Raw genomic sequence first — 57,671 nt, forward strand, 5'->3', positions numbered from 1 at the left:
CTTGTTAGTCGAGGGATTTTAAATCCCTTGTGTCTACCAATTCCACCACTCGGGCATCGAGTTTGCTATTTAAAGCATGTGGAGTGTTGTTGGAGGCGGAACCCGGAGTCGAACCGGGGTAAACGGATTTGCAATCCGGTGCATGGCCACTCTGCCATTCCGCCTCAATATCGGGGTTAGCCTTTAAGATAAACTGGAGCGGCACACGAGGCTCGAACTCGTGACCTCGACCTTGGCAAGGTCGCGCTCTACCAACTGAGCTAGTGCCGCTTTGTTTATCTAAGGGGCTATGCCCTCTCAACACGGACGCATTCTACAGAGATTATTAAACGCGTCAATACAAAAAATGCTAGTTTTGAACTGTTTGATTATTTTTTATCTAAAACGGTGCGTTATTAGACGTTTACAATCAATTTTTAGTCAATTCACCCCATGCAGCTACTAAATATTGCAGCATTGAACTCAATGTTAAGAAGGTTGCAATGTACAATAAGCCATAGCTTAAATACATCATCCATGTATCGTACTGCCAGATCAGGCCTATAATAGCTAACATTTGTGCAGCAGTTTTTATCTTGCCCATATTAGATACGGCAACATTACCTCTTTTGCCCTGCTCAGCCATCCATTCGCGCAAAGCCGATATAACTATCTCTCGGCTAATAATAATTAACGCTGGAATGGTCATATACATAGATTGATAGTAACTAGATAGTGCAACCAGTGCAGCGCACACCATTACCTTATCTGCTACTGGATCTAAAAATGCACCAAAAGGAGTCGATTGCTCAAGCTTACGCGCTAAGTAACCATCAAGGATGTCGGTTATTGATGCGAGCCAAAAAATAAATGCGGCAGCAAAAAACGCCCATGAATAAGGTAAATAAAATATCACCAAAAAAACGGGGATAAGAAAAAGTCTAAAGGTTGTGAGTGTGTTTGGAATATTCCACATAACTACTTGGAGATGTCTTTTTTTCTATATTCGCACGAAGGGCTAGCCCTTGTCATGCAAATGATTAAATATCTTCTCAGCCATGTCAGGGCTGATCCCAGGAACTTGCTTTAATTGGTCTATATTAGCAGCTTTTACACCCTGCATGCCCCCTAAATATTTTAATAATGTTTGACGTCGTACAGAGCCAACACCGCTAATCTCTTCTAGCAGTGACTGGGTACGTTGTTTTTGACGTTTATTTCGGTGGCCTGCAATTGCAAATCGGTGCGATTCATCGCGAATATGCTGAATTAAATGCAGTGCAGGCGCATCAGAGTCCATTGGAATGGTTTTTCTACCACCATCAATTAACAGTGTTTCCAAACCAGGCTTGCGGCTAGTTCCTTTGGCAACACCAACCAATAGTGGCATTTTTGAATGCGGCCAAGTTTCAAAATATTGTTCTGCACGAGAAAGCTGGCCTTTACCGCCATCAATAAATATAACATCAGGGATTTTATCTTCCGCAACAAGCTTGTTGTAACGCTTATTTAGTGCGAACTCCATTGCGGCATAATCATCGCCCCCAGTTATACCTGTTACATTAAAGCGACGGTATTCTTTATTATTAGGACCTTGAGAATCAAATACAACACAACTTGCCACTGTATTTTCACCCATTGTATGGCTGATATCAAAACATTCCATTCTATTGATATCATCAAGCCCCAAAGTTGCCTTAAGCTGGGCGTAGCGCTTGTTTATTGAGTCGATTGTACTTTGTTTTACAGTGATACTATTTAATGCATTTTTTTTGGCTAATTGTAAATATTGAAACCGCTCGCCCCGGGTTACTGTTTTTAAAGTTACTTTACGCTCACTAATTTGACTCATAGCATCACCGAGCACATCAGCTTCATCAAGTGTAAAAGGTAAAATAACTTCCTTTGCAATTCTTCCAGTAGCCCCTGGCGCAAGATAATATTGACCCAAAAACGATGTAAGTATTTCTTCTTGCGACGAATCTTTAGGCACTTTTGGGAAGTATGTTTTGCTGCCGAGCACTTTATGGTCGCGAATCATTAATAAATGAATGCCATTTAAGCCATTTAAGTGAGCAAAGCCTACAACATCCATTTCAGCGTGGTTGCCTGAAATAGACTGCTGCTCTTGCATTTTACGCAGTAGCATTATTTGGTCACGAACTTTGGCTGCTAGTTCAAATTGCAGCGCCTTGCTGGCAACTTCCATTTTATTTACCAGCTCGGCAATGACCTCATGTGACTTACCCGTTAAAAACTTTCGGACATAGTCAACCTGCTGTGTGTATTCATCCTCGGTTACTTTGTTAACGCACGGTGCTGAGCAGCGTTTAAGTTGATATTGTAAGCAAGGACGACTGCGTGCTCTGTAATATGCATCTTCACACTGACGAACTGGAAATATTTTCTGCATTAACCTTAAGCTTTCAGACACAGCCCCAGCACTCGGGAAAGGACCAAAGTACTCCCCTTTGACCTTTCGGCTGCCACGGTGAAACGCCAAACGAGGATGTTTATGAGATGTCAGTAATATATAAGGGTACGACTTATCATCACGTAACAGAATGTTGTAACGCGGCTGATATTTTTTTATTAGGTTGTTTTCAAGAAGAAGTGCTTCGGTTTCGGTGTTAGTAAGCGTAACTTCAATACCATTAATATTGCTAACTAAAACACGAGTTTTGCTGTCTGTTACGTTACTTCTGAAGTAGCTAGTTACCCGCTTTTTTAAATTTTTAGCTTTGCCGACGTAAATGACTTTTTGTTCACTATCAAGCATCCTGTATACACCAGGTTCACTTGATAGCGTTTTTAAAAAATGCGAGTGATCAAATTGAGTCATAGAACAGATTAATTTGCGCTATCAATATCAATCATTTTATATCGAATTGCTAAATGGGTTAGCTCCACATCGCCACTCACATTAAGTTTTTCAAACATGCGATAGCGGTAACTATTCACAGTTTTTGCACTTAAATTTAATCGTTCAGCAATGTCTTGGACTTTTTGCCCCTTTGTAATCATAAGCATTATCTGTAGCTCGCGCTCAGATAAACAGTGAAACGGGTTTTCATCTGTTCGGCCTGTTACTTGTGCCAAGGCTATTTGTTGGGCTATGTTAGGCGCTATATAGCGTTGACCTGCATTAACAGCCCTAATCGCATTAACCATTTCATCTGAGCCGGCATCTTTGGTCAAAAACCCATGTGCACCTATTTGCATAACTTTACTTGGAAATGGGTCTTCGCATTGCACAGTAAGCACGATGATTTTAACATCAGGACAATAGCGGCAAATCTTTTTTGTCGCCTCTAAGCCACCGATCCCCGGCATGTTCATATCCATTAATACAATATCTGGCGAATTTTGGCGACAAAACTGAACAGCTTCTTCACCTGTTTTTGCCTCGCCGATTACTTTAAAACCGCGAATATCATCTAGAATACGTCTGATCCCTGTACGCACAAGTTCATGATCATCAACTAGAAGTACATTAATCAATGGAACACCCTCATATAACCTAAAAACATGCCATAACGACAAAATTAATGCGTCACATTAACACATAAAGCTGAAACGATAACAGTATTATCGTTTCAGAAATATCAAATTAAGTTGATTCTTTTTCACTAAAACGATCAACCCATAATGCAATAACGCCGTCACCTGTTACATTACATGCCGTACCGAAACTGTCTTGCGCTAAATAAAGTGCAATCATTAGTGCCACTGCTCCTTCATTAAAGCCTAACATGCTGGTTAATAAACCTAATGCTGACATAACCGCACCACCTGGTGCACCCGGTGCTGCAATCATTACTAAGCCTAGCATCATTATAAATGGCACCATACTAACAAGTGAAGGTACGTCCATAGAAGGTGATAAAAACATCACAGCCATTGCACATGTGACGATAGTAATGGTCGAACCTGATAGGTGAATAGTGGCGCACAAGGGCACACTAAAGTTAGCAACATCTTCTTTTACGTTGTTGGCTTTACTTGCTCGCAAAGAAACCGGGATTGTTGCAGCACTCGACATAGTACCTAACGCTGTAAAATAAGCTGGTAGCATATTTTTTATTAACTCAACAGGATTACGCTTTAATAAAATACCACTGCCGATATAAAGAATACTTAACCATACCCAGTGCATTACAAGCGCAGCGATAAGCACAACACCAAATGTTTGCAAAGTATCTACTACAGTACCTGCTACAGTCATTTCTGCAAACACACCCGCGATGTAGAAAGGTAATGCAGGAATAATTACTTTTGCAAGAAGCGCATCAATAACATCACGGCCCTGATCTGACACTTTTTTTAGCGTCCCTAATTCTAATTGACTCATACCGATGCCAAAAACAAAAGCAGTAGCAAGAGCGGTCATTACACCCATCAATGGAGGAATTTCTAAATCAATAAAACTAGTAACCTCAGTAACGACTTCAGCCTCAAACGATAGACCACCATCAAACAGCGGAATAACGGCACTGATAACTAAAAAAGCTAATGTACCTGCAATAATTGTTGAACCATATGCAAAACCTACTGTTTTACCCAGAAGGTGACCCGAACCTTTAGGTAAGCCTGCAATGCCAGAGGCAATAAAAAATAAAATAATTAGTGGAATAGTAAAAGAAATTAACTGTCCGATAATTTCTTTCGCAGTGTAAAGAAGCTCAACACCTGTGAGTGGTACAAATAAACCCACTAAAATACCGCCGACAATACCGGCTATTAACTTAAGTATTAAATTCATAATAATCACTTTTAAATTTAGATATTAACCTTTTACCACGTTTTAATTTATTTTTGTTATAAAATAGGCAGATTTATGTTTGATCGAATAAATAACCAGCACAAGAGAGCTTCAACCGATTTAAACGTGAATATATGCGCCCTATCGCGTTGCAATTGTTAACAAACCCGCAAATTTATAACATACCGCTAGTTTTTAAATTTTTATAAGCATCTATGTATAAATCAATTATCGCTGCAGCCTTTTTCAGTGCTTCATTTAGTGTTTTATCAGCCACACAGCCTATTCAGCTGCCTTACAATCCTCAGTCAGTCACTGTAGATGGCAAGCTTGATGAAGCGAGCTGGAAGCAAGCTCGTAAAATCGTTATCGATAATGTCACTTGGCCTTATGAAAACACAAAAAGTCCTGTCAAAACCTATGTATACGTATATGAAGATGGTGAAACGCTTTATATAGGCTTCGACGCGCAGGATTCAAATCCAGAGCAAATTCGTGCATTTTATCGCGATCGTGATGCTGCCTGGGATGATGATTTAGTTGGCTTAAAAATTGACTCATATAATAATTCACAACTCGCCTATCAGTTTTTTATCAACCCCCTCGGTGTCCAACAAGATTCAATTGAAAATGAACTAACAAAAACTGAAAGTTCATCATGGGATGGAATTTGGGATAGTGTCGGCGTTATTCACGAAAATGGCTACACGGTTGAAGTAGCTATCCCACTTCGTGTCCTGAATTTTGATGACAGCATTGCTACTAAAACCATGGCTATGGAGTTTTTACGATTTTTACCTAGGAGCGAACGTTTGCGTATTTCTAGTATGCAAATAGATCACGGAAACAATTGTTGGATTTGCCAAATGCCTAGTTACATGGGTTTTGAACAAGCAAAACAAGGCAATAATATAGCAATAATTCCCTCTGTAGTAACCGGGAAAAGTGAAAGTCGTGACATAGACAAAACAGAAGTTGAACAATGGCAAGCAGATCAAAATACAGAAGTAAGCCTTGACCTAAAATGGGGGATCACTCCTGATATTACCCTTAACGCCACTCTCAACCCTGATTTCTCTCAGGTAGAAGCTGACGTTGCTCAATTAAGTGTTAATAATAATTTTAGTTTATTCTTCCCTGAGAAGCGGGCATTCTTTTTAGACAATGCAGATTATTTTGCGTCAACATTGAATCTTATACATACCCGTAATATTGCAGAGCCAGACTATGGAACTAAAATTACAGGTAGCAAAAACGGCCATACTTTTGCAGGCTTTATAGCCAACGACAATCAAACAAACGTTTTAATACCCGGAAATTTAGGCTCTTCACTTGTTTCTCTTGATAGTAAAAGCGAAAACGCAGCACTACGTTATCGGTATGACTTTGAATCTGCTTTGTCACTGGGTTCAACAGTTACACATCGCCAAAGTGATGACTATCACAACAGTGTATTTAGTATTGATGCTAAGTATAAACCGACTGTTAACGATACGTTTTTATTACAAATTTTACAGTCTGATACGCAGTACAGTGATGAGTTTATAAACGAACTTTGTGATGGTGATAATTGCATAGTTAGTAGCCCAGAGCCTTGTGAAATAAATCAAGATTGTGATTTTAATGAAGGTGTATTACGGGTTCTCGAACAACAAAAAGAATCAGGCAACGGCTATTTCCTAAAATACGAACATGATGAAAAATATTGGCGTGCATTCGCAGATTACCAATACCGCGATGCTGATTTGCGTGCTGATTTAGGTTTTATTTCACAAGTTGATTTTCAAAAGTTTACCACTGGTGGAGAATACCGCTGGTATGGTGAAAAGCACAACTGGTGGAATCGTGCTAACTGGTATGCAGATTGGGATATTACGCACAACGAAAATAATGAGTTAATAGAAAAAGAAGCCCAAACAAGCTTTTCAATCAATGGACCTCTACAAAGTTATTTTGAACTCTCCATGGAGCATCGTAACCGTACAGGGCTTCGTCATGACCAATCGCGCCTAGATATAGATAATAACACCGACCTATTTAGTGAAAATGGTATTGGCTTTTATAGTAACTTTAAGCCTAAAGCTGGTTTATTTGCATCTTTGTATATGTATAAAGGTCATGCAGTTGACTTGGCCAATAATCGTGTAGGTAATAAGCTACAAATCCGCCCAATTTTGAATATGAATCTAGGTAAACACTTTGAAGTACGCCTTCGCCACACCTATGAAACACTCGATGCAGATGGACGTGACGTATTTACCGCTAATTTAAGCGATGTTCGTTTTACCTATCAGTTCAATGTTAATAGTTTTTTAAGGCTTGCCGTCATCTACACAGATCTCGAGCGTAATGAAAGCAATTACATTGACGATGTAGACAGTCAATATAAAAAATTAGCCACACAGCTATTGTATTCTTACAAATTAAACCCACAAACAGTTTTCTTTGCAGGTTACTCCGATACAGGCTATCAAGATGATGAGCTTTCATCCATCACCAAAGAACAGCGCACTTTATTTGCTAAATTTAGTTATGCTTGGCTTTTATAGTTAATTAATGAGCCTCAATAGAGAGCTCATTTTAGCTGTTAGCCACTGAGTATAAGGCTTATGACTAAATGCTATAAGCCTATTCGCTATATGTTATAGCCAAACTTTACTTTCGTTTTTTATGGGGCAAAGTAAAGTGTGGTCATTACAGATCGAACACATACGTGATTTGATCCCGATTGAATTAATTGCTTCCAAGGGAACATTATGTCTAACATTTTTGAAGATAACTCATTAGCGATTGGTAACACACCAATCGTCAAGCTTAACCGCGTAACGTCTGGGAATGTATTTGCCAAGATAGAATCTCGTAACCCAAGCTTTAGTGTAAAATGTCGTATAGGCGCTTCAATGATTTGGGAAGCAGAAAAATCAGGCGTTCTAACTAAAGATAAAGAATTAATCGAACCAACATCTGGTAATACAGGTATCGCACTTGCTTTTGTTGCAGCTTCACGCGGTTACAAGTTAACGCTAACTATGCCAAACACAATGAGCTTAGAGCGTCGTAAACTACTTAAAGCATTGGGTGCAAACCTAGTGTTGACAGATGGTGCTAAAGGCATGAATGGCGCAATTGAAAAAGCGAAAGAAATTCAAGCAAGTGCTCCTGAAAAATATATTCTTTTACAACAATTCGAAAACCCTGCGAATCCTAAAATTCACTTTGAAACAACGGGCCCTGAAATTTTTGAAGCGATGGACGGTAAAATAGATATTTTTGTTGCTGGTGTTGGTACTGGCGGCACGATCACAGGTGTTAGTCGTTATCTAAAACTTGAAAAAGGCCTAGATATGTTATCTGTTGCTGTTGAGCCAACAAACTCACCAGTTATCAGCCAAACACTCGCTGGCGAAGAAGTTAAACCTGGACCTCATAAAATTCAAGGTATTGGCGCAGGCTTTATCCCGGGCAACCTAGACTTAGAAGTAGTTGATGCTGCAGAGCAAGTATCCAATGAAGATGCTATTTCAATGGCTCATGAGCTTATGAAAAACGAAGGTATTCTAGTTGGTATTTCATCAGGTGCCGCTGTTGTAGCTGCTAAACGCCTTGCTGAAAAACCTGAAAACGCAGATAAAAACATTGTGGTTATCTTACCGAGTGCAACTGAGCGTTACCTTTCTAGCCCATTATTTGCTGATGAATTTTCTGAACAAGAGCTAGTACAGTAATAAACATTTACTTATGTTAAGTACGTAAGCCCCGCATTCATGTGGGGCTTTTTGTTTAAAATAACTTTCAATCAAGTTAGAAAGTTTTTGAAATCACGAATATGATCTCGCCTTCAATAGGGTGAACAAAAAAGCAAGCCAGTTGGCTTGCTTTTTACATTCTTAAACCTGAAAAGCATTACACTTTTAAGTAGTCCATGATCCCTTCAGCAGCGTTACGCCCCTCGAAGATTGCAGTTACTACTAAGTCTGAACCGCGAACGATATCACCACCAGCAAAGATTTTTGGATTTGTGGTTTGATGAGTAAATTCCCCCTGCTCTGGTGCGTTAATGCCGCCCCAGTGGTTAATTTCAACATCGTATTTTTCTAACCAGCCCATTTTATGAGGTTTAAAGCCAAATGCCATGAGTACTTGATCAGCTTCAATCACATGCTCAGAACCTGGTACAACCTCTGCGCGGCTACGGCCGTTCTTATCAGGTTCACCCATCTGCGTTTTAACCATTCTTACGCCAGCAACATGGCCTTTGTCGTCAAGTTCAATACCAGTAGGCTGCACATTAAAGGTAAATTCAACACCTTCTTCTTTGGCATTTTTAACTTCACGCTTTGAACCTGGCATGTTTTCTTCATCACGACGATATGCACAAATAACTTTGTCAGCACCTTGACGAATTGATGTACGTACACAGTCCATCGCAGTATCACCACCACCGAGTACCACAACTTTTTGCTTAGCCATATCGATGTATGCTTGGTTTTTCTCGTCATAGCCCATCACACGGTTAGTGTTACCAATTAAGAACGGCAGTGCATCATGTACGCCCGGTGCATCTTCATTTTCAAGGCCAGCACGCATGCTTTGATACGTCCCTACCCCTAAAAATACTGCATCGTAATCCGCTAAAATTTCGTCCATGGTGATATCAACACCGACTTCAACATTGAGCTTAAACTCAACGCCCATTTCTGTGAATATTTCACGGCGCTTTTGCATCACTTCTTTTTCAAGTTTGAAAGAAGGAATACCAAAGGTTAATAGCCCGCCAATTTCAGGGTGACGATCAAATACCACTGGCTTTACACCATTACGCACAAGGATATCTGCACAACCAAGTCCCGCAGGCCCTGCACCAATAATCGCTACTTTTTTATCTGTCCATGTCACATAGGACATGTCAGGCTTCCAGCCCATTTTAAATGCCGTGTCAGTAATATATTTTTCGATATTACCGATTGTAACTGCACCAAACTCTTCATCTAACGTACATGAACCTTCACATAACCTATCTTGTGGGCAAACACGGCCACACACTTCAGGTAAGCTGTTAGTACGGTGAGACAGCTCTGCTGCCTCTAATATACGGCCGGTACGAATTAACTTTAACCACTGCGGGATATAGTTATGTACTGGGCATTTCCACTCACAATATGGGTTACCACAATCTAAGCAACGATCAGCTTGTGAGTTTACTTGAGTCTCAGAAAAGGGTTCGTAAATTTCAACAAACGATTTCTTACGTGACGAAATAGGTTTCTTACGGGGATCAACCCGTTGCACGTCTATAAATTGATATACATTCTCGCTCATACTACCCCCTTACTGTGCTTGAACACGAAGTTCTGCACTACTGCGAGCGCGATGCCCGAGTAAACTTTTCACATCACTTGATTTTGGCTTAACTAACTTAAACTTAGGTAAATAAGTCTCAAAATTCGCTAAGATAGTCTCTGCACGACTTGAACCCGTTAGCTCTAAGTGCTCTGCAATTAGACCGCGTAAGTGTTCTTGGTGAGAACTGAGTTCATCCAATACCACTATTTCTACAAGTTCTGGGTTAATGCGTTTTTCAAAGTCATTACGCTCATCTAAAATATAAGCAAAACCACCTGTCATACCAGCACCAAAGTTAACCCCAACGTTACCAAGTACGCACACAACACCACCGGTCATGTATTCACAGCCATTATCACCTAGGCCTTCTACCACCGCTTGCACACCTGAGTTACGCACAGCAAAACGCTCACCTGCACAGCCTGCAGCAAATAACTTACCGCCTGTTGCGCCGTATAAACACGTATTGCCGGCAATCGTTGCTTTGTGGCTTTGAAATGATGAACCTAGCGGTGGGCGAATAACTAGCTTACCGCCAGCCATGCCTTTACCAACGTAATCGTTTGCATCACCTACAAGCGTCATTTCAAGGCCGCCAGCATTCCACACACCAAATGATTGACCTGCTGTGCCGTGCAATTCAATTGATACAGGATCAGCTGCCATACCTTGGTTACCATGTTTATCGGCAATATAGCCCGATAACATTGCCCCAACAGAGCGGTCGGTATTACAAATACGATTAACCAGGGAAATACCCGTACTTTCATCGATTGCTTGCTTTGCTTTTTCAAGCAGGGTTTCGTTTAACTTACCCAAGTAATGTGAAGTATTTGGCGCACTACAATAAAGCGTTTCACCCGTTGGGTTATTTGGCTGAGCAACCACAGATGATAAATCAATTTTTTGTTGCTTCGCGGTTTTGCCTTCAATCGCTTCAAGTAAGTCTAAACGACCAATTAAGTCTGTTAAATTAGCAACACCTAGACTTGCCATGATTTCACGTGCTTCTTGTGCAATAAACTTAAAATAGTTCATCGCCATCTCAGGTAAGCCGTGGTAATGCTTTTGACGCAATGTATCGTCTTGTGTTGCAACACCTGTCGCACAGTTGTTTAAATGACAAATACGTAGATACTTACAGCCAAGTGCAACCATAGGCCCAGTACCAAAGCCAAAGCTTTCAGCACCTAAAATAGCGGCTTTAATGATGTCTAAACCTGTTTTTAACCCGCCATCTGTTTGCAGACGAATACGATGACGCAGGCCATTTTCAACCAATGCTTGTTGGGTCTCAGCAAGTCCAAGCTCCCAAGGGCTACCCGCATATTTTACGGATGTTAGTGGGCTCGCACCGGTACCACCGTCATAACCAGATATCGTAATTAAATCGGCATAAGCTTTAGCAACACCCGTTGCAATCGTACCTACACCTGGCTCTGATACTAGTTTTACCGAGATTAGGGCTTTTGGATTTACTTGTTTTAAATCAAAAATTAGCTGAGCTAAATCTTCAATTGAGTAAATATCGTGATGTGGTGGAGGCGAAATAAGCGTCACACCGGGTACTGAATAACGTAGTTTTGCGATATACGGCGTTACTTTTTCACCCGGTAACTGACCGCCCTCGCCAGGTTTTGCACCTTGCGCCACTTTAATCTGAATAACATCAGCGCTGCGCAAGTAATGCGGTGTTACACCAAACCGGCCCGAGGCAACCTGCTTGATACGTGAGTTTTTCTCAGTACCGTAGCGTAGTTTATCTTCACCACCCTCACCAGAATTTGAACAACCACCTAAACGGTTCATCGCAATTGCTAGTGCTTCATGTGCTTCTGGTGACAACGCACCAATGCTCATTGCCGCAGAGTCAAAACGTTTGTATAGCTCAGTAGCTGGCTCAACATCATCAATGCTTATACCTTTGTCTGGCAATTTAAGCGCAAGCATGTCACGTAAAGTTGAAACTGGGCGCTTATTAACTAAATCGGCATACACGTTGTAATCTGTGTATTCACCTGAACGTACTGCTTTTTGCAATGTTTGAATAACGTCTGGGTTGTAGGTGTGGTATTCACCGCCATGTACATATTTAAGTAAACCGCCATGGCTTAACAGCTTGCGTTTACTGTGCGCTAATTGATGAAGTTTACGTTGGTCTTCATCAAAGTCGCTAAAACATGCGCCCTTAATTCGACTAGCTACACCATTAAAACAAGTATCAACTACATTATCTGACAAACCAACAGCTTCGAATAACATTGAACAACGATATGACGCAACGGTACTTATGCCCATTTTCGACATGATCTTATATAAGCCTTTGTTTATCGCATTACGATATGCAAGGGTCACTTCGCAGTAGCTTTTCTTAATCACTTTTGAGTCGCTCATCGCAACCAATGATTCATAAGCAAGATATGGGTAGATTGCCGTTGCACCAAAACCGATTAGTACGGCAAATTGGTGCGCATCACGTACGCTACCGGTTTCAATAATAATGTTTGATTCGCAACGCAAGTTATTATCTACAAGGCGTTTTTGTACAGCGCCCACAGCCATCGCAGCAGGAATTGGTAATTGATTTTCATCAAAATTACGGTCGCTCAAAAACAACATTACACAACCACCGGCTGCTTTTTGTTGTGCCTCATCACATATACGGGTGACCGCATTAGCTAAGCCTTCTTCTTTGCTGTAGGTAATATCAATTTTACAGTAGCTATAATGCGCTTGGTCGGCACTTAGTAACTGCTGCATATCTGCATACATCAAAATCGGTGTATCAAACTGCAAGCGTTTAGCGTGGCCTGTGGTTTCGTTAAATACATTTTGCTCGCTACCTATACAAGTAGCTAAAGACATAACGTGATTTTCACGTAGTGGATCGATTGGCGGGTTGGTTACTTGCGCAAATTTTTGGCGGAAGTAGTCAAACAGCGAACGGTTCCCCTCAGAAAGTACGGCAAACGGTGTGTCATCACCCATAGAGCCTGTCGCTTCTTGACCAATTTCACCCATTACACGAATCACACTGTCGAGCTCTTCGTTAGTAAAGCCAAACATTTTTTGATATTTCAGTAAGGTTTGATCGTCAAATGAACGATTACCTGCATCTTGCTCTGATAATTGCTCAAATGGTGTTAAGCGTTTAACGTTTTCTTCAAGCCATGCTTTATAGGGGTGACGCGCTTTTAAATCTTGATCGATTTCATCAGAGTGCCAAATCTTGCCTAAATGTGTATCAATAACGAGAAGTTCACCCGGACCAACACGGCCTTTTTCAACCACTTCATCAGCAGTGTAATCCCAAATCCCCACTTCTGAGGCAAGTGTAATAAAGCCATCTTGTGTGATCACATAACGCGCAGGACGCAAACCGTTACGGTCTAGATTGCAGGCTGCAAAGCGACCATCAGACATAACGATACCCGCAGGACCATCCCACGGTTCCATATGCATTGAGTTAAAGTCATAAAACGCACGTAAGTCATCATCCATCGCACGGTTTTTCTGCCATGCAGGTGGCACAAGCATTCGCATAGCACGGAATAAATCCATGCCACCAGCTAAGAATAGTTCTAGCATGTTATCTAAGCTTGATGAATCTGAGCCAGTTTCATTAACAAACGGGGCCGCTGTTTGTAAGTCAGGTATAAGTGGCGATGCAAACTTGTACGAGCGCGCACGCGCCCACTGACGATTACCTTGAATGGTATTGATCTCACCATTGTGCGCTAAATAACGAAATGGTTGAGCAAGTGGCCAGCGTGGTTGTGTGTTTGTTGAAAAGCGCTGATGAAAAACACAAATCGCACTGGTCATACGAATATCAGCTAAGTCTAAATAAAAGTTAGGTAAATCTACCGGCATCATCAAGCCTTTGTAGATAGTCACTAATCCTGACAAACTCGCTATGTAAAAACCTTCATCGTTACTCAAGCGTTTTTCAGCGCGGCGGCGTGCTACGTATAAACGACGCTCTAAATCTTTCGGACGCCAACCCTCTGGTGCACTTACAAAAATCTGTTCAAAATTCGGGAGTTGTTTCTTGGCAATAGGGCCCAAACACGATGCATCTGTCGGAACAACACGCCACCCCTGAATATTAAGCGTTTCTTTTTCGAGTTCTTCACTCAATACATCTTTGGCAGTTTGTGCAAGTACTGGATCTGCGTTTAAGAAAATCATGCCAACTGCATAGTTTTTACCTAAATGCCAATTCTGCTCACTGGCGATTGCGCGGAAAAAACTATCTGGTTTTTGCAACAATAAACCACAACCATCACCTGTTTTACCATCGGCAGAAATACCACCACGGTGTTCCATACGGTCAAGACCGGTGATCGCTGTTCTTATTAAGCGATGACTAGCCTGACCATTGACCTGGGCTATTAAGCCAAAGCCGCAATTATCTTTTTCTAATTTTGAGTCGTATAACATAGACCCCTCCCCTTGCTACAACAGCTAGCTATTAATGATCTTCTCGACGGTTTGCTAGCAGACAGTCAAAACTATCGCCAATTGTACATAGAGTCAATAGCATTATGAATACATATTCATATTCTTGAATATTTCTCACGCAAGCACAATCTTTTTATTTCGTGCCATTTTTTAACATTTAGCCGATAAACACCCATTATTTTTTTATGACACTGGTGTCAAATTTAACAACTTGTAAAAAAAGCCAATTCGCAAATCACAGTTTACGTAAACGTAAACGACCCATAAAATGCATAAATATTCACTATCGAGTTTGAGTGATGATTATTGCTGTTTTACATTGAGTATTAAATTATTGCTTATATAGATGGCGTAATTTGAGTGTACTTTTAAACATTGACTCATGGCATAGCTCTGTTGAGCTGCATAAAATACACATAAATGCATAAATACCGCTTCACAATAACAGGCCTATTTTCCTGCCCCCTCATAACAGCATTATGAAATTGACCTTAAGGGAATGCTCAAAAAAGTGTCCGCTGCGGACACATTTGCTGTCCGCGGACACATTAATAAGGGCAAGTAAAAACATTTAATTCAATAAATCAATAACTTGAAACTTGGCACAGTAATCGAATACATAAAACTAAGATATTAATAGGACACCATTATGTTTATTCTCAGTTTGTTTTTAGTCTCGCCAATTACCATGTTTGCCGTGAGCTTAATGATTACCTACCTCGAAGAATAGATATAAAAAATAAAGGAAGTCTCATGATAAAAGATACTAGCGCACAGGACACTTCTGTTGTCCAAACTAAAAGCTATAAGAAACCAATCAAAATTGCCGCAGTAATTATGTCGCTTGTCGCATTGTGTGCTCAGGCATTTATGGGTAATGAAAAAGGGTCTCTTTCTGTTGATAGAGATACATTACAGATTGCCCCCGTAACCCGAGCTACATTAATTAGGGATGTTTCAGCCAGTGGCAAAATCGTCGCTGCAAATGCACCAAAAATTTACAGCCCAGAAAGAGGCTATGTGGATTTACGAGTAAAAGCAGGCGATAACGTTAATAAGGGAGCAATTATTGCTATTGTTGAAAGCCCTGAACTCACTAACGAATTAAAGCAACAACAATCTGTATTAGCACGCCTAGACGGTGAGCTGAAACGCAAACACCTAGAAGCGCGCAGACAAAAACTTAGTTTAACTAAAGCTCTCGACCTCGCTCAAGTTGAACTTAATGCTGCTGATAGGGAAAACCGCCGCGCTAAACTTTCAATTTCTAAAAATTTAATTAGCCAAATTGATCTAGAAAAAGCAGTCGATGATTTAGCTCGCGCAAAGCTTTCATACAAACATGCCCAACAAGAGGTAGCGTTAGCTAAGGATACATTAGCGTTTGAACTTCAAGCCGCTGAACGAGATTTAGCACGGCAACAGCTTGTTGTTGACGAACTAAACCGACAAGTTAGCAACCTTACTATTGAAGCTAGCGTTGCCGGTATCGTAGGCAATTTATTAGTACAACAAAAAGAAGCTGTTTCGCAAAGCCAACCTTTAATGACCTTGGTTGATTTGAGTAACTTTGAGGCAGAACTGCAGGTCCCTGAAAGCTATGCAAATGAACTTGGGCTAGGCATGACAGTAGAGCTCACATTAGGGGCTAACAAAGTGCTAGGAACACTTAGTGCAATTTCACCGGAAGTTAATAACAGAGAAGTCACCACTCGGGTCAGGTTTAATAAAGAACTCACCGGTATTCGTCAAAACCAACGATTAACTGCCCGTATCTTGTTAGAAAACCGCGAAAATGTGTTACAGGTCAAACGTGGCGCATTCCTTCAACAAGGAGGAACTCAAGCCTATAAAGTTGTAGGTGACTCTGCACAATTAATTGATATATCCATTGGTGCAACAAGTATCAGTGCCGTCGAAATGATCGCAGGTGTAGAGCCAGGCGATCAATTAATAATTTCAACTTATGGTAATTTTAAAAACGCATCAACCTTATTACTTCGCTAATAGCCGCGTTTGAACAAAACAATGAAAGGACATAATCATGCTAAAAATGAACAATATTAGTAAAATATATCAAACTGAAATGGTGCAAACACATGCATTGCAAGACTTTAGTTTGCAAGTAGACGAAGGTGAATTTATTGCTGTCACTGGGCCTAGCGGTTCAGGTAAAACAACATTTTTAAATATTGCTGGCATGCTAGAAACCTTCTCTGAAGGTGAATACTTACTTGACGGTATTGATGTTGGGAAATTAAATGATAACCAACGTGCTGATGTTCGTAATCAAAAAATTGGCTTTATATTTCAAGGCTTCAACCTTATTCCTGATTTAAATTTATATGAAAATATTGAAGTACCTCTGCGCTACCGAGGTATTAAAGCAGCTGAGCGTAAACGTAGAATAGAGCAATGTTTAGAGCAAGTAGGCCTTGCCTCGCGCGCTAAACATCTACCGCAACAGCTTTCTGGCGGTCAACAACAACGGGTTGCGATCGCACGCGCACTAGCAGGCGAGCCAAGGTTTTTACTCGCTGATGAACCAACAGGTAATTTAGATAGCCTAATGGCACGCCAAGTAATGGAATTACTTGAACAAATAAATCGCGATGGTGCAACTATTGTAATGGTCACACACGACCCTGAGCTCGCCCGCCGAGCGCCGCGTAATATTCAAGTAGTCGATGGTCAACTCGCCGACTTTACCTTGTATCAAGGCGCGCAAAATCTGAAAAATGTTGCAGGAGCGTAAGCCATGCTATTACATTACTTTGATTTAAGTTGGCGTAGCTTTAAACGCACGCCATTGGTGAGCTTATTAATGGTTTTAGCCATTGCCATTGGTATTGGTGTCACCATGACAAGCCTAAGTGTTTATCACATGATGGCGAGCGACCCTATCCCTAGTAAAAGCAGCCAGCTGTTTAGTGTGCAACTGCAAATAATGGATGATGATAACACGTGGTGGACAAACGATAATTTACCTCTTCAGTTGACATACAAAGATGCGACCAACTTATATCGTGCTAATACTGAAGGTAAACGCTTAAGTATGCTACGAAGTGGCTTTTCTATCTATACCGACTCAGACACCGTTAAGCCTTTTAGCAAAAGTGCGCGGATGACCACGCCTGAATTTTTTGACATGTTTCAACTCGAGTTCTTATATGGCAATAAGTGGTCGCAACAGCAAGAAGAAAACGCAGCCCCTGTCGTTGTCATAAGTGAAGAGTTGAATGAAAGGCTATTTGGTGGTGAAAACTCCGTTGGCAATATTATTTACCTTGATAACGAAAGCTATGAAGTTATTGGCGTCACAAAGAACTGGCCTTTAGTGGTTAAATACTACGATTTGAATAATGGTTCTTTTAACGAACCTGAGAGCATGTTTTTACCATTTGGCCTTGTTGAAGCGAAGGAACTTGGTAACTGGGGTAATACCAATGGCTGGAAACATGAAGACGTTAGAAGCTTTAAAGCGAAGCTACAGTCAGAAATGGTATGGGTTCAATTTTGGGTGGAATTAAACAACGCACAGCAAAAACAAGACTATGAAACCTTTTTAATGGCCTATATGGAAGAGCAACAAAAGCGTGGCCGTTTTAATCGTAAAGAGCTTATTTACAGCTTACGTGATGTTAACCAATGGATGGAATACAACAATGTAATCAGTGAAGACAATAAAATCTTGGTCGCCTTAAGCTTTATGTTTTTAGCCGTATGTTTAGCCAATATTCTTGGCTTATTGTTAGCAAAATTTTTACGTCGCGCGCCTGAAGTCGGTGTACGCCGCGCTTTAGGGGCCAGTAAACGGCAGATATTTTTACAACACCTTGTTGAAGTTGCAATGCTCGGATGTTTCGGTGGTTTGATCGGTATCGTACTTGCGCAATTAGGACTGTGGGGTGTTCGTCAAAGTTATGATTACTACTCATCAATCGCCACTATGGACATCACTATGCTACTCAGTGCACCCATTATTGCAATTACAACCTGTATCTTAGCCGGACTCTATCCTGCTTGGTTAGTATGTAAAACCAACCCTGCAATTTACCTTAAGAGCCAATAGGGGCATATTATGTTAGAGATAAAACCGATTTTTCACGCGTTATGTCGCTCAAAAATAGGCGCCTTATTGCTATTACTTCAAATTGCTATCACCACTGCGATTGTCAGTAATGCTGCATTTATAATTGAAGATAAAGTGAGCTATTTAAGTCAAGAAACAGGCTATCCTGAAGACGAAATATTTTCATTCCATGTCATGTTGTTTGGTGATGATGTTTCTAGCCACCAGCAGTTTGAGCTGGACGAATCAATGTTACGTGGGTTACCTGGCGTCATTGATGCTGCTTATATTAGTAATACACCGCTTTCAGGCAGTGGCAGTGCGTCTGACTTTAGTATTAATCCAGCTCCTGAGCCTGGGCTTTCAGCCAGAACGTCATATTTTTTTACTGATGACCATGCTTTAAATACATTAGGACTTGAACTTACTGCTGGACGAAACTTCAACGAAAGTGAAGTTATTGTAACTGATAATAATGAGCAACGTGCTAATGTGACTATCATTACCCAAGCACTAGCCGATGAGTTATTTCCTGATACAGATGCTTTAGGTAAAACCGTATATTTAGGTGATATCGCTCTTAAAATAGTCGGTATTATCAAAAAAGCTAAAGGCCCTTGGCTCAAAGATAGCCGCCCTGATAGTGTTGCTTTAATCCCTTACATTAACCCAAACATTTCAGGAAACTTTATCGTCCGTACCGATGCCAGCCAACGCGCACAATTAACGAGTACAATTGAAGATGAGATGCTAAAAAACTATGACAAACGCGTGATTGTAACAATAAGAGGTTTAGATGAAGCCAAAGAAAGTTACATGGCGCAAGACACCTTAATGATGCGCATGTTAATTGTGCTCATCACTATATTAGTTCTGGTAACTGCTCTGGGTATCTTCGGCTTAACTTTATTTAATATCAGTAAGCGGACTAAACAAATTGGTACGCGTCGTGCGTTGGGCGCGAGAAAGTCTGCCATCATTAGCTATTTTTTAGTTGAAAACGCCATGATCTGTAGTGTTGGTTTAATACTAGGTTGTATCGCAGCCTTATTACTTGGCCAATTGCTCATGCAACATTTTTCAATTGCTGCATTGCCAACAAGTTATATAGCAGGTACCGCAATTATGGTGTTTGTAATGAGTTTGCTTGCGGTATTTGGTCCAGCCAGACGTGCGGCGAATATATCCCCTAGCATTGCCACGCGAACCATATAAAGCCATTCCCAACCTATGCTACACTGGTTTAATACCGTGTAGCATTTTAAAATAAAGATAATAAAAACAGCGATTATATTCTCATGGAAAAAATACTTATCGTTGATGATAACCCCGCTGTTTTAGAGGCGTTATCATTACTACTGGAAATTCATGACTTTGCCGTTGTGACTGCCACTAATCCATTTGAGGCTATTCAAGTGGTGCAATATCAACGTATTGCGTTGGTCATCCAAGATATGAACTTCACTGCAGACACAACTTCTGGTGAAGAAGGTAAGGCTCTTTTTTATCAATTAAGGCAACTCAATCCACACTTACCCATTATTTTGATCACTGCATGGACAGAGCTTGAAGTAGCCATAGAGCTTGTTAAAGCAGGTGCCGCAGATTACCTACCCAAACCATGGGATGATACAAAGCTGCTAACGTGTGTTACTAACTTAATTGAACTTGGTAACGTTAAACAACAAAATGCGATTTATGAGCGACATCAACAAGAGCGCGATAAAAGTATAAATGATGCAAAACTAGTCGGTTTAGTTTACAAAAGCACAGCCATGGAAAATATTCTCAATATGGCTATTCAAGTAGCTAAGTCAGATGTATCAGTGCTAATAACAGGTCCGAATGGCAGTGGTAAAGAACGCATAGCACACATTATTCAGGCCAACTCCTTACTACATGAGCAACCCTTTATTACTGTAAATGCCGGTGCCCTTCCAAGTGAGCTAATTGAAGCCGAGTTATTTGGAGCAGAAGCCGGAGCTTACACAGGGATAACCAAACAACGCATTGGTCGTTTTGAAGCAGCCGATGGGGGCACATTATTTCTAGATGAAATTGGTAACCTGCCACTGTCAGGGCAAATGAAGTTGTTACGTGTGTTACAGACAGGTGAATTTGAACGACTCGGCTCAACTCAAACAAGAAAGGTTACTGTGCGAGTTATTTCTGCCACCAATGAAAACTTAGTAAACGCAATTAAACTCGGTAAATTTAGAGAAGATTTATATTACCGCCTCAATGTTATTGAATTGAATTTACCCAGCCTTGCTGAGCGACCAGATGATATTTTAGTGCTAACAAACCACTTTTTGAACAATAGAGAGCTCAGCGTTGACACTGAACAAGCATTATTGTCTCATAGCTGGCCTGGCAATGTACGCGAACTCGAAAATGCATGTAAACGAGCAGCCGTTTTAAACCCTGAGGGTGTGATTACTTTAAAGAACTTTGCATTGCAAACCCCCACCATAAGCAACACTGCAGTAAAAACGCAAGTGACTAAGCACGAAATAGAGCAAGCTATGCACCTACATCAAGGAGTCATCGCTAAAGTTGCAAGGCAGTTTGGTATGAGTCGGCAAGCACTTTATAGACGTTTACAAAAATTTGAGATTGATTATTAATGAGTACAAAAAAACGCTTTGTCAGTATTCGCTCACAGTTATTGATTATTAGTGCTATTGCAGCCCTCTGTCCCGTTTTATTAATATGTTGGCTTATTCATCTTCCTTGGTATTTCACTCTTGCCTTCAGTGCGTTCACTCTCGTTTTTACCAGCTATCTATCGCTGCGTTTAGTAAACCCGCTAATACAAGGAATACATTCCTTGGAAACTGGCTTACTCAACTTTAAAGATGGTGAGCTCTCATCATTACTAGCCTATAACGGCAACAATGAAATAGGCAATTTATGCGAACTTTATAACCAAACAGCTAAACAACTACGCCAGGAAAAGCAATGGATTTATCAACGTGAGCTTATGCTTGATAAAGTGCTGCAAAGCTCTCCGCAGGCTGTTGTTCTTAAAAACGATAGAGACTTCATCGTCTACAGTAATCACAGTGCCCGTGATTTGTTCAATGCCAAAGCATCATTAGAGGGTGAACAGTTTTCCAACTTATTTGCCAATGCCCACCCACAACTGAGCAACGCCTTACAGCGCGGTGTAGATGGACTGTTTACTCTGGATAAGCTAAACCAAGAATCACAAACATGGCATTTATCAACAGGAAAGCTTTTACTTAATAATCAATTTCATACTTTGTATGTCTTTAAGCAGCTAACCCGCGAGTTAAGCCGACAAGAGGTCGAAGTATGGAAAAAGGTTATTCGTATTATCAGCCACGAGCTTAACAATTCACTTGGTCCTATGTCCTCAATGTTACACAGCGGCAAAATACTCAGTGAAAAAGTCGATGAAGCGAGACTTACTCGCGTATTTTCAACTATCGAAGAGCGCATTAAACACCTAAACGAATTTGTTCAAGGTTATGGTAAGTTTGCCAAACTCCCAACACCACAATTTTCAAAAATAAATTGGTCTTTATTGTTCCAACAATTGCAAAATCAATGGCCATTTAATTTATCAGAGCAAACCGCAGTAACAACGTTTGCTGATCAAACTCAGGTTGAACAACTTCTCATCAACCTGCTAAAAAATGCCCATGAATCAGGCTCTAAATCAGAATATATTGCAATCGCACTATCTCAAGATAGTTACAACACACGAATAACTGTAAGCGACCAAGGCAAGGGAATGAGTGAGCAAGTGATGGCCAATGCACTTATTCCTTTTTACTCAACAAAATCAAGTGGTAGTGGTTTAGGGCTCGCATTATGTAGAGAAATCGTTGAAGCGCACCATGGGCAGATAAGTTTGCATAATCAAGCTACAGGCGGGTTAAGCGTACACATAATACTGCCTAATAACATCCAATAAAAAAGCCGCTAAACAGCGGCTTTTAAACATTCTAACTGGCAATCAGTATTACTCAGCGTCAGCTTCTTTGAACTTTGCTGCTGTTTCAGTAATCAATGGTTGTAACTCACCACGCTGGAACATTTCGATGATGATATCGCAACCACCGATTAATTCACCTTCAATCCATAGCTGTGGGAATGTTGGCCAGTTTGCATAAGCTGGAAGTTCAGCACGGATATCTGGATTTAGTAAAATATCAACATATGCAAACGGTTCGCCACAAGACATTAGAGCTTGAGACGCCTGTGAAGAAAAACCACAATTTGGTAATTTTGGTGAGCCTTTCATATAAAGAATAATTGGATTTTCTGAAATCTGCTGTTTAATTTTATCAATGGTTTCCATCTACAACCTCAAAGTGACGATAGCTGAACATATTTATGGCTTGAAAAATTTTCATTAAGCCTCATATATGTATCTTAAAATGGGCAAATAAAGCCGCAATCGAAATAGTCTTGCATTTGCATTGCTGTTTTGCATTGCTGTTTGCTAAAACTTGAGTAAAATACTCAACAATTATAGTAACACTATAATTCTGTTTGGTATAGATAAGTGGTCTGTTCGAGCAGGCATTACGTATTACCAAACGGACTATCAACCAAAAGAAGATGGAGATAAAAATGTCATTTGAACTACCGTCACTACCGTATGCAATTGATGCACTTGAGCCACACATTTCAAAAGAAACGTTAGAGTTTCACCACGGCAAACACCACAACACTTATGTTGTTAAATTAAATGGTTTGATCCCTGGAACTGAGTTTGAAGGCAAAACACTTGAAGAGATCGTATGTTCTTCAGAGGGTGGCGTATTTAATAACGCAGCACAAATTTGGAACCACACTTTCTACTGGAACAGCCTATCTCCAAATGGCGGCGGCGAACCAACTGGCGCAATCGCTGACGCGATCAATGCTAAATGGGGCTCATTCGATGCATTTAAAGATGCATTAAATGATAAAGCTGTAAATAACTTTGGTTCAAGCTGGACTTGGTTAGTTAAATTAGCAGATGGTTCTTTAGACATCGTTAATACATCTAACGCTGCAACACCATTAACTGATGCAGGTGTTACTCCAGTTCTTACTGTTGACTTATGGGAACACGCATACTACATCGATTACCGTAACGTGCGTCCTGATTACCTTAAAGGTTTTTGGTCGCTAGTTAACTGGGAATTCGCGAACGCAAACTTCGCATAATTTAGTAACTTATTTAGAGTTAACTAATACAAAAGGTGCTTCGGCACCTTTTTTGTTGAATCACATATTGTTCGAACAGTAATTTTATACTACAAATTCTATTTCTCTTTGCCACAAACAACCTCAACCGTGTAACGTTAAATCTAAAAATTAATAAAATTTTAAGCTTTATCGCTTAAATTTATGCCTGCGATGATCTCCTTTAATTAAAAGGGTTTTTAGGCTAAGCAAGCTTTGACCTAACCTAGAGTCGTAATAAATGCACAAAGTCACAAAAATAAAAAGGCGTTAAGATAAATTTTTAATTTTATTGCACAAAAATTCAAATTCATGACTAAGCTTTAATTAACCTTTGCTTATTTTTAAATCATTCAGCACCTAGTTTAAGCAGGTTTTTTGGAGGTCTTCATGAGTATTTTCGAGCATTACCAAGCACGCTACGAAGCGGCACAAGAAGAAGAATACAGCATTGCTGAATTCTTAGAAATTTGTAAAACCGATAAATCTGCCTATGCCAGCGCTCCTGAGCGATTATTAATGGCGATAGGTGAGCCACAAATGGTCGATACCTCCACTGACGCAAGACTCAGTAGGCTGTTTTCAAACCGCGTTGTCGCTCGCTATCCCGCCTTTAATGATTTTTATGGCATGGAAGAAGCCATTGAGCAAATTGTCTCTTATCTTAAACACGCTGCTCAAGGGCTAGAAGAATGCAAGCAGGTACTTTATTTGCTTGGGCCTGTTGGTGGCGGGAAATCTTCGATTGCAGAGAAACTGAAATATTTAATGCAGCAAGTGCCTATTTACTCTATCAAAGGCTCCCCTGTTAATGATCACCCCTTAGCGTTATTTGATGTTAATGAAGATGCTGGCGTACTAGAAAAAGAATATGGCATTAAACCGCGCTACTTAAAAACAATCATGTCGCCATGGGCAACTAAGCGCCTACATGAATTTAATGGTGATATAAGCAAGTTTAAAGTGGTGAAGCGCTACCCTTCAATTTTAAATCAAATTGCTATAGCAAAAACTGAACCCGGCGATGAAAACAATCAAGATATCTCTGCACTGGTTGGTAAAGTAGATATTCGTCAACTTGAACATTTTGCCCAAAGCGATCCTGATGCTTACGCCTATTCGGGCTCATTGTGTCTTGCGAATCAAGGGTTAATGGAGTTTGTTGAGATGTTTAAAGCACCTATTAAAGTACTGCACCCTCTACTAACAGCGACTCAAGAAGGTAATTACAACGGCACCGAAGGCATCAGTGCCCTGCCCTTCAATGGTATGATTTTAGCTCACTCGAATGAATCTGAATGGCAAACATTTAAAAATAATAAAAACAATGAAGCGTTTCTAGATCGTGTTTACATCGTAAAAGTACCTTACTGTCTACGTGTATCTGAAGAAATTAAAATTTATGATAAATTACTTGAACACAGCGAATTATATAATGCACCTTGTGCACCAGGTACGCTGGAAACATTGGCCAAATTTACCACCCTATCACGCCTTAAAGATCCAGAAAATTCAAGTATCTACTCTAAAATGCGTGTCTATGATGGTGAAACATTAAAAGACACTGATCCTAAAGCAAAGTCGTACCAAGAATACCGTGACTATGCGGGTGTTGACGAAGGAATGACAGGGCTATCAACCCGTTTCGCCTTTAAAATTCTTTCCCGCGTATTTAATTTTGACACGCTTGAAGTTGCAGCTAACCCTGTGCATTTATTCTATGTACTAGAGCAACAGATTGAACGAGAACAGTTCTCTGCTGATGTAGAGGAGCGCTACTTAAGTCATTTGAAAGGCTATTTGATACCTCAATACGTTGAGTTTATAGGCAAAGAGTTACAAACCGCTTACCTTGAGTCTTACTCTGAATATGGACAAAACATATTCGACCGCTACGTTACCTATGCCGATTTTTGGATTCAGGACCAAGAGTACCGCGACCCTGACACCGGCCAATTATTTAACCGTGAAGCACTTAATGCAGAGCTTGAAAAAATTGAGAAACCTGCGGGTATCTCCAACCCGAAAGACTTTAGAAACGAAATAGTTAACTTTGTTCTACGTGCTCGCGCTCACAATAACGGTAAAAACCCTCTTTGGACCAGCTATGAGAAACTTAGGACAGTTATTGAGAAAAAAATGTTCTCAAATACCGAAGAACTATTACCGGTTATTTCATTTAATGCCAAAACATCGGCAGAAGATCAGAAGAAGCATGAAGACTTTGTTAACCGCATGGTCGAAAAAGGCTACACCCAAAAACAAGTTCGCTTGCTGTCAGAGTGGTACTTACGCGTTCGTAAGTCGCAGTAATAAGTGACTGGTGTATTTTTAGGGGGTCAATATGGCGAATTTTATAGACCGTCGTCTAAACGGTAAAAACAAAAGCACGCTGAACCGTCAGCGCTTTATAAGACGGTATAAAAAACAGATAAAAGAGGCGGTATCTGATGCTGTAAACAAACGCAGCGTAACAGATACCAGCAGTGGTGAAAGTATCTCTATTCCGCAAAGAGATATTAGTGAACCTATTTTTCATCAAGGTAAGGGCGGTGATAGAGAGCAAATACACCCTGGCAATGATCAATTCTCTACTGGCGATAAAGTAAAGCGCCCTCAGGGAGGAGCCGGCGGTGGTGCTGGAGAAGGTGAAGCAAGTGACTCTGGTGAAGGAGAGGATGATTTTGTTTTTTCTATTTCAAAAGACGAGTATTTAGATTTATTGTTTGAAGATTTAGAACTGCCAAACCTGCAGCAAAATCAGCTTGATAAACTAGTACAAATGAAAACACACCGTGCCGGATTTTGCAGTGATGGCATGCCAAGTAACATAGATATTGTTAGGTCATTACAAGGCTCTCTAGCTCGGCGTGTGGCTATGACCGCAGGTAAGAAACGTCGCTTAAAAGAGCTCAATGAACAACTTGCAAACCTGCTTGAAGAAAGTGAGCCTGACCTGGCAGCCATCAGTTTAATTGAGCACGATATAAAACTATTGGAACAGCAGATTAGAGCAGTTCCTTTTATAGATAATTATGATTTGCGTTTTCGTAACTATGAAAAACAACCCCACCCCACCAGCAAAGCCGTTATGTTTTGTATTATGGATGTCTCAGGCTCGATGGATCAAGCTACCAAAGATATGGCAAAGCGTTTTTATATTTTGCTGTATCAGTTTTTAACACGCAGCTACAAAGATATAGAAGTGGTATATATACGCCATCATACTCAAGCTAAAGAGGTCGATGAGCAAGAGTTTTTCTATTCTCAAGAAACCGGCGGTACCATTGTTTCAAGTGCGTTGAAGTTAATGAACGAAATAATCAAAGAACGCTATAATTCGTCACAATGGAATATTTATGCTGCGCAAGCATCTGATGGAGATAATTGGGCGGATGACTCACCTCAGTGTTCGCAGATCCTTCGTAATAAATTGCTCGATGAAGTGCGTTATTATGCCTATATAGAAATCACTACACGCGCTCATCAAAGTCTGTGGCGAGAATATCAGACCATCTGTCAAACATACGACAACTTCGCCATACAACATATTAAAAGTGTTGAAGATATTTACCCTATTTTTCGAGAGCTATTTAAAAAGAATCGTCAACACCAAGGTGCAGCATAGACTGCACAAAGAGGTATTTATATGACCGATAAACGTATTAGCGATGGTCCTGACTGGACATTTGAGTTACTGCAACAATATCAAGATGAAATTGCCCGTGTTGCCGAGCATTACCGCTTAGATACTTACCAAAATCAAATTGAAGTAATCACAGCAGAGCAAATGATGGATGCTTACTCAAGCGTTGGAATGCCAATTGGTTATAGCCACTGGTCTTATGGTAAGAAGTTTATTCAAACAGAACAAAATTACAAACGTGGTCAGATGGGGCTTGCTTATGAAATTGTGATCAATTCTGATCCTTGTATTGCGTATTTAATGGAAGAAAACACCTTACCAATGCAGGCTCTGGTAATGGCACATGCGTGTTATGGGCATAATTCGTTTTTTAAAGGGAACTACCTTTTTAAAACATGGACAGATGCCGGTTCAATTATTGATTACTTGTTATTCGCTAAAAATTATATATCTCGTTGTGAAGAGAAGTACGGCATCGATGAAGTCGAAACGCTAATAGATTCTTGTCATGCATTAATGAATTATGGTGTCGATAGGTATAAGCGCCCGCAGCAAATATCGTTATTTGAAGAGCAAAAACGTCAACAAGAACGTGAAGAATATATGCAATCTCAAGTAAATGAACTTTGGCGCACAATCCCGGTGCAGCATCAAGAGGCCAAAAAAAGTGAGCATCACTTTCCCTCTGAACCACAAGAAAACATTCTGTACTTTATTGAAAAAAACGCGCCATTATTAGAGTCATGGCAACGTGAAATAATTCGTATTGTAAGAAAAATATCACAATATTTTTACCCACAAAAACAAACCCAAGTAATGAATGAAGGCTGGGCCACTTTTTGGCATTACACCATTTTGAATCACCTTTATGATGAAGGAAAACTCACTGATTCATTTATGCTAGAGTTTTTACAAAGCCACACCAATGTTGTGTATCAGCCCCCTTACAATAGCAAATATTATTCAGGTATAAATCCTTATGCTCTTGGCTTTAATATGATGGTGGATATTAGACGTATCTGTGAAAACCCTACGGAAGAAGATAAACAGTGGTTCCCTGAATATGCGGGTAGTAATTGGCTAGAAACACTTCATTTTGCAATGGAAAATTTCAAAGATGAAAGCTTCATTAGCCAGTTTTTATCGCCAAAACTCATCCGAGACTTTAAGTTATTTACTATTATCGACCATGAGAAGGATCCCACTTTAGAAATTGGTGCTATTCATGATGACAGTGGTTACCATAAAGTGCGTGAAACATTATCTGCACAATATAATTTGAGTAATCATGAACCGAACCTACAAGTCTTCAATGTAGATGTACGTGGCGATCGCTCCTTAACTTTGCGTTATGTTCCCCATCAAAACATACCTCTAGCTGATTCATATGATGAAGTGCTTAAACACCTTTATCGCTTATGGGGGTTTAAGGTTAAGCTAGAGCAGCAGTCCACATCAGATGAGGTAACATTACTTGCTCAATGCCCTATTGATGACTCACAACACACATTATAATAGTGGGTGTACACTATATTGAATATTAAAAAGCGGTATTTAATATTAGGTAATAAAAATGACGCTGAGCGTCATTTTTATTAATCTTGAGCTTGCTGTAAGCTAATGTAATCTGTAATACAGTTTCGCCCTTTATCTTTTGACATATAAAGCGCTTTATCAGCAGCTTCAATCCACTTTTCATAGCGTTCAAAATCAGCTTGAAAACAAGCAAGACCAATACTAATGGTCATTTTTATTTGTTCTCCATCAAAATAGATTGAGGATGCTTCAATTAGACTACGAAGCCTTTCTGCCAAAATTTCAGCGCCTGCTTTATCTGTATCAAGTAGTGTGACTGCAAACTCTTCGCCACCATAGCGACCCGCTACATCCGTTTCACGCAATGTTTTTCTGAGCAAGTCAGCGATATGACGCAAAGCTTCATCACCACAGCGGTGACCATATTGATCATTGATTTTTTTGAAGTGATCTATATCAAACATCAATAAACAACTTGTGCCAGAACTTCTTTTTATCCGTAAGAATTCTTTTCTGAGAGAATCTTCCCAGTGACCACGGTTGTTCAATTTAGTTAAAGCATCCGTTTGACTCATTAGCTCTAACTTGCTATTGAGTTCTTCGAGCTCATTTTTATTTACGGCTACATCTGTAACATCATAAATAATAATGCAAATGTGACTTACCTCACCTCTAACATTAGATAGTGGAATAAAAGTCGCATTTTGATACATATGATCCGCTTTACCTGTAATAGGCCTGTAGTTTTTGAAGCGGAAAATGTAGGGTTGTTGCTCCCATATGGTGAACGAGCGATTTTTTAAAACAAATACTGATTCTGATTTACTGCGAAACCATTTCTCATCAATCGAAGGAAAAAGGTCGAATAAGTCTTTATCTTTAACAGCACTTGGCAATAAACCAGAATGATTTTCCATAAAGCCATTCCAGATACACACTTTATACTCGCGATCTAACACTACCAAGCCGACATCGACAGTGTTAAACATATCCATTAACCAATGGATTTCATTCATATTAAAATCAGCTGCTGGCATAATGTTAGTCTTCTAGTAGGTAAGCAACTTTGTATTTCAAAGTTTTCATTGAATCTTCGGTAAATAACAGCATTAAATCACAATTTATATTATGGTTTTCAATACCGTAACTGATCTCAATCGCAAGGGTACGTTGCCAGCGAGACTTATTCGCTTTCACTAAATCAGACACATCACAATGCTGACCAAGCACAACGGGGTGGCCTTGGCTAAACGTCATATCTAACTGGCGAGAAAGGCCGGTTAAAATGGCACCAATTAAAATATTACTAATATCCATTAGTAGTTCAAGTTCAATTTTGTTATTTAACTCGCCTTGGTAATTCATTAACGAAGCAATTTCTTTGAAACTTGAATCATTTAAAAGCAATAAAGCTTCACCTGATACACCACCACCGATAAACCCTTGGCAAACACCTGATGTAGTCGCATTCGCATCAATTGAGCGCAGCGCCATATCTAATTCATTGACCTCAAGAATATTTACATTTGGTATGGGTAACTCAACAAAGACATTTAACAACCGAGCTAGAAGGTCCCCTGCTTGGCCCATAGCAACATTAGTTAACTCCTGATAGATATCCCGCACATCAGGGTCAACTTGCTCACCTAGTTGATGTGCTAAACGCTCACGCATGGCTTTATCTTTAATACCGTGATGTTCGATAATATCAGCGAGCTTTTGAGCGTCACAGGGTTTTTGGATAAAATCAATTGCGCCTAAATCCAGTACCCGTTGATGAGCGTTCGGTTGAATATCACCCGACACCACAACAGTAAGTACAGAAAGAGATTGATTTTGAATCTCTTGCAACACTTCGTAGCCATCCATTTTTGGCATATTTAGGTCTAAAAAAAGAATTTCTGGCTGTATGGCTTTTATTTGCTCAATGCAATGCTCACCATCTTCAGCAAACTCAACTTTGATATCCCAATCATCTGGTAACGATCGTGCTAATTGTCGCCGTGCTAACTTTGAGTCGTCGCAAATTAATACCGATGTTGACATAGCTTCTCTCTGTTTTGCAGTTGCACTGTTTAGCATACAACATACTTTTATTGTTATTTGTCAGCGAATAAACGTTTATCTGTGCAATATGTTAATCAATGTAACCAATATTTACAATTTTAAATTTAAGTAAACTCTTTGTCCTGTTAGTTGATTATAATACACTGAATGCAATTGCGTTAATTTTAAAGGAAATACCTTATGCTTAGATTGTTTACTTTTGCTTTGTGTAGCTTTTGTGCGACTACTTTTGCAGCTGACATTGCCCAAAACACCCTTGATGCAGGTAAAGTTTCGGCTCAGTCAAAGCCCGTTACTTTACTTGGACAAGGTGTTGAGTTAAATCAACAAGCACCCGACTTTAAAGTCGTCAATGATTCATTTGCTCCAGTTACCCTAAAAGACTATGAAGGTAAAGCTGTTTTAATTAGTGTCGTGCCAAGTTTAGATACAGGGATATGCAGTATTCAAACTAAGCATTTTAATGAAAAAGTGGCGGAACAATTTCCAAACATTGCGATGTTGACAATCAGCGCGGACTTACCTTTCGCTCAAAAACGATTTTGTAAAGCTGAGAACATCGACAAGATTACTACGTTATCTGACTCTGTTTGGCGAGACTTTGGCCAGAACTATGGGTTAATCATTAAAGATATGGGATTGCTAACACGCGCAGTGTTTGTGTTAGATAAAGAACACAAAATTGTATACAAGCAGTTAGTTGATGAGTTATCTAAAGAGCCTAATTACGCGCCTGTCATTGATGCAATGAAAACAATTTAAGACATGACTTATTAAAACCGTAGTTATAATAAAACCGCCAAGTTTGGCGGTTTTTTTACTCTAATAAGCACAAATTAGCCTAATAGTTCACCTAATTGTTGGCTCACAGCTTCAACAGCTTGCGTACCATCAAGTTTATGATATTGCGTGTTACCTGATGCAGCTTCTGCTTGGTAGTAATCAACTAACGGCATAGTTTGCTCATGGTAAATACCTAAACGTTTACGTACTGTTTCTTCTGTGTCATCCGCACGAATAATTAAGTCTTCACCCGTTACGTCGTCTTTACCTTCCACTTTAGGTGGATTATAAACAACATGATATACACGTCCAGAGCCTGGATGAACACGACGCCCGCCCATGCGCTCAACAATGATTTCATCAGCAACGTCAAATTCGATAACGTGGTCAACCACTACACCATTTTCTTTCATTGCATCTGCTTGTGGGATTGTGCGTGGGAAGCCATCTAGTAAAAAACCTTTTTCGCAATCTTCTTTAGCTATACGCTCTTTCACCAAGCCGATGATGATGTCATCAGAAATTAACTGACCAGCATCCATTACTTTTTTCGCTTCTAAACCCAGTGGCGTGCCTTCTTTAATTGCTGCACGTAACATATCACCAGTAGAAATTTGTGGAATACCGTATTTGTCCATCAAAAACTGAGCTTGAGTGCCTTTACCTGCACCCGGCGCGCCCAAAAGAATAATGCGCATATCATTGTCCTCGGTTAATACTGTTCTGAAAAAGCAGTCCAGTAGTATTTATTTTAAAGATTGAATTCTTCCATAAGCGCTTGCGATACTCAAGCAACTTATACTAATTGCTTAGCTGTAATTAACAAAAAAGGGAGCTACAGGCTCCCTTTTCATTCAGTGACACTTATAACGTTATTATTTACTAAGATCGAGCATCAATTTATTCAAGCGTGTAACAAAACCTGCTGGGTCTTTTAATGTACCACGCTCTGCTAGCAATGCTTGATCAAGCAATACATGAGACCACTGAGAGAACTTATCTTCATCTTGCTCAACATTTAAATGCTTAACGAGTTGATGTTCTGGGTTTAGCTCAAAAATTGGCTTTGCTTCTGGTGCAGCTTGACCTACAGACTCCATTAGCTTTTGCATTTGTGAGCTCATGTCATTGTCATCGCTAACCACACATGCAGGAGAATCAGTTAAACGGTGAGTAAAGCGAACGTCTTTAACGCTCTCACCCAATGTCGTTTTAATACGTTCGACTAAACCTTCAACTTCTTTTTCTGACTCTTCTTGTGCTTTTTTGGTTTCTTCGTCGTCCAAATCACCTAAATCAAGATCACCACGTGTAATTGACTTTAATGGCTTTTCAGAGAACTCTGTTAAGTGGCTCATCATCCACTCATCAACACGGTCGCTTAGCAATAATACTTCAATACCTTTCTTACGGAAGATCTCTAAGTGTGGTGAGCTTTTAGCAGCAGTAAACGAGTCAGCAACAACATAGTAAATTGCATCTTGACCTTCATTCATGCGCTCAATGTATTGCTCTAATGAAACATTTTGAGCTTCTTCGTCTGTGTGCGTTGAAGAGAAGCGTAATAATTTAGCTATCGCTTCTTTGTTGGTCGCATCTTCAGCTGGACCTTCTTTCATTACTTGGCCAAATTCATTCCAAAATGTTTGGTAATCATCGGCCTTATTTTTCGCCATACGTTCAAGCATTTTTAAAATACGTGAAGTACAACCTTTGCGAATAGCTTGAGTTACTTTGTTATCTTGTAAGATTTCACGCGATACATTCAGCGGTAAATCGTTAGAATCAAGTAAACCTTTTACAAAGCGTAAGTAGCTTGGCATAAACTGCTCAGCGTCATCCATTACAAATACACGTTGTACGTAAAGTTTTAAGCCACTTTGACGTTCACGGTTCCATAAATCGAAAGGCGCTTTTTTAGGGATATAAAGCAGGCTTGTGTACTCAGTCTTACCTTCAACTTTATTGTGGCCCCAGCTTAGCGGCTCTTCCCAGTCATGGCTTACATGTTTGTAAAATTCTTTGTATTCATCTTCAGATATCTCTGATTTGTCACGAGTCCAAAGCGCAGTAGCACGGTTAATGCTCTCCCACTGAGCAGGCTCTGCAGGTGTTTTTTCACCGTCTGGGCCTTCTGACTCAGGTACTTCTTCTTTATACATTTGTACTGGTGTAGAAATATGATCAGAGTATTTAGTAACAATGCTACGCAAACGCCAATCATCAGCAAACTCTGCTTCGTCTTCACGAAGGTGTAGAATAATGTCTGTACCACGGCCTTCTTTTTCAATTTCTTCTAGAGTGTATTCACCTTCACCTTGTGATTGCCATTCAACACCTTTTTCTTCGCCGGCTTTACGGGTACGAACTGTCACTAAGTCAGCTACGATAAATGCCGAGTAAAAACCAACACCAAATTGACCAATTAACTGTGAATCTTTACTTTGGTCGCCAGTTAAGTTTTTGAAAAACTCAGCGGTGCCGGATTTTGCAATAGTACCCAGTGAGCTAATAACTTCATCACGAGTCATACCGATGCCGTTATCTGAAATTGTCACAGTTTTGGCATCTTTGTCTGCACTGATACGAACACGTAAGTCCGCGTCACCTTGATATAAGTCACCATTTGAAAGCGCTAAAAAGCGTAATTTGTCAGCTGCATCTGAGGCATTTGACACAAGCTCACGTAAAAATATTTCTTTATTTGAATAAAGTGAGTGAATCATTAAGTTTAATAGTTGTTTAACTTCTGTTTGAAAGCCTAATGTTTCTTTTTGCGCTGCAGTCATTTATATATCTCCAATTAGCAAAGTGTCTGCGTTATGCACTTAATATGGGGCGTACAGAGTGAACTTCAAGGGAGAATTTTAAAAAAGCTTTCTGATCAGAGATAAAAAGTGCGTGAAAATAAAAAAGCCTGTACTTAAACTATTAAGCACAGGCTTTACTTAAATTTTACCGCTATAACTTTATTAGTCTTGGCTTACAGCTTTTCGACCGCTAAAGGCATGCATCAATGTCATGCCATCAAGTAAATCGAGTTCACCGCCGACTGGTATTCCGTGTGCAATACGAGACGCTTCTACTTTATGGCGGTGGCATAGTTGTGCAATAAAATGCGCGGTTGTTTCACCCTCAACCGATGGGTTAGTGGCCAAAATCACTTCATTAATGCCGCCTTGGCGCAATTTGCTCTCTAAAATATCAAGGCCAATTTCATTTGGACCAATACCATCGATGGGTGATAAATGACCCATTAACACAAAGTATAAACCTTTGTATTGTCCTGTTTGCTCAATCGCCAATACATCTGTAGGTGATTCAACCACACACAAAACTCCGCTGTCTTGGCGTTTTGGGCTCATGCAAATCTCGCACTGTGGCTGCTCTGCAAATGTCCGACACGATTGACAATGTCCTACAGCACTCATAGCTTTAGTTAAAGCATTACCAAGTTGCGTACCGCCTTTGCGGTCGCGTTCAAGCAAATGAAATGCAATGCGCTGCGCAGACTTTGGACCAATACCCGGCTGGCATCGCAGTGCTTCAATGAGCTGGCTTAAACTTTGTGAAAGTTGCATTGTTTACCTTAAAACGGCATTTTCATACCTGGTGGTAATTGCATACCGCCAGTTACTTTACCCATGCGCTCTTGCGTTTCATCAGCTACACGGCGAACTGCGTCATTACATGCTGCTGCAAGTAAGTCTTCAATCATGTCTTTGTCGTCTTCCATAAGGCTTTCATCAAGCTCTACACGGCGAACATTGTGGTTACCAAGCATGGTAACTTTAACAAGGCCTGCACCGGCTTCACCAACAACTTCCATCGTAGCGATTTCGTCTTGGGCTTTTTGCATGCGCTCTTGCATTTGCTGCGCTTGCTTCATCATGTTACCCATTCCACCTTTAAACATAATTCTCTCTCTTTGTGTAATCTTTAATTGTCATGAAGATAAGGGCTATTGTAATGAATTACAATGCCTGGATACTGTTTTCGTCTATTATTGCTGAAAATAGCTGCTGAAATTGCACGATATTTTCATCTGAATTAATCACATCTATCGCTTGTTGATGACGGCCAACATCAATTTTTTGCTGTATTAAATAAGGTGAGTCAATTACGCCTTGCGCAAAATTGATACTGAGCGTTACGTTATGCTCGTATATACTTGAAAGTGCTGCATCGAGCTTTTGCCTAAGTATCGGCGAATCTAAATGCTTTTGTGATTCATCGACATCAATATGTAAATTATGGCCTTGTTTAGTGAAAATTGAATGCAATGCAAATTGACGCATGCGTCCACCAAGTCCCATACGTTTAATTAGATAAGCCCATTCATCTTGTTGATGAGCAAATCTGATCTCACTAATTGGACTTTGAAAGTCATCAGGGACTGGAATGCTAGGCTCTTGTGCAACCACTTCAGGCTTTTTCTGTGGATTAATTTGCTCAAGTAACTCAGGCGCTAAATTTTCAGTAATTGTTTGATGCTTTTCTTTAAAGTCTACTTTTTTTGTTGCGACTGGACTAGCTGAGCGTGTCTGGCTCCCCGTTTCTGGGAGCGCTGGCTTTTTTACGGTTTGCCCTGAGTCATTCGACCAAGGTGGCGCATCAATAGTCGCAGATTTCAGCTCTGCTGCTTGCGGTGGCTGTGAATGTGACTGTGACTCAACCAATGATGCTTGAGGCTCAGGTCTAGGCGTATTTTCGTCAGCATGGGTAACTGGTTGCTCAGTAGTTTGTGTGCTCTTAATATTCGCACCAGACAACTTACCTGCACCGGATATGTTTCTATCACGTAGAATGCGCGCTATGGCTGATTGTGCTTGTGACTCTTGTTGTGCAATTGTGGTTTGAGGTTCGCTATTATAGCTATTAGCGTCAGGCTCAACTTGTACTGTTTGGGCTTGGTCATTAAAGCCTTGCTCTACTGCACTGCTCATAATGTCATCAAACTGTGTCGCTAACGTTTGTTCAGCGTCACTGTGTTGCTGGTAGGCATCATCTTGACTTTGCTGTTGAGCATATTCATCGCTGTGGGTGATTTCAGTGCTTGACGGTGCTTCTATTTTCTCGTCTTGATTTACTGCTTGTGCGACTTTACCACGTTGTTCATTGGTTTTGCTTTGCTCAACTTGATTCTCCGATGCAATGTCATTATCAGACTGCATTTTATCGGCTGCATTTACATCACTGACTGTTGGCTGTATCTCACGATTAGCCTCAGCTTTTGGGGTTTGCTGCACTGTTTTATTTTTATTAATAATATCGCGCAATGCACTGGCTCGGCCAGTTTTGTTTTGTATCGGTTGCGCTGTACTAGGTGACTCTTGCGTTGAAAAAGAACCAGCGGGTTCAAAGGCAAGAAGCCTTAACATTATCATTTCAAAACCAAGTCGTGGCTCGGGCGCCCATCGTAAATCTTTTTTACCATTGAGCAGTAACTGATAGTAAATTTGAATTTGCGTGCTTTCACAGCTAAGAGCAACCTCTCGGACAAACTCTTCATTCACTTCATCTAATTTAGCTGCATCTGGCACAAGTTGTGTAAGCTGAATTAAATGTGTTAAGCCGATTAGGTCATCTAACAATGAGATATATTGTGGGTTTTGTGATGCAACTTGCTCTACTTGAGCCAATAAGCCTGCACCATCTTGCGCAAGTAGCGCAGCGAGTATATGTTGACTGTAATGATTATCCATCAAACCCAACATACTTTGTACAGCTTGATGTTGAATGTTGCCATTTGTTTGTGCAATAGCTTGATCAGTTAAACTAAGTGCATCTCGCATACTACCATCAGCGGCTTTAGCTATAATGTGTAATGCCTGTTCATCAAAACTTAACTGTTCTTCGTTTAGTACATACTCTAGTTGCTGTAAAATCTCAGGTTGTGATAACGCATTCAGATTAAACTGTAAGCAACGAGATAAAATGGTAACTGGTAGTTTTTGTGGGTCCGTTGTAGCAAGTAAAAATTTAACGTGCTCTGGTGGCTCTTCTAAGGTTTTTAATAAAGCATTAAAACTGTGCTTTGAAAGCATGTGCACTTCATCAATTAGGTACACCTTATAACGCCCTCGAGTAGGGGCGTATTGAACGTTGTCAAGAATCTCACGAGTATCTTCTACTTTGGTTCTTGATGCTGCATCGATTTCTAGCAAATCAATGTAACGCCCCGCTTCAATATCTTTACAGCTGCTACATTGACCACAAGGTTGGGCAGAAATACCTTCATCACAGTTTAAGCTTTTAGCAAAAATTCGTGCAATGGTCGTTTTGCCCACCCCGCGGGTCCCAGTGAATAAATAAGCGTGGTGCAGTCTATTTTGTGTTAATGCATTAACTAATGCTTGTTTAACATGTGACTGACCGACCAATTCATGAAAGGTCTGAGGTCGCCATTTTCTCGCTAGGACTTGGTAACTCATGTAATTATTCGCCTTCGAATTCAACCAGTTTAAGGATATTTATACCCATTTTTTCAATGCGTTGCTCACCACCAAGCTCTGGCAATGACACAACAAACGCAGCATCAGTTGCATTACCACCAAGTTTATTAACAAGCTTAGCAGTCGCTTCAATTGTTCCACCCGTTGCTAATAAATCATCTACTAAAAGTACTTTATCGCCTGGGACAATAGCATCAGTATGAAGCTCGAGCACATCTTCACCGTATTCAAGTTGATAATCTTGAGAAATAACGGCGCGTGGTAACTTACCTGGTTTGCGCACAGGGATAAATGGAATACCTAATGCATAGGAAAGCGGTGCTCCAAAAATAAAACCGCGTGATTCAGTACCAATAATCTTAGTAAAACCTTGGTCTTTATAAGCATCTATAAATGCATTAATAGTTGCTTGAAATGCAGCTGGATCAGCCATAAGTGTTGTTACATCACGGAACATAATGCCCGCTTTAGGGTAGTCGGCTATCGTTGTGATGCTGTCTTTAATAATCGATGGAGTTGTCATAATTTAAGCTGTTATATCGTTAATATTGCAAAGCAGGTAATTATATACCCAAGCGACCCTAAGATGCGAGCTTAGCTGGAATTAAAAGATTGTTAGAGTCTTATATTATGAACAGGCATACAATTTAATAAGAATGAAGCTTAATCGGTGCAGCAATTGTCTTATTTTAGGACTCTTAAGCTAAGCACCAAAAAAATATATTTTGGGAGGGCTAAAATTATAAAAAAGGCTGTAACAAATACAGCCTTATTTTAGTTGGACAAGTTAAATTACGATAAAGTAGTCATCCAACCTAAAATTGCATTTAAACAACCAACTCCAACAAAAATAGCTAAAAAAGCTAAGAAATACATTAAATTAAATGGGTCTTTGAAATCTTTATCTTCCGACATGGTACTACCTTTTATTAAGCGCGACGTTTTAAAACGCACATGATAATTCATGTGAAATTATCAATAAAGGTTTTGATCTCCATTTTTTCTCACAATAACTCCTTTATCAGCCATCGCCATCAGCGTGCTCTTAGCTCCATTGTGGATTTGTTGTTCACTAAATTGAGGGGCTTGCTGTAATACGCATTTACATAGTTCATTAAAATCAATCCCGGGTGTTGTTTCAATAAGTGAAAGCAATAATGCTGTCATCGCATTTGTTACTAAAAACTGAGTTTCATCTTCTTGATCTCGATAAACAACAAAATAATGTGGAGTCGCTTCAGGTTGAGTAGGTATATAATCGACACTAATAGTGTGAACTGCAAATTGATAACTTAAATTTCGTGCTGTACTACTCAAAAATAAAGGTGCTGATGTTATTTTACTGCCAATATTTCGTTCATTTTCGTCTTGTTGACATATCGACACATCTAATTCAACCCACTCATAATGCGCAAGCTCAACTATGAAAATAGGGTCGCTTTCTGCTTGCTCATAAGTATTAACCAGGTAATTGACAAACTCCGCAGCAATGTCTAAAAAATAGGGTGATTGGCAATCATGCTCAATAAAAAATTTTCTGATCAGTTTTCGCCAATTCTCGCAGGAGTATAAGGTTTTTAAAACTGGAAAACCGGATGAAATAAACCCCTCAATATTATTAAAAAATAAGTCGCGGTAAATAGCCATTCGGCGATCTTCAACTCCATGAGGAAGTGGCTTTATATCTGGTTGGCGAATATGTTCCATAAAGGCATATTGGATTGTATCAAATGACATACCACTCAAGCTCGCTTTTGGTTTATGAAGCCATGTTTATTCTGCAACTGAATTATTCTCTCTAATTCTTTTACTAAAATATTCATTGGTGGAATGTTAAAATCTCGCTCTAACAATGTTGGAAAAACACCATGGAATTCGTAAGCTTTATCTAACAACTCCCATACGGAGTCAATAACATCAGCACCGTGAGTATCAACAATTAAATCTTCAGCTTCATTATAATGACCAGCAATATGAAAGTAATCTACCCTATCAGACGGTAAACCTTTAAGAAATTCAACTGCGTTGTAGCCATGATTTATGGAGTTTACATAAATGTTATTAACATCGAGTAATAATTTACAATCAGCCTGTGAAAGAATCTCTGTTGTGAATTCAAGTTCAGTCAACTCTTGACCTGGGGCGGCATAATACGAGACATTTTCAATCGTAATTTGTCTCTCTAATATATCTTGAACTTGCTTAATACGTTGCACTACATGCTTGATTGCAGATTCAGTAAACGGAATTGGCATCAAATCATACATATGCCCTTTACCTGAGCAATAACTGAGATGTTCGCTGTAACGTTTAATATCATATGCTTTAAAGAAGCTCTTTAATGATTTTATAAATTCAACATCCAATGGCTCAGGTGAACCAATAGATAAAGATAAACCATGGCATACAAAATTATGTGCATTAGTTAGCAACCTAAACTGCTTTTTGTAGCGACCACCTAATTTGAGCCAATTCTCTGGCGCAACTTCAAAGAAATCAATTTGTTCAGGTACTTCACTAAGTAATTCATCTAGCATTTCTCGGCGTAACCCTAAACCAACCATGCCAAATTCATTCTTATTAAAATTCATATACATTCCTAATATGCCCAAGCAAACTATAACAAGGATTAAACCATGAATACTGGACTATGCAATGGCATATTTCTTCTGCAACACAGAAAAGCCTTTTTAACATCAAGTGCATAGAATTAAGATGGGCTAGAATCAATAGGCCAGCAAGTCTATTGATTCTCAATATTAATTAGCAATTTAGTGGTTACCACCACACTTACCTTCGCCACATTTGCCTTCTTTCTTCGCTTTTTCGTTTTTCGCTTTTGGATGGCCACCGCATTTACCCTCGCCACATTTTCCTTCGGCTTTCATTTTAGCGTCTTTTGATTTTGCATGGCCACCGCATTTGCCCTCGCCACATTTACCTTCAGCTTTCATTTTAGCGTCTTTTGATTTTGCATGGCCACCGCACTTACCTTCACCGCACTTTCCTTCAGCTTTAGCTTTAGCGTCTTTTGATTTTGCATGGCCACCACATTTACCTTCACCACACTTTCCCTCAGCTTTGACTTTAGCGTCTTTTGATTTTGCATGGCCGCCACATTTACCTTCACCGCATTTTCCTTCTGTTGCGTCTATTTGGTAACCGGTTACTAATTCTTGAAATTCAAATGGATTTGCTTCAGCTTGAGTCGATACCAAACTTGCACTACTGATCACAACCGCACCTAATGTTAATGCAACTGTATTTTTTTTAACTGTGTTCATTGTTTTACTCTCTCTTTACTCAATAGGTCTATTAAATAGACCAACGCTTAAGAAAAAACTTTCAAAATATTAAAAATATAATGTGTTATGTTTTAATTTATAGAAAACCAGATATAGATTTATCAATTACCTTAGAAAAGGGTAAACTACGCTTCCATTTTTTACAGGTTAAGTTACATCAATGAAATTAGTATTAGCACCAATGGAAGGCGTTGTAGATTTTAAAATGCGTCAACTACTTACCGACATTGGTGGTTTTGACTTGTGTGTAACCGAATTTGTTCGTGTAATAGATGCAAAGTTACCGGATAAAGTTTTTCATCGCTACTGTCCTGAGCTTAATAATAATGGCTATACACGCGCAGGTACACCTGTACGTATCCAGCTATTAGGTCAAGTTGCTGGCGCTCTGGCGGAAAATGCGGCTAAAGTTATTGGTTTAGGGTCTCATGGAGTCGATTTAAACTTTGGTTGCCCTGCTAAAACAGTCAATAAAAGCAAAGGCGGAGCCGTGCTTTTGAAAGATCCAGAGCACATGTATGAAATAATTAAAGCTGTTCGTGAAGCAGTACCTATTCAGCACCAAGTAAGCGCCAAAATTCGTTTGGGCTTTGACGATGATAGTAACAGCCAAGAAATTGTAGATGCTGTAGTAAGCGCCGGAGCTAATAGTATTGCTATCCATGCTCGCACTAAAAGAGATGGCTATAACCCGCCGGCTTATTGGGAAAAAATACCGCCTCTAATTAAAGGTAAATCCATTGATGTTGTAGCCAATGGTGAAATATGGCAAGTATCAGATGCTATTTTGTGCCAACAACGCAGTGCGTGCACTGATCTTATGCTAGGACGCGGTGCATTATCACACCCTGATTTGGCAAAAAAAATAAAAGCGCATATTAATGACGAGCAATATGATGGTCTTAAGTGGGAAAATATTTTATATCATATTATTCACTCTTCCATGCACCATGATCCAAGTAAAGATGAAAAGTACTTTGCATCAAGAACAAAACAATGGCTTGGCTATTTAAAACGTGAATACGAACAAGCGAATGCATTGTTTGACGAGATCCGACGCTTAAAAACAAAAGAAGATGTCTCTTTGGTGTTAAACAAATATGCAATCGCGCCGTAAATTGATACATATCATTATTAACCTCAATTAATTTATGGATAATACCATCACTGCACAATGAGGAAATAAGTTATGAATCAATCACAACATACTTTAGCACGCTTAAACAGTGAACTTACTTCACAGCGTAAGTCACTATTAGCTGCTTTAGCGCAATCGAACAGCTTAAGCCATCATTGCTTATTACATACCCTAGAATCTAATAACCCTGAGCGTTGGTTGGAGCTCACAGAGAAGCAATTGGGTTCTGAATACAGTGCATTGATTAAACGTTTAGAAAAGTTAGAGGCCGCGGTATGCCAAATAGAAATAGGCCAATATGGGTATTGTTGCGATTGCGAAGAAAAAATTGATGCACAGCGTTTGCTAGATGATCCAACTAACCAACGCTGCAAAAAATGTGACCCGGATTAAATTATTGGTTGCTGTCTAATATTGGTGCAAAGGAAAAACTAAACGCAGGGAAGTAAATCAGGTTTTCAACTGCATATGCAGCTTGGTTATTTGACAACTGAACGCGTTTTTGTAAATTAACTTTCGCTTGTTGCACGGTCCAAGCGTGATAATGAATTCCCAAATCAGTTTCCATCATCGCAAGCCAAAATGCCTTATCTGAATCAGACATTTTCTCAATGTGTGATGAAACAGAAAGTGGCAAATTATAATAACTTTGCTCCCAATCAAGTCCCGCAATTAATTCAAACGAGTTAAGCATTAACCATTCCTCAAGCAATGAAACACTATGCTCGCCATCAAATATTTGAGTGTATATTTGTTGCTTGGAAAATTCTGATCTGTTTTGTATTTTTGCTAACCAGGTTAATGGAGCATCTGTTTTTTGTGCAAAATAGTTCAACTTGCTTTGATACCAAGACGCACCATTAGGCAATCCATGTAAACCAACGCTACCTCGTGGTGTGTAATTAGATAGATATTGGCTCAAATTTATTAAAGCAGCAGAAATACCTTGATTAATACCTTTTATCTTCTCTAATTTTGCAACGTGCGACTTAAGGCTGTTTAATTCAATCTTATTTAATTTAAGTTTGCTTTCTAAACCCAATGAAAGCTGTTTAATAGTAAAGCCAATCCACTGCGCTATTTTCTGATCAGTTATAGAGTCATTTCTCAACATATTTTCTACAACATTGATATGTGCAGGCCACGGAAAATATCGCGCTGGAAATCGCTCTGAAATACTTAAATAATCGGCTAATTTCTGCTGTGGCTGCGTTAAATCCATAGCACGTAAAGACCTATAAATTTCATGACGAGTTTGTAGGTACGACTCTGAAAAAGGTAGTTTACTATCTAATGCAACTTCACTCGATAAAGATGTATCTAAAGGCTGTAAAAACTCATTTTGTACTTTTAGCTGTTGTTTAACCTGCTCTATATCAGAGTACTCGATTGCAGGCTCACTGCACCCTGTTAGTAACATTAACAAGCTTACACCAACATATTTTATCATTTTTAAACCCAAACAGAGGCCTCTTTGCTAAGAAGCATTTAATTTATGTATGTTCAAATAAAAGAAATAAAAAAAGCCCCAAAGGGGCTTTTTAAACTGTAAAACAAAGTATATTAAATTTTAACACCGTTGCGAGCGGCTTTATCTTTAATATATGGAGCCCAACCTTTTGCAAACTTACGAGTGCGTTGATCATCCATTGCTTTTTGAATCGCTGCATAAGCTTGCTTATACTTTTCTTGATAGTAATAAGCTTCAGCTAAATCTGTATATATGGTTCCTTTCTTGTCAGAACCTAAATCCAGAGCTTTATTCAAACGAACAACGGCAGCACTATAATTTTGCGACTGAAGTAATAATGAACCTGCTTTACGGTAAAGCTCAGCGTCGTCATCAAACTTAGCGGCTTCTTCATAATACTTAGCTGCTTCTTCGATATTTTTTGAGCGGTGATAGTTACTCGCTATCGCGCTGATATTTTGTTTATTGCGCTTCACAATCTTATCGTTGATAGATTCCTCAAGGACTTTAGCAGCCTTATAAGGGATCTCATTCAAAGAATAGAAGTTAGATAAAACTTTATAATCAACTTCAGTCTCAAAAAAACCATTTTTGTAGGCTACTTCCATCGTCGCAAGACCTTTTTTATAGTCTTCCGTCTGAAGGTAGTATTTGCCTAAGCTAACCCATGCTTTTTTATCATCAGGCCAGATACGAACAATCTCTTCACCCACTTTTACCATATTGCTATAGTCTTTAAGCTCAAAATATGAACCTAATTTAAGTTGGTAAGGGCCTTTTTTAGGCTCTTCTTGAAGTTTGATTGCTTTATCTGCAGGCTCAAAAACATCACGGAATTGTTCTAGCTGGTAATTAGCTTGTGCAATACGGGTATAAACCGTTGCATCTTCTTCACCAGTAAAATCCATCCATCTTACATAAGCTTCTTTGGCTTTTTTGAACTGCTCTGTACCAGCATACATATCACCTAATGTTTTTAAGCTTTGCTCTTGATCCGCAAAATTCAAAACATCAGGGGCTACAGCTAACTCAAGGTGCTTAATCGCAGTTTTATACTGCTCTTTTTGACCATACATGCTACCTAGGTAGCGGTTAACCGTCGCTTTGTCAAAGTCATCAGAAGGTTCAAGCTCTTCAAGCATAGCAATTGCTTCATCAAGCTTATCTTCGTTGTACAAATCGAATGCTTTAACAACTTTTTTACCAGTGCGCTCACCCATGATCTTAGTTTTTGCTTTTTTACGCTCTTCAATCTTTGCGTAATCCGGCGCAGCTAAAACCGGTGCAGTAATCACTGCACCCGAGAGAGACATAAGTACCGCAAGTGCTGTTACTTTAGATAAATTTCTCATACTTGCCTCCTTAATTGCCTTGGTTAAGTTTAAAGTCTAATTGAACCTGTAAGCCAACTTGCTTTTGTGGTTTACCGTCAATTATCTTAGGACGGTATTTCCACTTTTTAAGTGCACGTTTAGCTTCTCTATCAAAGATTCGTCTAGGGTCTGCGTCAATTACTTCAACGTCAGTAACCCCACCCAACTCATCGATTGAGAATGAAAGTTGTACCCAACCTTCTTTACCATCACGTGCCGCTTGTGTTGGATATTTTGGTTCAATACGAACGATAGGTGTCGCATCACCGTCACGTCCAAATGCACCTGGACCACTTAGGCCACCAGCCGAACTTCCCACATCGATACTACCCATGTTAAATGACATAGCACCCGGATTAGGGTTGTTAGTTTCCGGCTGAGGCGGCTGCGGTTTAGGCGGCTGCTTTGGCGGTGGTGGAGGCGGAGGCGGGACACGCTTCCTCTCCTGCACCTTAGATTCAGGCGGATTCGTCATAATTTCGACTACGATTTGTTCTTTTTGCTCCGTGTTACGGTCAGCCCCACCAGAGATGAGGAAGGCCATGAAGTAGAACAAGCCGAAAGTAACTGCCCCACCTGCAATCAGTGAAAACAGAAAACGAATCATTACTGATCTCCAGCTATTGAAATTCTCAGGTTGTCACCCGTCGCTTTGATCTGGTCCATAACTTTAACCACAGTGCCGTGTTTTGCATCTTTGTCAGCTTGCAAAATTACAACATCTGTAGGTTGTTCTGCTAATAAACTTTCGATCTTTGCTGAAACACGTTCAACATCAACTTGCTGTTTATCAATCCAGATCTCGCCGTTGTCACGAATCGCAATAAAAATGTTAGCATTTTTTTGCTTCGTAGCTTGGGCCGCTTTTGGTTTATTGACCTCGATACCAGCCTCTTTAACGAACGATGTAGTTACGATAAAGAAAATAAGCATGATAAATACGATGTCAAGCATCGGCGTCATATCTACCGCTGCTTCTTCTTCTTCACGAAAACGTTGTTTACGTGCCATATTTAATTCTCTCTCTAGTGATGAGGCATGCTATCTATAAGTTTGGCTTTCACCATTCTCGCTCTTGCCTCAAGGCGTGAGCTAAAGAAAACTCCAGATAGTGCCGCAACCATTCCAGCCATTGTTGGGATTGTTGCCATTGAAATACCAGATGCCATTAAACGTGCGTTACCAGTACCTTGGGTAGCCATGGTTTCGAAAACCGATATCATACCCGTTACTGTACCTAGTAAGCCGATTAAAGGACAAATAGCTACTAATGTTTTAATCAACAACATACGCTGATCTAATTTTTCAGACGCTTCAGAAATCCATGCTTCACGGATTCTGTGTGCGTACCAAGACGTAGTGTCTTGGCGGGCATCCCACTTTCCTACAATTTCCTTCGTCATACGAGGAAACTCAGAAAGTAAGAACCAATAGCGCTCAATCATTAAAACCCACATAAGAAAGAGTGCTATCGCGACCACGTATAATACCTGGCCGCCTGTGCCAACAAAATCCCTGATAGATTCCCAGATCTCCATCAGGACTAGCATTAGGCTTTCTCCTTCTCCGCGTGAGTAGCAACGATACCCGCGCTTTGCTCATCAAGGATGTGTAGTACCGACTTACTGCGACCCGCTACAACAGCGTGAAGAAGGATAAGTGGTAATGCAGCAATTAGACCTAGCGCAGTAGTTACAAGTGCTAGAGAGATGTTACCTGCCATGATCTTCGGATCACCTGTACCGAACAATGTGATTGTTTGGAACGTTAAGATCATACCGATTACCGTACCTAGTAGACCAAGTAGTGGCGCGATTGCAGCAAGGATTTTGATGATGTTGATACCCGCTTCGATGCGAGGCGTTTCACGAAGAATCGCTTCATCAAGCTTAAGCTCAAGGTTTTCAACGTCTTGGTTTTTGTTCTCTTGGTACACTTTAAGGATACGACCCAGTGGGTTGTTACCATTCGGTGTAGACACATTTTTAAGTTGGCTCTTAATTTTGCCCGTAGTGATTGTTAAATCAACAAAACGAACTAAGAAGATTAATAAACCAAAGCCTAATAAAGCTGTGATGATATAACCAACTACATCACCTTGATGGTAATATTCCATCAGTGATTTTTTCTGTGTATTGATACGTAAGATAGCACCACGTGTAGGATCCACGTAAACACCTGCGTATTCACCAGCAGAAGTACCCGCTAAATCATCAATACCAGCAAGGATGAAACCATCTGGTTGCTTACCTAGCGGTTGAATTGATTTAGTTTCAGGTGAGTAAATTAAGTAGCCATCGTCTGTAACTAAGTTGAAGTTACCAATACGTGTTACTTTCTTCACAGAAGAGTTACCGTCAAGGCCTGCAACTTCAGTTTCAAATGTTGAAACTTTTGCTGATTCAGTCATTTCAGTTTGAAGTGAAATCCAAAGCTCTTCAAGCTCACGCACTGTTGGTAGTTCTTTTGCAGCAGCAAGTGAACGTAAAATTTCAGCACGGCCTGGCTTTTCAGCAGATACAAGTGACGCTTCGATAGAACCGATTGCATCTTGTGCTGCACGACGTACAACACCAAACATCTCACCTAAAGTACCTTGTGCACTTTGTAGAGCTGCTGCTTTCTCATTCATTGTATTTTCGTTTTGTGCATATTCTTTAGTTAGACGATCACCACGTGCTTTTTCAGCAGACAACTGGCTTTTCGCTTTATTAAGTAACGCTTGCTTGTCAGCACGAGCAGAAAGAAATTCTTGCTCACGTTGCTTATTGATTTTGCCTTCAGAGATACGCTCTTGCTTTACTTGCTCAAGGATTTTGTCTAGAGCATCAGTATTTGCATGTGCATTTAACGCGGTACCTGCAGAAACAGACAGTACTGCTGCAACAGCAAAACCTTTAAATAGTTTCTTCATTATTGATTACTCCGCGCCAAAGATTGGTAGTTTAACAAGTTCTAATGTCGCTTGCTTACGCGCCATACGAATAACTTCTTTAACAGGTTTTAGGTATTCTTCACCTAATTCTTTCCACTGTTTAGTGTTGTTATCCCAAACCCACGCATGCTTCAAATCGAATGATTGAGCAACATAAGTGATACGACCTAGTTGGCCGAAATCAACGTTAATTGTTTTACCATTGATTTCAAGTGTGCCTTGAGAAGCCGCAACTAAAGAGCTGTATGCAGCTTCAATTGTGTATGACTCAAGTACTTGACGGAATTTTTCTGAAGTAGTTACAGAAGAAGACACCATTGTTTCACGTAATCTTTCAACACGCGCTAAACGAGTGTCAATGTTAAACGGAACGTCCGCTTTGATGAATTGCTCAAGCGTATCGATCATGCGATACATCAAAGGCACAACGTTTTGTTTAGTGTTGTCGATAGTCGCGATTTGGCGATCAAACGATTCAATTTGTGCATTTTGGTCTGCGACCAAACGTGCAACGTGATCGTTGTATACTTTCAAAAGCTCAGTTTCATCAACAATGCCACGGTACTCAGCGATAAGCTCTTGAGTTTGACCGTATACGTTGTCAATTTTAGTTTGAGACTTAACCGCAGCCGTTTGAATTTGTTGACCTGCTTTTTGCACGTCATTCAAAGGATCTGCAATCACATTGCTGCTTGTAAATGCAAATGCGCCAACCAACGCAGTTGCTACAAGACTCTTTCTGATTTTAACAGACATAGTTCCCAACCAATTAAGTAATGTTACTTTTATAATTTAATTACCTCCCGAAGGAGACAACCCTGATATCTTTTAATAGATATCAACCCTCCAATAATGCTAAATGCAATGCACGCTGTCAACTTGATGTTTGGAATTAACCATAAATAAATTGTGCTAAAGAAGTTTAGCTAACATTCAAAAAAACAAAGGATTAACACAAATGTAACAATGATGCTATGAGGTATTCTGCAAAGGCTAGTGTTGATGGCTATTTTAAGATGTAAAAAAAATAACAAAACATAAATGTAACATTTTATTATTACGTTTTAGGCATCATAAAAAGTTTATAAAAAATTCATTTCAGCTTAGTCATTCAGTAAAAAAGCGTTTTTATTCAGCGAAAGATGACAAATTAATCGCAATTTATCATCTTTTAGGAACTAATTCGCGCATTGTGAATTGAACTTTACAGCAAGTAAATTATAAAGAGTCGTTATTAACTAGTTTGGCCAAAGAAATAACTGAATCAACGCCCAACTTTTCGAATATTTTTGTTTTGTAAGTACTCACTGTTTTATTACTAATAAACAATTTTTCTCCAATATCCTTATTTGAAGCGCCCTCGACTAGGTGTTTCATTACAGTTAATTCTCTTTCAGTCAAAATTTGATCGATGTCTTTGTCGTGCGTCAAAAGATCTTCTTGAGGAAAAAAGGTAAAGCCTTTCAGGATTAATTCGACAGCGGATGTTATGTTTTCAAGGCTTTCGGCTTTGTTTATAAAACCTTGAGAGCCTAATTTAGCCGCAGTTCTTATGATATGCTTATCCTGCTTGGCTGATAAAAATAACACACGCCCTTTGTAACCAGCCAAACAAGCTCGTTTATATAAGCTAAACCCATCTGATTCCTCTAATTCTATATCGAGTATAATCAAATCACACTTATTAACTCTTAAGTGTTCAAGCGCTTCCTTTTGGCTTGCTACTGCATAAATACCATTGACTAAAGCTGATTTGCTTAACGCTGTTTTAATCGCTGCGCAGACCATTGGATGGTCATCAACAACAAGTACATCATGTGTTGTGTTCATTTACTAGCAAACCTTTACTTAGTATTTCTCATTTCTTAATTTTAGTGTAAACCCTGATTATGGGTAGCGTGTTTAAATTATTTTTATTCCAATAGCCTTTACAAAACTAAGTAAGTTATAGCGCAAGTATAATATAGATAAAACAAGCTGATTAGTTTCAGATTGTAACAATCTTCACTAGAGGTTTACAACGAGGTGCGAGAATACCCAATTTAGCTAATTTGATACAGAGATAAAGAACTCTTTGCCCGAATTTCATAAATAATGGCTTATGACTTTTTATGAGCTAATAATTTAGTATTGAATAGATTTATGAGGTGAGTTGAATGCTTTAGGGGAATTATGGTGAAACAGAGACCTGTTTCACCAAGATGAACTTAGGTTCACATAATCAGAATTATGCTACTTCTACGTTCTCAGCTTCAGGGCCTTTTTGACCTTGCTTGATGCCGAAAGACACTTGTTGGCCTTCGCTTAGAGTGCGAAAACCTGAGCCTGTAATAGCGCTGAAATGTACGAATACGTCAGGACCATTTTCTTGTTCAATAAAACCAAAGCCTTTAGCTTCGTTGAAGAACTTAACTTTACCAGTAACCGTGTTTGACATACTAAATTTTCCTGTAAGTCAATAATTAAAATTCAGCCAGATTGGCTATATCCTCCCTGAGTGAATGCCCAAAAACGTTGGGGTATAGTACAGGAAGAAGCAAAACCATTAACCGGTAACCTTATACGCCGCACAATATCCGTAAATTCTATACGCAAAAACTCAAAGCAAGATAAGGTTAACACAATAAATCCGTTTTAGCTCTATTAATTAAAAAATATTTTATAAGCTGTGATTCAAAGGGTTAAACACAGCTTAACAAACTAATATCAGGGCTAAAAACTCTAAACTTTGTCTATTTTTTGACTAGTTATTTTACTTGCCAGTCAATAATAGACTCAGCTTTTATTGGCACAACATGATCACCACCTAGTGGGTAGCTAGCTGGTACAGTCCATGGTTGCTTCACTAAAGTAACGGTATCTGAATTACGTGGCAAACCATAAAAGTCTGGCCCAAAGTGGCTGGCAAAACCTTCTAACTTGTCCAAAGCGCCAGCATCTTCAAAAGCTTCAGCATAAAGTTCTAACGCAGCATGAGCTGTGTAAGCCCCTGCACATCCACATGCAGCTTCTTTCTTGTCTTTGTAGTGTGGTGCTGAATCAGTGCCTAAAAAGAACTTTTTGCTACCACTTGTTGCAGCTTCAATAAGTGCTTGTTGATGCGTATTGCGTTTTAAAATTGGTAAACAATAATAGTGAGGTCTAATACCCCCTGCTAGCATATGATTCCGGTTATAGAGTAAGTGGTGAGCAGTAATTGTTGCAGCGACATTATCAGAAGCATTTTTAACAAACTCCACCGCATCTTTAGTCGTGATATGTTCAAGTACAATTTTTAAATCGGGGAAGTCACTAACAACATCGCCCATAATAGTCTCTAAAAATACTTTCTCACGGTCAAAAATATCAATCGACGAATCTGTTACTTCGCCGTGTATAAGTAATAACATGCCCACTTCTTGCATAGCTTCAAGTACTGGGTAGATGTTCTTCATTGAAGTTACACCCGAATCAGAGTTTGTAGTAGCACCCGCGGGGTAAACCTTTGCCGCAACAATTTTACCTGTTGCATGTGCCTTTTTTATTTCATCTGCTGTTGTGTTATCTGTTAAATAAAGCACCATCAATGGTTCGAAATTAACTTGAGGTCCAGCAGCTAGTATACGATCTCTATAAGACAATGCAGTCTCTGTGCATATTGCTGGCGGTACCAGGTTAGGCATTATAATTGCTCGACCCATGTAACGGCTAATATCACGTACTGTATCTTTAAGCTGATCACCATCACGTAAATGTACGTGCCAATCATCCGGACGAGTAAGGGTTAATGTAGGAGTGTTTTGAATTTCTTGATTTGACATTACTTATTTCCACGGCTGAATTTAGCTGATCATAGGCATATGAAGCAACTGAGTAAAGTAATATCCTCGATTTGTTTGTTTAAGTCCTTTGGTTGTTATCACATCAATGTGTACTACACTTTACAGCAATGATATATGTATTTGATATATTTTTTGTACCTTGGTTAATATTAAGTTAACGTATGACTATAATTAAAAATATAAACAGCTTCAGACTAATTTATGTCGAATAATGTAGACTCTCCTACCCCGTTAGAGCTCAAAACTGAACAGTTGAGTATTATTAATCAATTTTCGTCTAGTCTTTTGCAGCTTGATGAACTTGACGAGCTATTTGAGTACGTCACAACACAAGTTGTAAAACGCTTAGGCTTTGTAGATTGTGTCATTTACCTTGCGGACGAAAAAAGCACCACTTTACATGAAGTCGCAGCAATGGGCGTTTCACCTATTGCGACTGACTACTACATAGAACGAAATATCATCCCTTTCAATCAAGGTATAACAGGTTATGTCGCAAGCACAGCGCAAGCAGTAATTATTGGTGATGTGAGCTCTGATATCCGTTATATCGCAGATGCACGCCCAGCCATGTCTGAATTATGTGTGCCACTTATTTACAATTCAAAAGTATTAGGGGTTATCGACTGCGAACACCCTGCTCGAAATTACTTCACTGACGCTCACCTTGAAATACTCACAACGGTTGCGCATTTATTAAGTGCAAAAATCAATCAGGTAAGAACAGTAAAAAATCTGCAAAAAACAGTTAACCAGCTTAATGATGCGCAAAAGCTTGAGACTACCTTATTACAAATCGCTAATTTAACGTATCAAGCTAATGATCTGGATGCATTTTTAGAGTCTCTGCATAATATTATGACCAGCTTGCTTCGCACAGATAACTTTTTAGTTGGTTTATACGATAAAAACATCGATGTGCTTGAAATAGTATATATTATTGAAGAAGGTGTTCGCTCAAATGCACACAAAAAAGTATCAAAAGAGCAATTAAAACACACGGCTTCCTATTATATGCTTACCGCGGAGCAATCATTACTCTTAGATAGAATTGAATATCAGCAGCACATTGAAGCAGGTCATTTTAAAATGGTTGGCCGACCTTCAGAGTCTTGGCTTGGCGTACCCTTTGATGTGAATGATCACACAACAGGTGTAATAGTGGTCCAAAGTTACCAAGAGAAGTATCACTACAGCGAACACGATCGTAATATATTAACTTATGTAAGCCGTCAAATTAGCATGGCAATAGACAGGCAACTGTCACGTCAGGCATTGGAACATAGGGCTTTACACGATGAACTAACAGGCTTAGCTAATCGTTCATTATTAATAGAGCGGATGAAGCACGCTATTTTAAAGCTAGCCCGTGAGCCTAAAAAAGTGAGCCATTGTTTACTTTATCTCGACTTGGACCGTTTTAAAAGTATCAATGATTCTTTGGGGCATGAAGTAGGCGATCACTTTTTGATTGCTATTTGTGAGTTAATTAAAGGAACGATTCGGAATACTGATACATTTGCACGATTAGGCGGGGATGAATTTGCTATTTTTATGGAAAATATTAGCCATAAAAATCAAGTTAATGAAGCTTTAAGCAGAATTGAAACCGCATTATCTAAGCCATTAAATATTGATGGTCATTTGCTACAAGCCTCAACGAGTATTGGCGTTGCGTTTACCCAAAGCAGCGAAGATGAAGCGTATAAATTACTTCAACATGCTGATGCAGCAATGTATGAAGCTAAGTCAACGGGACGTGGCCAGGTTAGGTTTTTCAATGGCACAATGCGGAAAAAACTTAAAACCCATGCTGATATCGAAAATGACCTACAACATGGTATTGAGCATAATGAGTTCGAACTCTACTATCAGCCTATATTTACAATTCAGAGCAATGAAATCATTGGGTTTGAAGCTTTGGTAAGATGGCACCATCCTAGTAAAGGTTTTGTTTCTCCAAACGACTTTATCCCTGTAGCTGAAAATACCGGTCAAATAATAAATTTAGATCTACACTTACTCGACTTAGCAGCGCAACAAATTGCGGCTTGGGTATCACAAAAAAAGCGTTTCTTGAGAGTTACTGTGAATGTGTCTTCAAGGCACTTTGCCAGCCTTGATTTTGTGCCACAAATCCACTCAATATATAACAAATATCAATTACCACTTGGGTCTTTGTGTTTAGAAATTACTGAATCTGGATTAATTGAAAACCTAGAATTGGCGACTCAAATTATCGAGGGCCTAGCCCCTTTAAAAGTGAAGCTTTGCTTAGATGATTTCGGCACAGGGTATTCAGCACTTGGTTATTTGCACCAACTACCTATTCACGTTCTAAAAATAGATAAAAGCTTTATAGATAATCTACAAGGTGATTCTAATCCACTCGTAGGCGCCATTTTATCCCTTGCATCATCTTTAAAATTAGATGTTGTTGCTGAAGGGATAGAAACAAATGAACAACTAGCCATATTACAAAATACGCAGTGTGACTTTGGCCAAGGCTTTCTAAAGTCTAAGCCATTGCCTGCCCTTGAAGCAATAAGCTTGATAGATAACCCTTTGTAATACTTCTTTAAATTGATAGATACAAAAAAGCCCCGAGATAATACCTCAGGGCTTTTTTGTATCTCTTTTAAGGTGCTAGCCAACTAACCAATGTGCCATTAGAGCGATTACTGGTAAGGTAACAAGTGTTCTTAAAATAAATATTATAAATAATTCAAAAATATTAACAGGTATTTTACTACCTAACAGCAATGCACCCACTTCAGACATGTAGATTAACTGCGTTACGCTCATAGCCGCTATAATAAAGCGTGTTACGTCACTTTCTATAGAGCCTGCAGCCAATATAGATGGAATAAACATATCGGCAAAACCCACCATAATAGTTTGTGCTGCTGCTTCAGCTTCTGGCACGCGTAATAATTCAAGGAATGGAATAAATGGCATACCTAGATACTGAAAGATAGGCGTGTATTCGGCAATAATTAACGCAAAGGTTCCCACAGCCATTACCACAGGTAATACTGCAAAGACCATATCTAATGCATTATGAACGCCCTCTTCAATAGTCCCTTTAATACCTGGAGCTTTATCTGCTTTATCCAATGCTACATCAAGCGAGTGCTTAAAAAGCGTTTTTCCTTCAGGAACAAGCTCAGCATTTCCATCAGGCTCTTTGCCATCAATAAAGACATCTTTTTTAAAACTAAGTGGTGGAAGCCTTGGTACAATAATCGCTGCAACAACACCCGCTAAGCAAACCGTTAAATAAAACGGAGCAAATAAATATTCAAGCTGTACTTGGCCAATAACGACCAAACAAAACGTGATAGATACAGCAGAAAAGGTGGTACCTATAATAGCTGCTTCACGTTGGGTGTAATACTTATCCTCGTATTGGCGTGCTGTCATGAGTATTCCAACACTCCCATCACCTAACCATGACGCAACACAGTTCACAGCACTACGTCCTGGTACACCAAATAATGGACGCATTACTTTGGTTAGTAATGTACCTACTAATTCTAGCAAGCCAAAATTCAATAGTAGCGGTAATAACAAGCCCGCTAATATAAAAACAGAAAATAAAACTGGCAGTAAGTCCTTTAAGACGAGTAACCCCGTGTTCTCAGAGTTTATCGCATGTGGGCCCACTTGATAGTATGTCATCAATACAAATACCGTGCCTAACAAGCGCGTTACTAGCCAAATCCAACTCACATTAAACAAATGATTCAATAAGCGAAATTTGGTTAGCATCTTGGGCTTAAATACACTAAATAAAAACGACATTACGCCTGTAATACAAATAATTGTGGCAATAAGGCCCAGTGCAAAGTCGTTAAACGCTGCTTGAATTCCTTTTGCCATAACAGCAATTGGAATGGTCATTATTTCACCTGACGGAACAGGTGTCATAAATAAGAAAACACCAATTAATGAGGGTATTAAAAAAGTGAACCACACTTTAAAATCATGCTGTTTTGCACCAATATTTGGCGTGGGCGGGTTTGTCTTTGACATAGTTTCAACCTGTTAAAAACACAAAAAGAGCAAAGTGCTCTTTTTGTGTTAACTATTTTATTTGTTATTAAATTTTTATACCACGTTGACGCAAAGCTTTTTCTAGCGCTTGCTGCAAGTCGTTCATTGTGCCCGGCTCTAAAGTAGAACCTTGATCATCCATCCACGTTAAGCTAGTGCCACCTTCTTTGGTTCGACTAACAAGAATTTGATATTGACCATTCTCTATTGGTAGCTCAGACAACTCTTCACCCCAGATAGAATCCCATACACTGGACTCTGGCTTGCTGTAATCAGCGGTGATCAAGCCCCTGTCTTGGTCGATTTCAACGATAGTAAATGACAGACGTTCTAAAAACCCAGAAAAACGGTCAAATACGTCGTTATAACTTTGCTCTGTAACTAATGCTGCATTACCCTTATTGTCAAAACCCATCTCTAACGAGATAATGCCTTGCTTCTTACGTAACTCAAGCTCTAGTTGACGATATAAATAATCAAATTCTGCGATAACTTGGTTTAAAGCGCGAACTTCTAATTGCTGTTGCAATAAAGGCGTTAACTTTTCAGTTTTACTTTTGTAATCAACCAATTTACTACTTAAAGAAACCGTTCTTTGATGTGATTTTTGATCCAGTGTGAATAAAAAGCGTTGTTGTGAGACTTCTTGTTCACTGTCCCACAACCAACCTTCTTCTGGTTGAATTATTGCGTACCAATCCGTTTCAAGCTTTCCAGCTTGCTTATCAAATTTTACCGCTTTTGTTTTGCGCTCTAGCAACACACTTTGCACTGCTTGCCAAACAAACTCGTCCAGCTCAGTAATGCCATCATTTTTATCAAAATATATACGAGGAAGCTTGTCACCTTCTTCAACCCAGCTACCTTTAGCAACAGTTAGAACTTGAGCTGGCGGGCGATAATTTGTTGAGTCTGGATTGTTATCATATTCTGCCACTTCCATCTTATAAGTTGGATCTTGTCTCGGTTGTGCCAATTCACCTGGCACCACAACCGGCTCACCTGCTTTATAATTACGTTTATGGTGTGCTTCGTCAGTAAAAACGCCACACCCTGACAAACTTACCAATGCACTTACTGCAAGCGCTTTTGGGATCCAATACTGCACAGATAATTCTCCTTAGCATACCCTTAATTGTTTTAACAAGTATATGAGTGGGTAATACCGATTTGGTTCAGTGTAAAGTCAAGATTAACTCTACAGTTATTATTTTATGCACACCCCACCTACAGGACATTAACCTAAAATGAGCCAATGGT

Annotated in this window: 47 protein-coding genes and 2 tRNA genes; 16 read left to right on the forward strand and 33 right to left on the reverse strand. The window is 39.6% G+C overall.

All coding sequences use genetic code 11. The annotated features are described in order from the left end of the window. Positions 1–90 precede the first annotated feature (90 nt). From ACHUE3_RS17280 to ACHUE3_RS17305, 6 genes are all read right to left on the reverse strand, one after another. Positions 91–164, reverse strand: a tRNA-Cys gene (locus tag ACHUE3_RS17280). Between the two features lie 30 nt (positions 165–194). Then, positions 195–270 (reverse strand) — tRNA-Gly (locus tag ACHUE3_RS17285). 139 nt (positions 271–409) lie between these two features. After that, positions 410–955 (reverse strand): CDP-diacylglycerol--glycerol-3-phosphate 3-phosphatidyltransferase, encoded by a 546-nt coding sequence (gene pgsA, locus ACHUE3_RS17290; protein ID WP_394193581.1) that lies wholly within the window; start codon positions 953–955, stop codon positions 410–412. A gap of 42 nt (positions 956–997) precedes the next feature. After that, on the reverse strand, positions 998–2,821 hold the full coding sequence (gene uvrC / locus ACHUE3_RS17295; protein ID WP_394193582.1) for an excinuclease ABC subunit UvrC: 1,824 nt from the start codon (positions 2,819–2,821) through the stop codon (positions 998–1,000). Positions 2,822–2,829: 8 nt separating this feature from the next. Then, positions 2,830–3,480 carry a UvrY/SirA/GacA family response regulator transcription factor gene (gene uvrY, locus ACHUE3_RS17300; protein WP_394193583.1) on the reverse strand — a complete coding sequence of 217 codons (651 nt, stop codon included), beginning with the start codon at positions 3,478–3,480 and terminating at the stop codon, positions 2,830–2,832. Between the two features lie 109 nt (positions 3,481–3,589). Next, on the reverse strand, positions 3,590–4,741 hold the full coding sequence (locus tag ACHUE3_RS17305) for a dicarboxylate/amino acid:cation symporter (RefSeq protein WP_394193584.1): 1,152 nt from the start codon (positions 4,739–4,741) through the stop codon (positions 3,590–3,592). 215 nt (positions 4,742–4,956) lie between these two features. Here ACHUE3_RS17305 and ACHUE3_RS17310 point away from each other — a divergent pair, with 215 nt between their 5' ends. Then, positions 4,957–7,290: a carbohydrate binding family 9 domain-containing protein gene (locus ACHUE3_RS17310; protein WP_394193585.1), complete on the forward strand. Its 2,334-nt coding sequence runs from the start codon at positions 4,957–4,959 to the stop codon at positions 7,288–7,290. A gap of 207 nt (positions 7,291–7,497) precedes the next feature. Beyond that, positions 7,498–8,466 carry a cysteine synthase A gene (cysK, locus tag ACHUE3_RS17315; protein ID WP_394193586.1) on the forward strand — a complete coding sequence of 323 codons (969 nt, stop codon included), beginning with the start codon at positions 7,498–7,500 and terminating at the stop codon, positions 8,464–8,466. A 178-nt stretch (positions 8,467–8,644) separates the two neighbouring features. Here cysK and ACHUE3_RS17320 read toward each other — a convergent pair whose 3' ends face one another. Together ACHUE3_RS17320 and gltB are read right to left on the reverse strand one after the other, a co-directional pair. After that, positions 8,645–10,060 carry an FAD-dependent oxidoreductase gene (locus ACHUE3_RS17320; RefSeq protein WP_394193587.1) on the reverse strand — a complete coding sequence of 472 codons (1,416 nt, stop codon included), beginning with the start codon at positions 10,058–10,060 and terminating at the stop codon, positions 8,645–8,647. 9 nt (positions 10,061–10,069) lie between these two features. Then, positions 10,070–14,527, reverse strand: a complete 4,458-nt coding sequence (gltB, locus tag ACHUE3_RS17325) for a glutamate synthase large subunit (protein ID WP_394193588.1) — start codon at positions 14,525–14,527, stop codon at positions 10,070–10,072. Positions 14,528–15,301: 774 nt separating this feature from the next. On the opposite strand from gltB, the gene ACHUE3_RS17330 reads away from it, so the two are divergent. The 6 genes from ACHUE3_RS17330 (at position 15,302) to ACHUE3_RS17355 (ending at position 22,563) form a co-directional block, all read left to right on the forward strand. Further along, on the forward strand, positions 15,302–16,555 hold the full coding sequence (locus ACHUE3_RS17330) for an efflux RND transporter periplasmic adaptor subunit (protein WP_394193589.1): 1,254 nt from the start codon (positions 15,302–15,304) through the stop codon (positions 16,553–16,555). A gap of 37 nt (positions 16,556–16,592) precedes the next feature. Further along, positions 16,593–17,303, forward strand: a complete 711-nt coding sequence (locus ACHUE3_RS17335) for an ABC transporter ATP-binding protein (protein ID WP_394193590.1) — start codon at positions 16,593–16,595, stop codon at positions 17,301–17,303. Between the two features lie 3 nt (positions 17,304–17,306). Beyond that, positions 17,307–18,620: an ABC transporter permease gene (locus tag ACHUE3_RS17340; protein ID WP_394193591.1), complete on the forward strand. Its 1,314-nt coding sequence runs from the start codon at positions 17,307–17,309 to the stop codon at positions 18,618–18,620. Positions 18,621–18,629: 9 nt separating this feature from the next. Then, the gene (locus ACHUE3_RS17345) at positions 18,630–19,835 is read left to right on the forward strand and encodes an ABC transporter permease (protein ID WP_394193592.1); all 1,206 of its coding nucleotides are present in this window, start codon (positions 18,630–18,632) and stop codon (positions 19,833–19,835) included. Positions 19,836–19,918: 83 nt separating this feature from the next. Continuing rightward, a complete protein-coding gene (locus ACHUE3_RS17350; RefSeq protein ID WP_394193593.1) occupies positions 19,919–21,247 on the forward strand; it encodes a sigma-54-dependent transcriptional regulator in 1,329 nt (442 codons plus the stop codon). Next, on the forward strand, positions 21,247–22,563 hold the full coding sequence (locus ACHUE3_RS17355; protein WP_394193594.1) for a sensor histidine kinase: 1,317 nt from the start codon (positions 21,247–21,249) through the stop codon (positions 22,561–22,563). Before ACHUE3_RS17350 ends, ACHUE3_RS17355 begins: the two co-directional genes overlap by 1 nt. A 48-nt stretch (positions 22,564–22,611) precedes the next feature. On the opposite strand, the gene ACHUE3_RS17360 is transcribed toward ACHUE3_RS17355, so the two are convergent. Continuing rightward, positions 22,612–22,950, reverse strand: a complete 339-nt coding sequence (locus ACHUE3_RS17360; protein ID WP_099297064.1) for a Grx4 family monothiol glutaredoxin — start codon at positions 22,948–22,950, stop codon at positions 22,612–22,614. A 275-nt stretch (positions 22,951–23,225) separates the two neighbouring features. On the opposite strand from ACHUE3_RS17360, the gene ACHUE3_RS17365 reads away from it, so the two are divergent. From ACHUE3_RS17365 to ACHUE3_RS17380, 4 genes are all read left to right on the forward strand, one after another. Beyond that, complete coding sequence (locus ACHUE3_RS17365) at positions 23,226–23,807, forward strand: superoxide dismutase (RefSeq protein ID WP_058560727.1); 582 nt, start codon at positions 23,226–23,228, stop codon at positions 23,805–23,807. 408 nt (positions 23,808–24,215) lie between these two features. Beyond that, positions 24,216–26,138, forward strand: coding sequence for a PrkA family serine protein kinase (locus ACHUE3_RS17370; RefSeq protein ID WP_394193595.1), 1,923 nt, complete (start codon positions 24,216–24,218; stop codon positions 26,136–26,138). Between the two features lie 31 nt (positions 26,139–26,169). After that, positions 26,170–27,453 carry a YeaH/YhbH family protein gene (locus ACHUE3_RS17375; protein WP_394193596.1) on the forward strand — a complete coding sequence of 428 codons (1,284 nt, stop codon included), beginning with the start codon at positions 26,170–26,172 and terminating at the stop codon, positions 27,451–27,453. A gap of 21 nt (positions 27,454–27,474) precedes the next feature. Continuing rightward, entirely contained in the window at positions 27,475–28,986 is a 1,512-nt protein-coding gene (locus ACHUE3_RS17380; RefSeq protein ID WP_394193597.1) for a SpoVR family protein, read from the forward strand. A gap of 80 nt (positions 28,987–29,066) precedes the next feature. Here the strand turns inward: ACHUE3_RS17380 and ACHUE3_RS17385 are convergent, their stop codons facing one another. Together ACHUE3_RS17385 and ACHUE3_RS17390 are read right to left on the reverse strand one after the other, a co-directional pair. Next, positions 29,067–30,044, reverse strand: a complete 978-nt coding sequence (locus tag ACHUE3_RS17385) for a sensor domain-containing diguanylate cyclase (protein WP_394193598.1) — start codon at positions 30,042–30,044, stop codon at positions 29,067–29,069. Positions 30,045–30,048: 4 nt separating this feature from the next. After that, positions 30,049–31,053 (reverse strand): response regulator, encoded by a 1,005-nt coding sequence (locus ACHUE3_RS17390; RefSeq protein ID WP_394193632.1) that lies wholly within the window; start codon positions 31,051–31,053, stop codon positions 30,049–30,051. A 201-nt stretch (positions 31,054–31,254) separates the two neighbouring features. Here ACHUE3_RS17390 and tpx point away from each other — a divergent pair, with 201 nt between their 5' ends. Then, positions 31,255–31,836 (forward strand): thiol peroxidase, encoded by a 582-nt coding sequence (gene tpx, locus ACHUE3_RS17395; RefSeq protein ID WP_394193599.1) that lies wholly within the window; start codon positions 31,255–31,257, stop codon positions 31,834–31,836. 74 nt (positions 31,837–31,910) lie between these two features. On the opposite strand, the gene adk is transcribed toward tpx, so the two are convergent. From adk to ACHUE3_RS17445, 10 genes are all read right to left on the reverse strand, one after another. Beyond that, complete coding sequence (gene adk, locus ACHUE3_RS17400) at positions 31,911–32,555, reverse strand: adenylate kinase (protein WP_394193600.1); 645 nt, start codon at positions 32,553–32,555, stop codon at positions 31,911–31,913. 177 nt (positions 32,556–32,732) lie between these two features. After that, positions 32,733–34,646, reverse strand: a complete 1,914-nt coding sequence (gene htpG, locus ACHUE3_RS17405) for a molecular chaperone HtpG (RefSeq protein WP_394193601.1) — start codon at positions 34,644–34,646, stop codon at positions 32,733–32,735. 183 nt (positions 34,647–34,829) lie between these two features. Then, positions 34,830–35,438: a recombination mediator RecR gene (gene recR, locus ACHUE3_RS17410; RefSeq protein ID WP_394193602.1), complete on the reverse strand. Its 609-nt coding sequence runs from the start codon at positions 35,436–35,438 to the stop codon at positions 34,830–34,832. An 8-nt stretch (positions 35,439–35,446) separates the two neighbouring features. Beyond that, complete coding sequence (locus ACHUE3_RS17415; RefSeq protein ID WP_004588122.1) at positions 35,447–35,773, reverse strand: YbaB/EbfC family nucleoid-associated protein; 327 nt, start codon at positions 35,771–35,773, stop codon at positions 35,447–35,449. 58 nt (positions 35,774–35,831) lie between these two features. Next, a complete protein-coding gene (gene dnaX / locus ACHUE3_RS17420; protein WP_394193603.1) occupies positions 35,832–38,291 on the reverse strand; it encodes a DNA polymerase III subunit gamma/tau in 2,460 nt (819 codons plus the stop codon). Positions 38,292–38,295: 4 nt separating this feature from the next. Continuing rightward, positions 38,296–38,835 (reverse strand): adenine phosphoribosyltransferase, encoded by a 540-nt coding sequence (apt, locus tag ACHUE3_RS17425; RefSeq protein WP_099297043.1) that lies wholly within the window; start codon positions 38,833–38,835, stop codon positions 38,296–38,298. 269 nt (positions 38,836–39,104) lie between these two features. Then, positions 39,105–39,227, reverse strand: a complete 123-nt coding sequence (locus tag ACHUE3_RS17430; RefSeq protein WP_394193604.1) for a hypothetical protein — start codon at positions 39,225–39,227, stop codon at positions 39,105–39,107. Positions 39,228–39,287: 60 nt separating this feature from the next. Beyond that, on the reverse strand, positions 39,288–40,049 hold the full coding sequence (locus ACHUE3_RS17435) for an HvfC family RiPP maturation protein (protein WP_394193605.1): 762 nt from the start codon (positions 40,047–40,049) through the stop codon (positions 39,288–39,290). Between the two features lie 5 nt (positions 40,050–40,054). Continuing rightward, positions 40,055–40,903: an HvfB family MNIO-type RiPP peptide maturase gene (locus tag ACHUE3_RS17440; protein WP_463530599.1), complete on the reverse strand. Its 849-nt coding sequence runs from the start codon at positions 40,901–40,903 to the stop codon at positions 40,055–40,057. Between the two features lie 180 nt (positions 40,904–41,083). Then, a complete protein-coding gene (locus tag ACHUE3_RS17445; RefSeq protein ID WP_394193606.1) occupies positions 41,084–41,596 on the reverse strand; it encodes an HvfA family oxazolone/thioamide-modified RiPP metallophore in 513 nt (170 codons plus the stop codon). A gap of 181 nt (positions 41,597–41,777) precedes the next feature. Here ACHUE3_RS17445 and ACHUE3_RS17450 point away from each other — a divergent pair, with 181 nt between their 5' ends. Both ACHUE3_RS17450 and ACHUE3_RS17455 read left to right on the forward strand, forming a co-directional pair. Continuing rightward, complete coding sequence (locus tag ACHUE3_RS17450) at positions 41,778–42,734, forward strand: tRNA-dihydrouridine synthase (protein WP_394193607.1); 957 nt, start codon at positions 41,778–41,780, stop codon at positions 42,732–42,734. Positions 42,735–42,806: 72 nt separating this feature from the next. Then, a complete protein-coding gene (locus ACHUE3_RS17455; protein WP_394193608.1) occupies positions 42,807–43,148 on the forward strand; it encodes a TraR/DksA C4-type zinc finger protein in 342 nt (113 codons plus the stop codon). 1 nt (position 43,149) lies between these two features. On the opposite strand, the gene ACHUE3_RS17460 is transcribed toward ACHUE3_RS17455, so the two are convergent. The 10 genes from ACHUE3_RS17460 to pyrC form a co-directional block, all read right to left on the reverse strand. Further along, positions 43,150–44,205 (reverse strand): hypothetical protein, encoded by a 1,056-nt coding sequence (locus ACHUE3_RS17460; protein ID WP_394193609.1) that lies wholly within the window; start codon positions 44,203–44,205, stop codon positions 43,150–43,152. Between the two features lie 113 nt (positions 44,206–44,318). Then, on the reverse strand, positions 44,319–45,578 hold the full coding sequence (locus tag ACHUE3_RS17465; RefSeq protein ID WP_394193610.1) for a hypothetical protein: 1,260 nt from the start codon (positions 45,576–45,578) through the stop codon (positions 44,319–44,321). Positions 45,579–45,588: 10 nt separating this feature from the next. Next, on the reverse strand, positions 45,589–46,206 hold the full coding sequence (locus ACHUE3_RS17470) for an energy transducer TonB (protein ID WP_099297037.1): 618 nt from the start codon (positions 46,204–46,206) through the stop codon (positions 45,589–45,591). Next, complete coding sequence (locus ACHUE3_RS17475) at positions 46,206–46,610, reverse strand: ExbD/TolR family protein (protein ID WP_087531729.1); 405 nt, start codon at positions 46,608–46,610, stop codon at positions 46,206–46,208. Before ACHUE3_RS17475 ends, ACHUE3_RS17470 begins: the two co-directional genes overlap by 1 nt. 14 nt (positions 46,611–46,624) lie before the next feature. Continuing rightward, on the reverse strand, positions 46,625–47,149 hold the full coding sequence (locus ACHUE3_RS17480; RefSeq protein WP_087531730.1) for a MotA/TolQ/ExbB proton channel family protein: 525 nt from the start codon (positions 47,147–47,149) through the stop codon (positions 46,625–46,627). Beyond that, a complete protein-coding gene (locus ACHUE3_RS17485) occupies positions 47,149–48,513 on the reverse strand; it encodes a MotA/TolQ/ExbB proton channel family protein (RefSeq protein ID WP_394193611.1) in 1,365 nt (454 codons plus the stop codon). The genes ACHUE3_RS17480 and ACHUE3_RS17485 overlap by 1 nt, the downstream gene beginning before the upstream one ends. A gap of 6 nt (positions 48,514–48,519) precedes the next feature. Next, positions 48,520–49,290 carry a DUF3450 domain-containing protein gene (locus ACHUE3_RS17490; RefSeq protein WP_394193612.1) on the reverse strand — a complete coding sequence of 257 codons (771 nt, stop codon included), beginning with the start codon at positions 49,288–49,290 and terminating at the stop codon, positions 48,520–48,522. A gap of 462 nt (positions 49,291–49,752) precedes the next feature. Beyond that, positions 49,753–50,364: a response regulator gene (locus ACHUE3_RS17495; RefSeq protein WP_394193613.1), complete on the reverse strand. Its 612-nt coding sequence runs from the start codon at positions 50,362–50,364 to the stop codon at positions 49,753–49,755. Positions 50,365–50,761: 397 nt separating this feature from the next. Continuing rightward, a complete protein-coding gene (locus tag ACHUE3_RS17500) occupies positions 50,762–50,971 on the reverse strand; it encodes a cold-shock protein (RefSeq protein WP_016707789.1) in 210 nt (69 codons plus the stop codon). A gap of 310 nt (positions 50,972–51,281) precedes the next feature. Next, on the reverse strand, positions 51,282–52,334 hold the full coding sequence (gene pyrC / locus ACHUE3_RS17505) for a dihydroorotase (RefSeq protein WP_394193614.1): 1,053 nt from the start codon (positions 52,332–52,334) through the stop codon (positions 51,282–51,284). A 222-nt stretch (positions 52,335–52,556) separates the two neighbouring features. Between pyrC and ACHUE3_RS17510 the strand changes: the two genes are divergently transcribed. Continuing rightward, the gene (locus tag ACHUE3_RS17510) at positions 52,557–54,926 is read left to right on the forward strand and encodes an EAL domain-containing protein (protein WP_394193615.1); all 2,370 of its coding nucleotides are present in this window, start codon (positions 52,557–52,559) and stop codon (positions 54,924–54,926) included. A 75-nt stretch (positions 54,927–55,001) separates the two neighbouring features. On the opposite strand, the gene ACHUE3_RS17515 is transcribed toward ACHUE3_RS17510, so the two are convergent. Continuing rightward, a complete protein-coding gene (locus tag ACHUE3_RS17515) occupies positions 55,002–56,390 on the reverse strand; it encodes a YjiH family protein (RefSeq protein WP_394193616.1) in 1,389 nt (462 codons plus the stop codon). A 67-nt stretch (positions 56,391–56,457) separates the two neighbouring features. Further along, positions 56,458–57,519 (reverse strand): outer membrane protein assembly factor BamC, encoded by a 1,062-nt coding sequence (bamC, locus tag ACHUE3_RS17520; RefSeq protein ID WP_394193617.1) that lies wholly within the window; start codon positions 57,517–57,519, stop codon positions 56,458–56,460. Between the last annotated feature and the right edge of the window lie 152 nt (positions 57,520–57,671).

The sequence above is a fragment of the Pseudoalteromonas atlantica genome (assembly GCF_043641955.1).
Taxonomy (GTDB): Bacteria; Pseudomonadota; Gammaproteobacteria; order Enterobacterales; family Alteromonadaceae; genus Pseudoalteromonas; species Pseudoalteromonas atlantica_A.

Bases quoted from the DNA above. Each gene is read 5' to 3' on its own strand.
- pgsA (WP_394193581.1), bottom strand. From the start codon at position 955: ATGTGGAATATTCCAAACACACTCACAACCTTTAGACTTTTTCTTATC.
- uvrC (WP_394193582.1), bottom strand. From the start codon at position 2,821: ATGACTCAATTTGATCACTCGCATTTTTTAAAAACGCTATCAAGTGAA.
- ACHUE3_RS17305 (WP_394193584.1), bottom strand. From the start codon at position 4,741: ATGAATTTAATACTTAAGTTAATAGCCGGTATTGTCGGCGGTATTTTA.
- ACHUE3_RS17310 (WP_394193585.1), top strand. From the start codon at position 4,957: ATGTATAAATCAATTATCGCTGCAGCCTTTTTCAGTGCTTCATTTAGT.
- cysK (WP_394193586.1), top strand. From the start codon at position 7,498: ATGTCTAACATTTTTGAAGATAACTCATTAGCGATTGGTAACACACCA.
- ACHUE3_RS17320 (WP_394193587.1), bottom strand. From the start codon at position 10,060: ATGAGCGAGAATGTATATCAATTTATAGACGTGCAACGGGTTGATCCC.
- gltB (WP_394193588.1), bottom strand. From the start codon at position 14,527: ATGTTATACGACTCAAAATTAGAAAAAGATAATTGCGGCTTTGGCTTA.
- ACHUE3_RS17330 (WP_394193589.1), top strand. From the start codon at position 15,302: ATGATAAAAGATACTAGCGCACAGGACACTTCTGTTGTCCAAACTAAA.
- ACHUE3_RS17335 (WP_394193590.1), top strand. From the start codon at position 16,593: ATGCTAAAAATGAACAATATTAGTAAAATATATCAAACTGAAATGGTG.
- ACHUE3_RS17340 (WP_394193591.1), top strand. From the start codon at position 17,307: ATGCTATTACATTACTTTGATTTAAGTTGGCGTAGCTTTAAACGCACG.
- ACHUE3_RS17345 (WP_394193592.1), top strand. From the start codon at position 18,630: ATGTTAGAGATAAAACCGATTTTTCACGCGTTATGTCGCTCAAAAATA.
- ACHUE3_RS17350 (WP_394193593.1), top strand. From the start codon at position 19,919: ATGGAAAAAATACTTATCGTTGATGATAACCCCGCTGTTTTAGAGGCG.
- ACHUE3_RS17355 (WP_394193594.1), top strand. From the start codon at position 21,247: ATGAGTACAAAAAAACGCTTTGTCAGTATTCGCTCACAGTTATTGATT.
- ACHUE3_RS17360 (WP_099297064.1), bottom strand. From the start codon at position 22,950: ATGGAAACCATTGATAAAATTAAACAGCAGATTTCAGAAAATCCAATT.
- ACHUE3_RS17365 (WP_058560727.1), top strand. From the start codon at position 23,226: ATGTCATTTGAACTACCGTCACTACCGTATGCAATTGATGCACTTGAG.
- ACHUE3_RS17370 (WP_394193595.1), top strand. From the start codon at position 24,216: ATGAGTATTTTCGAGCATTACCAAGCACGCTACGAAGCGGCACAAGAA.
- ACHUE3_RS17375 (WP_394193596.1), top strand. From the start codon at position 26,170: ATGGCGAATTTTATAGACCGTCGTCTAAACGGTAAAAACAAAAGCACG.
- ACHUE3_RS17380 (WP_394193597.1), top strand. From the start codon at position 27,475: ATGACCGATAAACGTATTAGCGATGGTCCTGACTGGACATTTGAGTTA.
- ACHUE3_RS17385 (WP_394193598.1), bottom strand. From the start codon at position 30,044: ATGCCAGCAGCTGATTTTAATATGAATGAAATCCATTGGTTAATGGAT.
- ACHUE3_RS17390 (WP_394193632.1), bottom strand. From the start codon at position 31,053: ATGTCAACATCGGTATTAATTTGCGACGACTCAAAGTTAGCACGGCGA.
- tpx (WP_394193599.1), top strand. From the start codon at position 31,255: ATGCTTAGATTGTTTACTTTTGCTTTGTGTAGCTTTTGTGCGACTACT.
- adk (WP_394193600.1), bottom strand. From the start codon at position 32,555: ATGCGCATTATTCTTTTGGGCGCGCCGGGTGCAGGTAAAGGCACTCAA.
- htpG (WP_394193601.1), bottom strand. From the start codon at position 34,646: ATGACTGCAGCGCAAAAAGAAACATTAGGCTTTCAAACAGAAGTTAAA.
- recR (WP_394193602.1), bottom strand. From the start codon at position 35,438: ATGCAACTTTCACAAAGTTTAAGCCAGCTCATTGAAGCACTGCGATGC.
- ACHUE3_RS17415 (WP_004588122.1), bottom strand. From the start codon at position 35,773: ATGTTTAAAGGTGGAATGGGTAACATGATGAAGCAAGCGCAGCAAATG.
- dnaX (WP_394193603.1), bottom strand. From the start codon at position 38,291: ATGAGTTACCAAGTCCTAGCGAGAAAATGGCGACCTCAGACCTTTCAT.
- apt (WP_099297043.1), bottom strand. From the start codon at position 38,835: ATGACAACTCCATCGATTATTAAAGACAGCATCACAACGATAGCCGAC.
- ACHUE3_RS17430 (WP_394193604.1), bottom strand. From the start codon at position 39,227: ATGTCGGAAGATAAAGATTTCAAAGACCCATTTAATTTAATGTATTTC.
- ACHUE3_RS17435 (WP_394193605.1), bottom strand. From the start codon at position 40,049: ATGTCATTTGATACAATCCAATATGCCTTTATGGAACATATTCGCCAA.
- ACHUE3_RS17440 (WP_463530599.1), bottom strand. From the start codon at position 40,903: ATGAATTTTAATAAGAATGAATTTGGCATGGTTGGTTTAGGGTTACGC.
- ACHUE3_RS17445 (WP_394193606.1), bottom strand. From the start codon at position 41,596: ATGAACACAGTTAAAAAAAATACAGTTGCATTAACATTAGGTGCGGTT.
- ACHUE3_RS17450 (WP_394193607.1), top strand. From the start codon at position 41,778: ATGAAATTAGTATTAGCACCAATGGAAGGCGTTGTAGATTTTAAAATG.
- ACHUE3_RS17455 (WP_394193608.1), top strand. From the start codon at position 42,807: ATGAATCAATCACAACATACTTTAGCACGCTTAAACAGTGAACTTACT.
- ACHUE3_RS17460 (WP_394193609.1), bottom strand. From the start codon at position 44,205: ATGATAAAATATGTTGGTGTAAGCTTGTTAATGTTACTAACAGGGTGC.
- ACHUE3_RS17465 (WP_394193610.1), bottom strand. From the start codon at position 45,578: ATGAGAAATTTATCTAAAGTAACAGCACTTGCGGTACTTATGTCTCTC.
- ACHUE3_RS17470 (WP_099297037.1), bottom strand. From the start codon at position 46,206: ATGATTCGTTTTCTGTTTTCACTGATTGCAGGTGGGGCAGTTACTTTC.
- ACHUE3_RS17475 (WP_087531729.1), bottom strand. From the start codon at position 46,610: ATGGCACGTAAACAACGTTTTCGTGAAGAAGAAGAAGCAGCGGTAGAT.
- ACHUE3_RS17480 (WP_087531730.1), bottom strand. From the start codon at position 47,149: ATGCTAGTCCTGATGGAGATCTGGGAATCTATCAGGGATTTTGTTGGC.
- ACHUE3_RS17485 (WP_394193611.1), bottom strand. From the start codon at position 48,513: ATGAAGAAACTATTTAAAGGTTTTGCTGTTGCAGCAGTACTGTCTGTT.
- ACHUE3_RS17490 (WP_394193612.1), bottom strand. From the start codon at position 49,290: ATGTCTGTTAAAATCAGAAAGAGTCTTGTAGCAACTGCGTTGGTTGGC.
- ACHUE3_RS17495 (WP_394193613.1), bottom strand. From the start codon at position 50,364: ATGAACACAACACATGATGTACTTGTTGTTGATGACCATCCAATGGTC.
- ACHUE3_RS17500 (WP_016707789.1), bottom strand. From the start codon at position 50,971: ATGTCAAACACGGTTACTGGTAAAGTTAAGTTCTTCAACGAAGCTAAA.
- pyrC (WP_394193614.1), bottom strand. From the start codon at position 52,334: ATGTCAAATCAAGAAATTCAAAACACTCCTACATTAACCCTTACTCGT.
- ACHUE3_RS17510 (WP_394193615.1), top strand. From the start codon at position 52,557: ATGTCGAATAATGTAGACTCTCCTACCCCGTTAGAGCTCAAAACTGAA.
- ACHUE3_RS17515 (WP_394193616.1), bottom strand. From the start codon at position 56,390: ATGTCAAAGACAAACCCGCCCACGCCAAATATTGGTGCAAAACAGCAT.